Below are 57,671 nucleotides of genomic sequence, written 5' to 3'. Positions count from 1 at the left end.
GGCACCGGCATCGACTACGCAATCCACGTGATTCTAACCATCCGCCGGACCGGATGTTCGTTCAAAGAGCTTTGGAATGGAACCAGCAAGGCCTTGATGTTCTGTGGAGTCTCTACCGTGATCGGATTCGGCTCGCTCTGTTTCTCATCGATTGAGGCACTGCGGAGTCTCGGTTTCGTATCGGTCACCGGCATTTCCATCACGATGATCGTTGCGATTTTCCTCCTTCCCGGCTGGTGTCAGGCGAGTCCTGATGAGAACTGATTTCACGGTCGACTTCTCAGCTTTTTCCTCATGCTATGCTCTCAGGTAATCATCCATGAAGATTAACTTTCTCGAACGTCTCCAGCCGCTGGGGTCGCTGCGCGACTACATGTTCAGTGAAAGCTGGCAACGTGAGTTCGATGGCGGCAGCCTGGCGCGCGGGAACTACTATGCTTACCTGGGCAAAGTCATTTCGATCACGATTGACCTCCCTGAAAAAACGGGGATTGAGATTGCAGCAAAAGTTTCAGGATCTGGTCGACGCCCTTATGATGTTTCGATCTCGTTGCGCCCACGCAAAGAAACCTGGGCGACAGTTTCGTCATGCAGCTGCCCGGTCGGCTACCAATGCAAGCATGCAGTCGCGGCAATGGCGGAAATCACCAAGGCATGGCAGGCACTGCCAGCTCCAGAGCAAATTGAATTTGCCGATGACGTTTCGATTTCATCCACCAGGGTGTGGCTCGAAAAACTCTATGCAAATTCGGCAAAGACCACTTCCCCATCAACTGGGCGGCACGATCGCTTTCTTGCATACTGCTTGGAGGAAGCGGAAGCCCTGGTTGGTGGCGAACTGGAGTTGGTTCTGCGCCAGGCACGATTTCCTCGGGATCAAAATGATTCACCCATGGTGGAATCATCCCGCGCCGCTCCAAATTTATCAAAGCCTCCTAAATATCTGGCCGCTGAAGATCATGCGCTGGTCACAACCTACCAGCATCTCCAACTGATTTCAGGACAATCCGACGGAGTGCGAATCCGAACCATCGGCAGCGCATCTTTGCTCGATCGGATGGAAGCAACGGGTCGTTTGTTTTTACAACTGAGCAACGGAACCTATCACGCGCTATCCGCAGGTCCTCCAAAGCAGGGAAAACCGGGCTGGAAGCTTCTAACCGATGGCAGAATGCAGCCGTGCCTGGAGTTGTTAGATCCAGATGGCGCAGCAGTTCTCGGAACCGATTTACCCCGCTATCTGGATCGTATCCATGGGCAAATCGGTAAAATCGAAAGCCAATTCTCCGAGGCTCTTCTGCAAACGTGGCAAAACGGACCATCCATCACTCAGGACCTGGCTCCACAAGTCAGTTCCGCGCTCGCTGAAATTTCGGAAGCGACTGCTGATTCAGAACTCCCCGCGCCTCTAAAAATCGAATCACGCACGGTGAAGGCAAGGCCGGTTCCTCGGCTTCATGTATCCCTCCACCAAGTCCGCACCCTCCCCAGGGCAAATTCAGACCGCGAACCGATCATCGCTGCGGAACTTAGCTTCCGCTACGAAGACAGCCCACAACTCCCAGCCTACTACACCCGCCCGACATCCGAAAAACAGGTCGTGGTCCAAACCGAGGGCAAGCGCACCATTTATCGCCGCAACGAGTCTGCCGAGGACGAGCATCTTGAAACTCTGAGTTACTACGATTTCGTGCCTCTATCGGAAATTCTGAACCCCAACTTGCTCGATCCAGAGAACGAGGAAATTTTCGTGCCCATCGAGTATTTCGACGAACCAGATACCGCCTGGTTCGAACTGATTCATAGCGACTGCTTCGAGGATTTGAAAAAAAACGGTTGGGAAATCATCATTGATTCCGACCTCGGACTCGAACTCACCCATATCGAATCTTTTGCTCCCCATCTCGAACAAGAACAGGTCGACGGAATCGACTGGTTTCGCTTCGACTACACGTTCGAAACCGAGGGCCAGACCTTCAGTTTGATTCCACTGATTGCCAGATATCTTCAACAAACACACACCTTTCTATCGCCAGAAGATATCGCTGAGGACGAATTCCTTGCCTTTCCATCGCCCCATCAAAACGGCGGATTTATCAGTTTCCCAAAACGGCGCTTTCTTGAAGTGGTCGAATCCATTCGCCATCTCTACGACAAGCCTGCATCGACCAACGGACTTTTGCTCCATCGCCTGGAAGCAGCGGATCTTGCTCTAACCATCCCGGAAAAGGATTCCGACGCCACCATTCGATCGCTACGCAATCTTGGAAAGCGTCTGAGTGAAATCAAAAGCCTGCCGGCAGCAGTGTTACCGAAGGACTTAAAGGCCAAGCTCCGCCCATACCAACTCGATGGATACCGCTGGCTGCAATTTCTAGCCAGCCAGGATCTGCATGGAATTCTAGCTGACGACATGGGCCTCGGCAAAACCCTGCAAACGCTTGGCCATCTGTTGGCGCAATCCGCACCGGAACAGTCAGGCGGGCTGCCATCGCTCGTCATTGCTCCTACATCCGTAGTATCTAACTGGCAGAGCGAAGCCGCGCGATTCACACCATCCCTCAAAGTCCTGTTGCTGCAGGGGCCAGCCCGCAAATCGTTGTTTGCTGAAATCCAGCATGCCGACCTCGTCATCACTTCCTACCCGCTGATCGTCCGCGACTTCGAAGATCTCAAGGAATTGCAATGGAACTGCTTGGTGCTTGACGAAGCCCAGCACATCAAAAACCCGAAATCTAACACCGCCCAAACACTCTATCAGGTCCAAGCGCGCCACCGGCTCTGCCTGTCCGGCACGCCGATGGAAAACCACCTTGGCGAACTATGGAGCCTGATGCGATTTCTGATGCCCGGCTTCCTCGGCAGTTCGGAACATTTTAACAAATCCTTCCGAACGCCTATTGAGCGCCAGCAGGACGGCAATGCACAAGCTGCTCTCAATCGCCGGGTTGGCCCCTTGCTGCTGCGCCGCACCAAGGATGAGGTTGCTACCGATCTGCCGGAAAAAACCGAGATCATCCACAGCATTCCACTCACCACCAAGCAAGCCGACCTTTACGAATCAGTTCGCGCCGCAATGGACTCCCGGATTCGCGACGCGATCTCGGACAAAGGCCTCAACCGGTCGCAGATTGTTGTTTTGGACGCCCTGCTCAAGCTTCGGCAAATCTGCTGCCACCCCATCTTGTTAGACACACCCGCCGCACGAAAAGCCGGACCTTCCGCGAAGCTGGATTTTCTAACAAAAGACCTGCTGCCGACTTTACTGGAGGAAGGACGGAAGATTCTGATCTTTTCACAATTCACCACCATGCTTGAGCTGATCGAGCAACATCTAGCGAAGGAGAAAACGCCCTATCTCAAACTCACCGGCGCCACTCCAGCGACCGAGCGCGCAAAGTTAGTCAAAGCATTCCAATCCGGAAAAGCTCCGCTATTTCTGATCTCACTCAAAGCCGGCGGCACCGGCCTCAATCTAACAGCTGCTGACACGGTGATTCACTATGACCCATGGTGGAATCCTGCCGCCGAGGCTCAAGCAACGGATCGCGCCCATCGCATCGGTCAGGAGAAGCCCGTGTTTGTTCACAAACTCATCTGCAAAGGCAGCATCGAAGAACGCATTCAACAGTTGCAGCAACGCAAGAGCAATCTGGTCAAAGCGCTGCTCTCGGAAGAAGTCAGCAAACTCAAAATCGATTCCGATACCCTATCGCAGCTGCTCGCGCCGATGTGATCTAATTCACCCTCTTTGGAATTGATTAGATCGGGGGAATTGCTTTGAGCATTTCGAGTAATCTTTCAGCAGTGCCATGACTGCAGCACCAGTTGCGGACATAGTCCATATCCAAAGATTCCGGTCCCTGTACCGCTAATATATCTTTCACATCTTCCAAATCCTTGGGCCTTCCCCAGCGAAGTTTTTGAATCACGACATCTTCAGCGGTGGGAAGCCACGTTTCACATCCGAGCTGTTGGGAGCGGATCTGAATTTTTCTCGCAAACTGAGCTTTCACGAAAGGATCGTCAAATAACTCGAATAGCTCGACCTTCAACCCGGTATCCGCTTTCGGTTTACCAATGTGTCGCCTGCCCCAAGTCAAAGTATCGAACTGCACCTGTGATTCAAAATCCACCCAAGTTTCCAAATTGCGGATCAAACGTTGCAGAGCATCGGACGGAATCAAATTGATCACAAAATCGACATCTTTTGTCGATCTCGGGATGCCGTAAAATGCCACCGCAAATGCGCCGGTCATCATATAGTCCACTTGCTCCGCACGGCAGGAGTCAATGACCAGCTTCGCCAGCTGCTCCACTTTCATGGAATTGAAGGCAACTGGGAGTCAGACAAACTTCTGACACGGGAAATTCGCTCCAATCTCTTTCGGACCTCCTGCCACACAACTGCTCGGTCAGTAATTCCAAGCTGCCAAGTGACCCCTTCTGCCATACGCTCAAATACTCCATTGGTAAGTTCCAGAGCGGCATCCAGTCGCTCGACTCCGGTCATCGATCGCGCTCGCAACACCTTTTCCCGATAGATCGAATCCTGCAGCACTTTCAATGCGGCGGGATCATCGTGCGGATTGGGCAATGGATTCATGACAACCGAATTGTATCATCAGCAGGTGCTTTGTCAGTCACCAAAAGCATCACTTTTCCTCGGTGACTTTGGTTCCGTCGCGCGTGGTGTCTGGTGGGTGCATGATGACTTTTCCCCCATCATCCAGTCCCTCTAACACTTGAGCAGAAACTCCATTGTTGCGGCCGATTCCGACTTTGTGCTCTTTGGCGATGCCATCCTTCATCACAAAGCTCATCCATTGATTGCCTTTGCGGAAAAGAGCCCCGGTCGGAACCTGCAACACGTCATCCTGCTTCCACGTCGTAATGCGCGCTTCGACTCGATAGCGATCTCCAAGGGTGTAGCCTTCGGGCACGGGATCGACAAAATCAACCCGAACTTTGACCCGCTGTTCTTCGACTCCAAGTGAAGAAATTTTGGTATATCCACCTGGCTCAACCACACTGACTTTTCCGCGCAACGGCTGATTCCCACCCCACTGTTCGATCGAAACTTCGGCACCCGGGGAGACTCCGGCAGCATCGCTGGATAGCAATTCGATCTCCGCTTCCAGGTCTTTCGGATCGCCCACTTCCATGATCGGCAATCCTGGAGTGACCGGCCTTTCGCTCTCTTCGTAAACATTCAACACAAACCCATCGACAGGCGCCATGATGCGAATGGGAGGCGATTCCTCAATGCTCGGCGCCCTCGCCTGAAGCAAGGCGGAGCGTGCGATTTCGATGTCCGAGGTCGCCGCCTTCAGTGCGAACTCAGCCGCATTCCGCTCCCGGCGACGGACCTGTGCCATCGATTCCGCTTCGTCGTATTCCTGGGCGGACGCGGCACCGGTTTCACGCATTTTTTCCTGCCGCTCGAGCTGCTTTTCCGCGAGGTCCAATGCAGCTTCTGCCCGATCCAGATCTGCCTGACGGGCACGTTGATTGGCCTCGGCCCCGACGACCCGCGCCTCGGCTTCAGCTTGCGCACGAGGATCAAGAAAGGCGGAAGTCGATGCCTCAATCACCGCTAAAACGGTTTTTCCGGCGACGATGGGATCACCCGCGCGCAATTCGACCCGCCGGAGAAATCCCGCAATCGGAGGTGAAATGACGTGACGGTGGCGGATCCGGGTTTTGCCTTCTTCGATCACGGAAACCACAAGCGGAGCACGGTGCACGGTCGCGGTCTCTACAATCGTCGGCTTCGGTGCGAGACCGGCCACGATCAACGCGATGACCGCCAGCGTGATGAGCCAGGGAAGGAGTTTGCGGAACCAACCGCCTCGTGACTTTTTCGATTTCATGATGGGATTTGAAAATTAGTCGCGCGCTTTGAGCACGCCTATCAGGTCGAGATTTTTAATTCTGCGGCTGACGACCGCAAACGATACCGTGGAAGACACCAGCACGATCAACATCGCAGTGGCAAAAGTTTTGGCAGTCAGCACCAAAGGCATGCGCACGGTTTCCGTGCTCACTCCTGCCACCAGGGCTTTGGCGAGGCCACTGCCGATCGCCAGGCCGAGAGGAATTGCGAACAACGTCAGCATGGCCAATTCTCCGATCAACACGCCCGCAACTTCCCGATGTGTGAAACCGACCACACGCAAGGTCGCCAAATCTCGACCACGCTCCGAAAGCGCGATCCGCGCACCATTGTAAACGACTCCAAAGGCAACGATCACCGCAAAACCAAAGTAGATACCCTGGATGGTATTCATCATTTCTCCGGTCGATTTGCGAAAACTCTCGCGGGCGCTCTGGGTGATCGCCAACGACGCAATCGCCGGCGCTTCGTTGACCGATTCCAGAAAATCGTCCCAGTGAGCGCGATCAACCGTGAGATTTGCGCCACTGACCGTCCGCCCCTCGCGCATGGCGCGGCGAAGCTCGTCGATGTCCATGTAAGCAGCCACTCCCGCGTAATCGGTGATGGTGCCGCCGATCGGAATTTCGAGCACGGGCCGACGGCCTTCCTGAACTTCGATTCTCATGACATCCCCAGGCTTCGCATTCATGATTTCCGCCAGTTTCGCAGAAACCAGCAAGCCGCTCGATGGCAACTCGACCACGTTGCCGCGCTCGTCGAGTTGACGATTGAGCCGTGGATTTCGTGGAATCCCGGTGATGCCGACACGTCGCTCGATGTGACCGTGAAGCATTCGCGCAGGCACGCTGCGGTAAGGTTCCGCATCCATCACTCCAGGCAAATGGCGCATCTCATCGAGCGCCTCGGGCGATGCCGCCTCGACCAAGCCCAGCGTGACCGTTTGCCGCTGCACCAGTGACCATTGGAAATCCATCAAGTAGGCCACGCCATCGCGCATGGACCCCGGCACGATGGGAATGGCGGTCGCGAGCGCCAGACCAAGCGTGGTAAAAAGCGACTGCCAGGGCTTGCGTTCGATATTGCGCAACGCCATGCGAAACGATGGCGAGGCAAGATGAGCGAGCCCCATACGTTCCAGCACGGTCGGTTTGAATTCTGCAGGAGGTTCCGGACGCATCGCTTCCGCAGGAGCCAGCTTCACCGCCAGCCGGACCGATCCGGAAACGCCGAGCGCAACGACCAAGGTGCTAATTGTTAGAGCGGTGACAAGAGCCCACCAATCCGGATGAAGCGTCAGTGATGGGAACAGGAAAAAGCGGTGATAGAGGTCGACAACGGCAGTTGCCAGCAACAAACCGAGTCCGCTTCCAACCACGGTCGCCAAGGCAACGATGACCAAAGCAAATTTCATGTAGTGCCAACCCACTGCCGCGGATGAATAGCCGAATGCCTTCAGCTGTGCGATCTGCTCGCGCTGCAAGCGCACCAACCGGGACAGTGCAGCACTGGTCATGAACGCCGCAATGCCAAGAAAGATCGCCGGAAACGCCACTGCGAATCCTCGCAGGATTCTCAATTCATCATCCAAGCGCAGCGCCGAAGGGTGATCATCACGCCCATAGGCGATGAGACCTCCGTATGGCTCTAACAACCGATCCAGCTCCGCCATCACACCGCGCTCACTGGCTCCGGGTGCGAGATCGACCGCGACGTTGTTGAAGGCTCCGTCCAGATCGAGCGCGATCGAGAGATCATGCTCGTTCATCCAAAACACGCCAAAGCGCCGGTTATCCGGCATGGTATCGCCCGGCCGGGATTCAAAAACATACTCGGGAGAGAGAACGATGCCGGTGATCGTCAACCGCTCTCGCGATCCGCGGATGGTCGCATCGATCGTATCACCCGGCTGGAATCCATGGGCCTTGGCAAAGGCCTCCCCAACCGCGACTTCGTTTTTACCACCCGTCTCGGGCAATCTGCCAGAGCGTAGATAAAGCAAATTGAGCTGCTGGGGCCGATCGTCCGGCAAGGAAAGGATCGTCCCATCGGCAGGCTCGTTCATTCCCGGGATTTCCAGTACGGCACTCCCCGTAACACGGGTTTCCAATGCGGCTACCCCATCGATCCTTGCCAGGCGCTCACGAAGGGAATTGGGTGCGCGTTTCAGATTGCAGAAAACCTCCGCGAACCGGTGTTTTGAGTAGTAAGCCTGGCGCGTTGTATCCAGCGAATGGATCAGGCTGCGGGCCATGATCATGACCGCAAGCCCGCAGGACATGACCAGTGCCACGGCGATCATCTGGCCCTTCATGGAACCGAGGTCCCGGAACAATTTGCGATCGAGTGGATGCATGGTGTTACCAATCCAAGCTCGCGACCGGCTGCCGCTGTGGATTCACATCGATGTGAGTGATGTTGCCGTCAGAAAAATGGATGACGCGATCCGCCATGCCAGCGATGACCGCGTTGTGGGTGATGACCACCGCCAGGGTGCCGAGATCGCGGTTTACCCGCTCGATCGCCTCAAGAACCGTGATGCCGGTTTTTACGTCCAGCGCGCCAGTCGGCTCGTCGCAAAGCAGCACTTCCGGTTTCTTCGCAATCGCCCGGGCAATCGCGACACGTTGTTGCTGACCACCGGATAGTTGGGACGGGAAATGATCCATACGATCGGCCAGGCCAACCATGCCGAGTGCTTCTTCCGGCAGCATCGGGTCACGCGAAATCTCGGTGATCAATGCCACATTTTCCCGGGCGGTGAGGCTTGGGATCAGATTGTAGAACTGGAAAATGAAGCCTGCCGCGTCGCGCCGAAACCGGGTGAGCGATTTTTCATCCGCATTTGCCAAATCGTCACCTTTGTAGGCAAGTGAGCCATGGGTCGGGGTATCAAGGCCGCCAAGGATGTTCAACAACGTCGATTTTCCACTACCCGACGGGCCTAGCAGCACGACCAGTTCGCCTTCGAACAGCTCAAGATCCACGCCATCAAGTGCGCGAACTTCCACTTCGCCCGGATAGATTTTGGTTAGACCACGCGCCGTAAACAGCCGCTGTTTTTCCTGCTCTCGTACCGGCGTTTCAGACACATCTGGATCTGGCACCGGATTCCAGGTTCGGTCAAACCGGAACTCAATGCCATCCCAGGCATTTTCCGCAATCGGGTCAGGGTTTTGCTCATAAACCTCTAAACGATCCACAGGTTTGACCTTGTGGTTGCTCACGCCGATCGCTACAACGGGGACAATGCACGGGGTAACCGATCGCGCGGATATCAGCCATGAGACCCATTGGTCATCGGATCGCCTGATGCCGCTGGTCTATGATGAATTGCGGCGGCTTGCCGCATCCCGCATGCGCAAGGAAGCGGAAGGCCACACCCTGCAGGCGACGGCTTTGGTGCATGAAGCCTGGATTCGCCTCGCTGGAAGTGGCGAACAACGCTGGGAAAGCCGGGCCCATTTCTTTGGCGCGGCCTCGCACGCCATGAGGCACATCCTAGTCCATCACGCACGGCGCAAATCCGCTCTCAAACGCCAGGCGGAAAGCTTTCAGGATAGTGAGGAGCGTAAGCCGGAGGATTACTTGCTGATGGTTCATGAAAGTCTGGACCGATTGGAAAAAAGCGATCCGGACGCGGCAAAAATTGTGCTGCTGAAGTTTTTCAGCGGGCTCGGCAGCAAAGAGATTGCCGAAATGACCGGCAGCAGTGTTCGCTCGGTGGAAAGACGATGGGCGCTTGCCAAGGCAAAGCTCTATCAGATGATGCAGCACGAGGATGATGAAGCCTGACGATCCGCACGCCTCTTCCGAAGCAGACCGGGAAATCGAAGAAGCGGTATTTGAGACAGCCCTCGGCTTGGAGGATCCGGATTCACGCGATGAATTTTTAAAGCAATGGTTTCGTCACGATGAGGCCGCGCTCGCACGCATGCGCAAGCTGGTCGAGGCCGCAGAAAAATCGGCGGCATTTTTCGTCGATGCGCGTGAAAGCCGGATGTCGATCGCGTGGGATGCCGCCGATGCATTCGAGTCCTCGGAATTCCCGTTTCCTGCGGAAGATCCCAAGTTGCACCTGGTCGAGCCAGGCTCACGCATCGGGCGCTATCGATTGACCCAGCGCATCGGCGAAGGTGGCTGCGGTGTCGTTTATGAGGCGGATCAGGAAGAACCGGTCCGTCGCAAAGTCGCGCTGAAAATCATCCGCCTCGGCATGGATACCGAACGGGTGATCGCCCGATTCGAAATTGAACGTCAAGCGCTTGCGATGATGGACCATCCAAACATCGCGCAGGTGCTGGATGCCGGCGCGACGGATACCGGCCGACCCTACTTCGTGATGGAACTGGTGGAGGGCGAGCGCATCACCACGTGGTGTGATCGCCAAAAGCTCGACATCGATGCGCGGTTGAAGCTTTTCATCCAGATTTGTCAGGCGATCCAGCACGCCCACCAAAAAGGCATTGTCCACCGCGACATCAAACCTTCCAACATTCTGGTAAAATCCAGCGACACGGGAGCCACTCCGAAGGTCATCGATTTCGGGATCGCGAAAGCGACCTCTGACGATCGAAAAAAACGGACCAGCATCACGGAGCGCGACCAGATGATCGGCACGCCTGCCTACATGAGCCCCGAGCAGGTCGATTTGCGAAATATCGACATCGATACTCGGAGCGATGTCTACAGCCTGGGCGTTTTGCTTTACGAGCTTCTGACCGGTCGGCCCCCATTTGACGAAACTTCGCTATCGAAGCTCGGAGCCTCCAAAATGCGATTGATGCTGCTCAACACCGAGCCGCCGCTACCATCCCAAAGGTTCGCGGCACTCAACCGAGCAGATCAGGTTGAAACCGCCGCCGCCCGCAAATGCGATCCAAGCAAGCTCAGTTCCTTGTTGCGCGGGGACCTGGATGCGATCGTGATGAAAGCCATCGAGAAGGATCGCAACCGCCGGTATTCCACCCCGTATGGGCTGGAACTGGATCTGCGGCGCTTTCTTTCGGATCAACCGGTCCACGCGCGCAAAGCCGGGCGGGTTTACCTGCTAGAAAAGTTTTTCCGTCGGAATCAGGTCGCCTGCATTTCCGGAGCTGCCGTTCTGTTATCGCTCGTGATCGGGCTGGGCTCTGCCACGTGGCTTTTTTGGCGAGAACGTCACGCCTTGGCCGAACAAGTGAGATTGAGCAAGGAAGCCGAAGCCGCTCGTAATGAGGAAGATCGGCTGCGCACCCAGGTCAACGCCAAGACCAACATCGCCCAGCTCGCGAACCTTCTGAATTTGGGCAGAGCCGGTTCAGACATCCAGGGCATCGCTGGCGTCACCATTCTTCTGAACGAAGGGAAAGCGGAAGAAGCGAATGCACTGCTGGAGTCTTACCCGATCGACTCCGTCGAATTTTCTCCAGATGCCACCTACGTCATCCGGACCCTTGCCCACTGGAATGCGATGCGTGGAAGATGGAAAAGCGCCATTCATTGCTTCCGCTGGCTTGATCGGGCTGGCCGCCACGAAAATCCGGAAGCCGTCATTGAAGGCACCGACTGCATGTGCCTGGCAGCATTGCTGGCAGAATATGAGTCTCCGGAAGTTTATGAGGCGTATCGGCAGGAAGCGCTTGATCGTTTTCTACCGACTAAAAGTGCGCTCGCTGCGGAACACCTGCTCAAAATCTGCCTTCTGCGCCCCACCACTGAAGAGAATTTGGAGCGACTCAAGCAAGCGATGGAAATGTGCGCCTCCGGGGCACGCAGCAACTATTCCAATCGTGACTCGTTCCCCCAGTGGGATGCTTTAGGGATCGCAACCTACTATCATCGGTGCGGCAACGAACAGCAGGCGCTGGTCTGGAGCAAACGCTCGCTCTCATTCCGCGGGGGCCGGGGAGATCGCCAGCGTTCAGCGAATTGCCTGCAGGCGATGGCTTATCATGAGCTCGGTGATGTCAAATCCATGAAAGAGCATCTCGATACCGCTCGCTCGATAAAACCTCCCAATTTCGACACAAGCTCTGACATGATGCTCGAAGTCTGGGTCGACTGGGCGGTATCGCGAATTCTTATGACTGAAACCGAATTGATATGCTCTTCATTATCAATCAAATAGAGTTTCGAATAATTTTTGTAAATAGTTGAAATTATTTGGCGGGTTTCGTGTCCGAAATGCCCATTGATAAAGAGAATACCAATCTCTGCCGGAACAGACCATCAGCCACACATGTGGGACCGTCTGCTCTGTTTCCATCAACGTCATTCCCTACCCGCCATCTCATGAAATCAAAAGTGACCACTCTCAGTCTCGGGCTACTGCTTGGCGCAGCGTCAATCAGTAGTGCAACCATTATCGGCTTTTCTGGCTTCAACAGTAATACAGCCATTCCACTGGATTACGCCTCAAATGCTACCACTGATAACACTGCTGAAGGTTATGTTGTTAGCAATGGTACAACCCCAAACATTAGCCTGGCTTGGGGTGGCGCGAATGCTACAGCGACAGACAGTAGTTGGGACTTTCATCAGGCGACCAATTTCGGAGATATCGAAGCGCAAACAGCCGGTGATACCTCATGGGACGGCGTATCGACCGCTCCACGGATCGGGCAACTGGACTACGGCAATATGGCAATCACTTTCAGCGCTGACGCAGGATATGCCCTTGTTCTCAATTCATTCGACTTCGGTCAAACCGCCCAAACTTCTGGAACCTCCAGCTGGACTCTCAGCCTCACAAACTCAAGCCTGGCAGTGGTCTGGACCGAGACCATTGATTTCACCAACGGCCAAGTATACACAATCTCGCCAAACTTTGTAGGCGAAGATGGAGAGACCTACACTCTGACATTCGATAGAACAGACCAGAGCTACGATACCAATGGCCGGGTTGCAATTGACAACCTGAGCTTCAACCAAGTTGCCATCCCGGAACCTTCAGTTGTCGCACTGTTCGCACTTGCGGGTCTGGGCCTGCTGCGCCGCCGCAAGTGAACCGATTGGCTTCATTCAGGCTGCGGAATCCGCAGCCTGAATACTCGGCGCCGAATTCTTCATATAAAAATCGATACGGCGTTCTGAGCGGGTTGCATCATTGACTACTTCAGAACAGACAAGCCGTTCACCATCAGCAGATTATCTGCATTCCACCAATCACTGAGAAAAATTTTCTGATTTATTGGCGGTTTTTGCAGGCGGAATGCCCATTGGAGGAAAAGGGAAGATGGATTCCCAGCTATCGCCGTGTTTTGCCCTCGGTTGCTGGTCGGGTCCGTTTCTCATTCCATACCTCCAATCTCATGAAAACAAAACTCACCTTCCTCACTCTTGGGCTGATGCTAGGCGTTGCAAGCCTTGCGAATGCGACGATCATCGGGTTCTCCGGCCTAGGTGACAGCAACACAGCAATCGGACTAAACTACGCTTCAAATGCATCATCTGATGGCACAGGTTACACCGTCAGCAACGGAAGCACCTCGAACATTGCCGTCACCTGGGGTGGCGCAAGTGCCTCTGCTACCGATAGCAGCTGGGATATTCATCATTCAACCTGGTTCACCCCAATCGAAGGACAAACGACCGGTGACTCAACTTGGGATGGTGTTTCGTCATCACCAGATATCGCTCAGCTTGATTATGGGAATGTAACCATCACTTTCACCGTCGATTCAGGTTATGCTCTGGTTCTCAATTCGTTCGATTTCGGCCAAACTGCAGAAACCTCCGGCACCTCGTCTTGGACACTCAGTCTTACCAATTCCTCGTTAACCACCGTTTGGTCTCAAACTGTAGATTTCACTGATGGCCAAGTTTACACCATCTCACCTGCTTTCACCGGTGAGGACGGTGAAACTTACACGCTAACTTTCAACCGCACAGCAGAGAGCTATAGCACCAACGGTCGTCTTGCACTCGACAACCTGAGCTTCAATCAGGTCGCGATCCCTGAGCCTTCGACTGTAGCTCTGTTCGGTCTGGCTGGACTTGGATTGCTGCGCCGTCGCCGTAAATAATTTCCTGGATCGCTTAGGTTTCTTGATTGAAAGCCACCTTCCTGAATTTCGGGAAGGTGGCTTTTTCTATTCCACCCGGTCGGGATGAAAAAATCGCCGCCGTGTGCACGTTGCCAGTTGAGATGAAACATCTTCTGTTGGCGACCGGACTTTGGTTGATGGCAGTTCCTGCCATGGCGAACGATCAAGTCCAGCTGGAGGCCTATTTAAATGCCCCTCATGAGGCCGGGATTGAGCGTGTTGAGGTAGGAAAGGATCAACTGATGATCCGCGGAAAAGTCCCAGCTTCAGGCAGATTCTTTCTCGCGGAATTACCCATGGAGCGAAGTTCAGCCGATTCAGCGCCACTTATTCCACTGCAAAAAATCGAATCCAGCCCTGACGGAACCTTCACTTTGATGATTCCAAGGAAAGCTCAACCATTCGACCGTCTGATGGGGCGTTGGCAAATCATACGGCAAGACGGGGCCGGTTCCGTAACCGCATCCGCATTTCATTATCCTGATCAAATCTTTTGCGAATCTCCTCCTGGGCCAGAGATTGAACTGAAAACCAAGAAAGGTTTGGGTGGCTGGACCGCAGGCCGAATCCCCGGTGAATTGGACGATCTTGGAATCGACGCAGTCACCGTCAATGTCGTCCTTTCGAGCCTTATTTCACTAACAGCTGAAGAACAAACCGAACCCTTCGCGTGGCAAGGGAGCACCTACTACGCGCGGGAACAAGAACTCGCCAAGTTGGACGAGACCTTCAAAGCGGCCGCGAAGCGCGGAGCCATGGTTTCGGCTATTTTGCTCATCCCGAACCCGGCGCGGGCAAACGATCCTTTACTGAAAATCCTCGGCCATCCCGATGCGGACCCACACGGCATCTTTGCGATGCCGAATCTAACAACAAAAGCTGGAGTCCATTTATACGGCGCCATTCTGGACCTGATGGCGCGTCGATGGATCCGCGATGCCGCCGAACACGGTCGGGTGCACCACTGGATCATGCACAACGAGGTCGATGCCGGTTGGGAATGGACAAACGCGGGTGAAAAATCCGCGATCGAATACCTGGAACTTTACCACCGCTCCATGCGGATGATGGATCTCATCGCCAGGCAATACGACCCCCACTCCCGCCCTTTGATTTCCCTAACCCATTGGTGGCAGCAACCGGGCAATCCACATTGGTATGGATCCAAGCAATTGTTAGATCTGCTTGCCCGCTTCAATCAGAGCGAAGGCAACTTCGGTTGGGGAATCGCGTTTCATCCGTATCCTGAGGATCTTTTTGAGCCCAAAACCTGGAACGATCATCAATCAGATTTCACCTTCGCAACTGCCCAAATCACCCCTCGAAACCTTGAAGTGCTGGACGCCTATTTGCGCCAACCAGCCTTCCTCGACCACGGTAAAATACGCCCCGTCCAGCTTTCGGAAAACGGATTCAATTCCCGAGACTACAGCGCGGCCACTCTTGCCGAACAGGCAGCGGGCATGGCATTCGCTTGGAAGAAAATCTCAAAGCTGCCATCGATCCAAACCTGGGAATATCACAACTGGATCGATAACCGTGGTGAAGGCGGGCTTCGCATCGGACTGAGGAAATTTCCGGATGATGCTGATGATCCATTGGGCAAAAAGCCCATCTGGCACTTATATCAATCGCTCGGCACCAGCGAGGAAGACCGCGCGTGCGCTCCCTATCTGAAGGTCATCGGCATCGATTCTTGGGAATCGATCATGCATGCCGAATGATACCTCTTTCGCCCCAAACAAAAACGCCATCGGGAACAAGCCCCGATGGCGTTCGTGGTTAGGGATGCATCAAGGATTGAGCACCACCCGGAAGAAGACTTTCGGCTGGCCGTTCAATTCCGTGAAGCTTGTTAGATCCACCGTCACCGGTGTGCTGGTGCCTGCGGATGCAAGATTGGTATCAAGATCCATCCAGGTTTCCAGATCCGTCGATGCCTGGATGGTGTAAGTCGCATCAGCTGCAGAGGTGAAGTTGAAGCTGACTGATGTGGCTGGATTCCCGTTTACCGCAAACCCGGAGATCAGGAGATCCCCCGTTTCGGTAGGTGGATCAATCGGATCATCCGGCCCCAGAAGCGTGAAGTCACTGCTTGCGACGGTAATGGTCCTTGCCCCGGATGTTTCCAGGAGTGGGTAGTTATAACCTGGATCGACCGCTTGGGCTCCGATCACTTCCCAGTAGGAACCACCGCCACCTTCGTAAACCAAGGTTTGTAGTCGGTATTCTCCAACTTCGAGATTCACACTGACAAGTGTGCGGCTGTTGCCGGTTCCTGTCTCAACGCGAATCGCATTCTGGACCGTGCTTCCCGGCGCACTGCCGAGTTGGGCATAAGGTGCGAGGTTGGTGTAAGCGATCGAGTTGATCACCGGATCCGAAGTACCATTTTGACCGTAGATATACAGGTAGCCGCCATCGTCGCCCTGGAAGCCAAGATGATATTCTCCGGGCTCGGTGATGACCAAGGTGCCGGTCGCACGCATTGCGTAGTTATCGTCCGGCTGAGGTGTATTCATGGGCCATGGATTCGTTGGCGTGAAATTGCCATCCGGGCCGTCTTCCGGGTCACGGAAGTCGAGTTTACTCCAAGTGGAAATGGCATTCGTCGGGACAGGTGTCATTGCGAGTGTCGCATCGATCCGATCTTCCGCGCCTTGGATGGTGAATGGGAAATCGCCGCCGGTTCCGCTTTCTACCGTCCAGCCAGGAGCCTTGATTTCAGGAACCGCGACTGAAGATGGTGGATGATAGCCAACCAACTTGAAGCCACCTGGAGGCGTGGTATCCTCCAACCAAACGCCTGGCGCAGCACCAATCTCGTAGTAGAAGTTACCGCCGCCTTCGTGTTGGATGAACTCGACATCGTAAGCACCCGCGTCGAGGTCGATCGCGCCACGCGCCGTGATGGTGCCGATTCCATCGAAGTAGAGTTCATTCAGGTTCGACATCTGGAAGTTACCGGAGCCGCTGGCAGCCTTGAATTTCGGATTCGGATTCCCGTTCACCCCTTTCAGGCGGAGCATGAATCCGTCATCGCCAGCGTATTCAAAGGTATAGGTTCCGCCGGTCGGAATATAGATCCGGCCTTTGGCCAGCGTCACCACGTTGTTGTCATCCGCTGGAGTATCCCCGGGAATCGGCAAATCGAACAAGATGGGGCCGCCGCCGCCAGCTTCTGGATCTTTGTGGTTCAGGTAAGGCACCAAAGCTTCTACCGTCAGACCATCGGCATCCTCAGGGGAACGTGTCGTCGTGGCGAGGAAGTTGCTGGCTTGGGCGAAACTGCCAACCATCGAGCCGTCCGCATTCTTCGCTTGGAGATAAGTGCGGAGATTGAATTTACCCGTCGTTCCGACTGGACCTGGCAGCTCGGTCGCGAACCGGGCTTGATAAGCAGGGATGCTTGGATCTTCCGTGTCACCGACCAGTGCCCATGTGTTGGTGTCCCGATCATTCACATAAGTTCCTGGTGTCCAGGCGACCTCATAGAATCCACCGCCGCCGCCATCCCAACCGAGGTAAAGGATATCGTAAGTGCCTGCGGCATCGAATTGGTAGGTGCCGCGGCTGTTCGAATCTCCGGTTCCGCCATCGCGATAGAGAGTTTGCGGGTCAGCCACATCAATCACACCGTCGCCGCCTTTCGAGATGAAACGACCACCGCCTGAACCGGAAACGCGCATGGCGAATCCATCGTCACTGTGAACCGAGAAGGTGTAGACGCCCGCAGCAGGCACCGTGACTTGGGTTTTACCGACGACAACGAAGTCATCATTTGCCTCCGTATTCGTCAGAATATTGAAGTCGTTGTTGAAATTCCCATTGCTGAAGCGGTCATTGGAATCTGGATCCGCATGGTTGAACACCGGGGCGTTGCCATCAACGAAGGTTCCTCCCGCAGCGGTCGCAGTGACGGCTGCAGCCTGGATGTTACCCGTCCCGGCGACGACATATTCCCGGATGCCCCAGCTTCCGACCGAACCTTCCGGTCCTGGCAGACTGAGTGGAAGTTTGTAAGAATCAAACTCACCGCTGATCACTTCCGTGCCACCACCGACACCGGGAACTGAAAGCGAGTATTCGTTCAGGGCACTTGCAACGAAGGCCGCATCGAATGACACCACCACGGAGGTCGCATCCTCACTGACCTGGATCGAACTCGCAGGAACAGCCGTGCCATTCAGAGTTAGCGCAAAGGTGCCGGCTAAATCCGCCGTAAATTGGGAGGTGCTTTGAAAACGGATTTCGCCCTTGGTCGGCGAGATCGCGCCCGCAGACTGGAACAACAATCCATCCGAATATTTGTTTTTCAGCTCCGCGGTGATCGCCTGAAAATTCGCACTTTCATCCGAATTATAGATCTGAAGTTCACCAATAAATCCGGTGAGACCATTCAAGCCGTCCGCCGTGCTGGCTCCGAGACCAAAAGCACCGCTATTTCTGGCTATTGTTGTCGCAGCGAGGTCCGTGGCAACCAGCATTCCGTTTACATAGAGCCGCTGCTCTCCGCTGTTGTTCCAGGTGTAAACCGCAATCCGCAGTTTAGGATTTGAGGTGTCGAGCGGTTGTGCTGCGCCGAAAATCGTGCGATCCGGCGCACCTGTGCCACCCGCAATGCGATTTCCATTCCAGCCCATTCCCCAATCGGGAACCACGCCGGATTGCTCCATGCCGATCAGACCACTGGATTGCCAAAATTCCGTGCCGGAATTTCCGTTTGTCGTCGGAATAAAGGCCGCAACCAGAGTTAAGCTGGTGGCCCCTGCAATCGGATTATTCGCTTCCTCGACACGAAGATAATTATCCTGAATCACGTCAACGGAACCGTGTCCGTTGAAGCCACCAGTATGAGCAAAGGGAAGGCCGACTTCGACTGCCGGCACGCTCCCTTCCTGGGAGACCCAGTTGTTTCCTTCTACAAAGTCATCACCCACCCACCTGGCGACCAGATCGGCTTGGGCTGAATGAGTTGCGACGATGCCACACGATATGACAAACGCCGACGCGAGTCTCTTACGAGACCGTAGGTATCGATGTTTCATTTGGGTTTATGGGATAAGATGGATGGTAAACTAAGCGGCCTACGGGTTAATAGGTCGACCTAGTTGAATGCCACTCGGACATTCTCGGGCTTTCATCTAATGTGAAGGGAAGATTAAGAACTTGAGAAAATCGCCGTCAATCGAAAAGGTTTCAAACCTCCAAAAGACAAAGAAATACCACAATAACCCACGATTTCGCGGATCGGCGGGGCAGTTCCCCGCACCCATGCCAACTTGAATCGGACCTTCGCCCAGCCGTTCCTGCCAATCCTTGCCCTTGTGACTTGCTCCTTTCGCCGCCCTCATCTACCGCTTCTCTCCGTGACGCCCGAAGATCAACTCAAGCTCCTCACCGCTGGCACCTCGAAGGTTTTTTCCGAGAAAGAACTGCTGGAAAAACTCCGCCTCGGGAGACCCCTGCGCGTCAAATTCGGGCTCGATCCGACTTCGCCGGACATTCACTTCGGCCACACGGTGGTTTTCGAGAAACTTCGCCAGTTCCAGGAACTCGGCCACCTGGCGGTCATCATCATCGGCGACTTTACCGCGACCATCGGCGATCCATCGGGCCGATCCGCCACTCGCCCGCCGCTGACCCGCGAGGAAGTCTTGGTCAACGCCGAAACCTATACCGCACAAGCCTTCAAGGTCATTGATCGCGATCGCACCGAGATCAATTTCAATGGCGACTGGTTCCGAAAAATGACCTTCGAGGACGTGTTGCGGTTGAATGCCCGCGTCACCATGCAGCAGATGTTGCAGCGGGAGGATTTCCGCAATCGGATCGAAAAAGGCCAGGAAGTCCGGCTGCACGAAATCCAATACCCCATCGTCCAGGGATGGGACTCGGTTGAAGTCCGCGCCGATGTCGAACTCGGCGGAACCGACCAACTTTTCAATCTCCTGGTCGGCCGAGATCTGCAAAAGGAAGAAGGCCAGCCGCAACAGATCGTGATGACCATGCCCCTGCTGGAAGGTCTGGACGGGGTGAAAAAGATGTCCAAGTCCTACAACAACTACGTCGGCGTCGAAGATCCTCCGCAGGAAATGTTTGGCAAGCTGATGAGTATTTCCGACGAACTGATGGCCCGCTACTACCTACTTCTGCTTGGCGAACAGCTCGACCCGGCACAACACCCGATGGACGCGAAAAAGTCCCTCGCGGAGCGCCTGACCGCCCGTTATCACGGGATCGAGGAAGGTCGCGCAGCACGTGCGGACTGGGACACCCGCTTTTCCAAGAAGGATCTCGCTGCCGCCGATTTGCCGGAAGTTTCACTGAGCGACTTGCCACTCCCGACCAACGTTCTCGGCTTGACCAGCCATCTTTTCAAGGCCGTCTTTGATCTGGAAAAATCCAATGGCGAGCTGCGCAAGCAATTCATTCTCCCCGGTTCCGTGCAGATCAATGGCGAAAAACTGACCGATCCGGCAGCCGATGTTTCGCTGTCTGCCGGCGATGTCATCAAGCTCTCCAAAAAGCACATGGTCCGCGTCATCTGATACCGCGATTCCGCCATTGCGAATCTCTTCAATCGTGCTCCCTTACTCGCATGTCTGATCTTCCCGTCCTCTATGTCAAACTCGGTTGCGGTTGGTGCTCCGAAGTCGTCGACTACCTCGGCAAAAAGAAAATCAAAGTGCGCAAGGTCATCGTCTCAGGCGATAAAGCTGCGATGCAGGAAATGGTCGAGCTTTCGGGCCAAACCAAAGCTCCCACCATGGATTGGCACGGCGAGGTGCTGGCGGATTTCGGGGTTGATGAGCTGGTTCCTTTCCTGAAACGCCACGGACTTTGATTCATCCCGCTTCTTCTTCGATCGATGGCCAAGTCAGTGCCTTGGTGATCCGGTCGCAGAAGAAACAAACCACGGCTACCAGCAAAGCCTCGACCGCGACGTAATGCGGGAAGAAGCCAAAATGATCGGCTGCTGCTCCCAGCATGCCGATGGCCATTGCTCCAGCCATTAGAAGAAAGACCACCAATCCGCGGTTGGCGGCTCTGGCATTTTCCGGCGGGGACCCAAGCGGCATGTTCTTGTTGCTTAGCCCCGGCAGCCGCCCGAAGAGTGGAACCGATAAAATGCCAGGCAACAAATAGGCGAGCACTCCGAATCCATCGGTGAACCAAACCATCGCGACTCCGAGCAGCGTGATCATCGGCAAGATGAAGATGAGTTCCAGCGCCTTGCGCGCACCGATGATGATCGCCCCTGGACCGGTGATGGGGGAAATGCGAAACACGTCAGCCGCCTGCCATTGTTGGGAAAACTTCAGGATCTGTATCGCCAGAAATGGAATCATCGCGATGTAACCGGACACCATGGACAGCAGAAACGAATTCCTTCCAACGTCGCCAGTGGTCACAAAAAGCATCACGGGCATGATCAAAATCGGCGCCAACCCCGGGTAGAGTCGAAGTTTCACATCGCGATCGCGAAGCATGTAGGCCGCAGTCAGTAAAAATCCCGCGCGCTCAACCGGGTCCCGCAAATACAGCCGGACCAGGGAAAATTCCATCCACTGCTCCAGTCGCAGCAGGCCAGATTTCCCCTTTTTCTGCCTCACACTCGTATCCCCCATGCTCCTCAAACCGGATTCGTAGGAACTGGCGAGCTTGTCGAATGCAAGCCACATCAGAATCCCCGTCAACAGCACTCCCAGCACCGCAAGACCCCACTCGGTGTAATTCCCGCGGCCCATCAGCGATAAATCGAGACAAGTGAACCAAGTTGGCGGCAGCAATCCCATCCACCAGTTTTTCTCGGTTAGCTGAATATTGACCGGAATGATCTTCAGAATTCTCGGAGCAAGCTGACTCCCGAATACAAGCAACATGGTCATGAGCACCTGAACCAGGGTCATCAAGTTATCCAAGCGCTCCCGCCCAAACCAACGCAGGCACAGTTGATAGACCAATATGACAAAGGCGGTGCAAAACAGCGCCGATAAGCCGGAAGACAGCACATGCGCCGGCAGGAACAACCATCCTCCATCCTTTCCTGCCACTCCGACAAACATCCCGGCCAGATTGAAGGCCAAGGACATCCACAAACCGACCTGGAGCAGCACCGAAATTTTCGACCACAACAGCACTCGCGGATCCACCGGGCGATGAAGCAGGATTTCGTTTTCGTCTTTATTGAACAGCACCTCTCCCGAAGAGGCGGCAATGAACATGCCCACGAAAAAGACCGTCGCTCCGTGGAGATAAATCAACAGTCCCGTCAGCGGCGCTTGGATGAAGCGGATCGCCATGAAACCGACGAAAAAATACATCAACAGGGTCAGGCCAAAACGCTTCAGGATCGAGCCATTCGCTTGATTCTGCCTCACGTTCAGACCGCGGGAACTGCGTCCGCGCAGCAGCAGCTTGAGATAAAGCCCGCGCAGGACTTTACCCTGCGACGGCACAGCTTCGTTGGTTTCACTCATGAGCGGAAAGTTTTGGCAAAATCTGCAGCCCGGCGCTCCAGATCATCGCCGCCAGTGAGATGGGTGAACAGGCGCTCCAGGCTTGGCGCGCCGGATTCTTTGACCAGCGCTTCTGGAGCTCCGTCCATCAGCACTTTTCCTTTATCGATGATGATGACGCGATCGCAAACCCGCTCCACGACATCGAGCACGTGGGAACTGTAAACAATCGTGCGGCCCTCGCGCGCCAGCTCTTGGATCAATGCTTTGAAGCCAACGGCTGCATTCGCGTCCAACCCGTCCAGTGGCTCGTCAAAAAAAACAACAGCCGGATTGTGAAGCAAAGCAGCGGTGATGACCACTTTGCGCCGCATGCCTTTGGAATAGGCACCTAACAGTTTCTCCGTCAGCACATCGAATCCCAGATCGAAAAACGCCAGGAATTGCTGAATCCGTTCCCTCGCCGCCGCCGAAGGAATGCCATACAGCGCGGCGATCATTTCCAAATACTCCAGCCCGGTCAGGGATTCAAAAACCGCTCCGGAATCCGGGACAAACCCGACCCGTTTCCTCACTTCCATCGACTCGGTGAGCAAATCGTAGCCTTCGATGCTGGCGGTGCCGGATGTCGGCTCCAGCATCCCCGTCAGCATCTTCAAGGTCGTCGATTTGCCAGCCCCGTTTGGCCCGAGCAAACCGACAATTTCACCGCTGGGAATTTCCAGAGTCAGTCCATCAACGGCTCGCTGGGTTCCAAATACCTTCGTGAGCGACTGGAGTTTGATCATGCGACCAGAAGTCTGGTCACCAATTTGCCATTTTGCCATCGAAAAGCCCGGGCTGACAATTCTCTGTGGCTCAGGGATTTACCTCACCGATCACATAGAATTCCTTGCCCGTTCCAGGTGACCCATCGAGGAAAGTGTAACTGCTTACCCCAGTCACCTGCTCTCCCACCGGGGTGAATTCCTGCAGCGTCGCACTCCGCGCCAGGGTGTAGGTTTTCTCAGGATTCAGACCCTCAACGGAAACGGCAAACGCCCCGTCCTGAAAGCCAAAACTGATGACTTTCGGCGTGTCTTCGACATTGCCCGTGGGAAAATCATCCGGGTCTGTCGGGTCGGTGCCCGCAGCGACTTCCGCGCCATCCGTGAAGCCATCACCATCCGTGTCCTTCACCCCGATTTCAGTCCCAAGCACCAGCTCCTGTCCGTCCGGCAAGCCATCTCCGTCCTGATCCAATGAATTCGGCAGTTCGAGGACGCGGAAATTATCAAACATCACCCGGAAGCCGGAAACGTGGCGAATGAATGCTACGATATTTCCCGTAGGTGGAACTTCTCCTGTGACGAAAACAAAGGGCTTTGCCAAGGAACCGGAGCCCAAATTGGCGAGGCCGCTCGCATAGCGGAATCGGTCAATGCCATCATCGGCATCAGGATTTCCAGAGCTGATGGCGAGGCCATTCAAATCCATAAACCCGGCATCTGCCAATTGGGTCTCCGGGGAATCACTGGCATACAGTCCGAACTCAACCACCCCGGTGGGAAATCCGCTGCGATTGCAACCGGCGAGGTCCACCAGATAAGTCGTGTTCGGTTTGAAGGATACGCCAGCATCCTGAAAAATCTGATTTCCAATCGACTGCAGGCCAGCGGATTGCACCCCATCAGTCCCAGCAAATCCTGATTCCACGAAAACTTCATCCGTCACCGGCGGAGTCACGATACTCCAACTGGTTGGAACACCGATGATGTATGTTCCAGCGGCATCAGGCAGCTCAAAGCTCGGATTGGCAACTGTCACGGTCGGCGGCGTCGAGCTCGCATTTGTCGGATCGTAGCCGAGTTTGAATTCCCAGCCATCATTGATTCCATCGCCATCGGAGTCCGTTAGATTCGGATCAGTCGCCGAAGTGACGCCAGCCTCATAGACGAGATCGGGATTTTCCATGCCATCAAGAATCCCATCGCCGTCCGTGTCCGGATTGGTCGGATCGGTTCCCGTCAACTCGGAATCATACCATTCACCAAACAAGTCTTCGACAGAATCGCTCAACCCATCGCCATCTGTATCCGGATTATCGGGCAGGGTCCCTAGGGAAAGTTCCTCAGCGTTGGTGAGCCCGTCCTCATCCAAATCTCCACCCGGACCGTTCACAAGATCGGTGCTGCCATCGTCCAGAGGGTCCAATCCAGCACTCACTTCCCAGCCATCGGGCAAGCCGTCTCCATCGCTATCGACCTTCACCGGACTGGTCCCCAGTTCCACTTCCTGGCCGTCGGCCAATCCATCGTCATCGGTATCTGCCTTCTGTGGATTACTGCTGTCGAGGCCACCGTTGTATTCCTGAAGATTGGTCAGTCCGTCGTTATCTGGATCTCCGTCCGGGCCGTTTGCGATATTGGTGGTGCCGTCGTCCGCAGGATCGAGACCGTAATTGCTCTCCCAAAAATCCGGCAGCCCATCATTATCAGAATCCACGGCATTCGATGCAGTGGTGCCGATGATTTGGAATCCATTGATCGGCGCACGTTTGGTTCCAGCTGTCCCGCCTTCATCGGCGCGGATGTAGAAATTCCCAGCCGTCAGCCCGCTAAACACCGTGTAGTTGCCGACTCCTGATGTTCCCGACACGCGCGTAAACGTCGGATTTTGCGCCCAATCCGATCCATCGATGATCTCGACTCTGCTGGTGAGATCGGAGCCTAACGCGGGGTCGCCGTTCACAAACGTGTCCGTGACGGCATTTGCCAGCCAGACCGTCGCGGCACGATCACCGGCCAAGGAATCACCCTCGGAATATACAACCACGCTATAGGAAGTGATGCCCTCCTGCTGCATCCACTGATCCAGCCCGGTCACCAACAGTGTCGGCTTGTCATCATCAGAGCCGAATACTCCGTTAAAGGGAGTTGAGATAATCCCGCCATTGGAATCTAGATACCCTTTCATCAGGATACTATTTCCACCTAGGGATGGATCTGCGAGCGACTGGCCCAACGCTGTCGCATCCCACTTCAGCATCACCATCGTGGAAGTGCCGTTTTCGTCGTTGAGATTGATGGGATTGCCCCATCGGCCGCAGTTGTTCCAATTGAGCTGCTCAAATCCCGGCGCACCGGCGGATTCGGTCGATTGCAAAAGGATCGTCTCAGCATTGTCCACATCGGAAAAACTGACACCGATTGAGGTTTCCTGGGCTTGTCCGCTTGCCGCGCCCAGCAGAAGAGCAATCAGCATGGAAGGTTTCACCAGACGGATCGGCAAAGCATGGTTTCTGCAGTTCATCACAAATCTTTCCTCTTTTATTTGGTGGATTGAAAAACCCTGCAGCGAACGTCGATGCACGGTAGGTGAGGCTAATTTGAAGCGTATGAACTTCCTGCTGAAATTGCCTAGCTACCCATGTTGGTAGTTATCGGGCTCGCTGAAACCCAAGTGGATAGGCCTTGCCAACCTCAGAGAGCCATGAACCTCAGGCATATCCGTTTCAAAGGTGGCGGGATGACTTGGGCGTCGATGCCATTACAAAATCTTGTCATTCGTCACGAATGAGTTGCAGAAACAGCCAGCTAGCCTGCTGAAAATGGCACGGGATTCGCTCCATCGGCCAACAAGGTGTGCCATGGTGCCAGAGAAATGGAATAACACGCCGCTGAACTTCTCCAAGGTTCGCCGAGATTTTTTCTAGAATGCAGTTTTGAGGTCGTCTGGTCACTACCAAGAATCTGCCAAACAATTCCCGTGGTTAGCGGATGGTCCGCGGTAGGTTCCAGTGCTCTTCAGGTGCACTGAACCTGCCGCGGCAAATTGTTCCATAATTCTATTTGATCGGTTCAGGAAAGAGATCATTCGTTCGCGATCGGAGTCGCCACCAGGCGCATGAAGCGTTTTGGGTATTCAGCCTGAATGGGTAGCGAATAACGAACTTCAAAGGTTCCGTTTTCAGCCGATGAGGACTCTACCTCTATCCCTGCAGCACTCCATACAGCAGAAGCGTCCAGACTGACCGACCACTCAGCGGATAGCTGATAATCGGTGCGGGATGTTTGCTGAGTTACCAACGCCACTTTTTCGTTGTTGGTTTCCAAAGTGATTCCGGATTTCGCATCGGGGATCGTCGGATCCAAGCCGAGCAAATATTCGATCAGGTTCGGCAAGCCATCACCATCGCTATCGCCAGTGAGTGATGAATCCGGCAATGTGCCATAACCCGTTACCCAACTTTCAAATCCAGACAAGGTTCCGACGACCAAATCAAAAGTCTGGCTCGTGACAGCGCCGTCATCGTTATAGCGCTCAATCACCATGTAATAGCTGCCATTGGTCGCTTCCTCCGCAATCGTTCCACTGATGATCCCGGTTTCGGAATCGAAGCTAAGACCTTCGGGAAGAACAACCCCGTCTCCCAAGCGGAAAATCGACGGATTCACATACTCTCCCTGTTGGAGCTGGCTCACGAACGTCGCATTCGTCGGGCAATTCGCCAGCCCAGGAGTTACTCCAACCAAAGGCGTGGCGGGGGTTGGGCTCACCTGAGCCGAAGTCACGGTCCAAAAGCTGGTATTGCCGACCGATTCCTCATTTTCGCCGGTGAAATAGGCCGCCTTCCCGCTGGCCACGGCTGGCAGCACCATGGTGCCGGAGGAATTGTTCCCGTAACTCAGATTATCCACTACGAGTAAGTCCGAGTTTTTCAGAATTACCGCACCGCCTGAATCACTGAGGAAGATCCAGCTGCTTGAGCCTTGAGTGAAATACGTTTTCGAGGTGCTACTGACGACCATTTGGAAATCGCCAGGATCTCCATCATCCGCCGGGATCAGTGGATCTTTTCCTGAAGTCGAAGACCCGTTGTAAATCGTGATGAGCGTCCCCGCAGGAATATTGTCCCAAACGCCACCCGAGACGAAATCCAGCACACTGGTCCCACCTGCTCCCGTCAATCTCCAGCCCGATAGGCTGCCACTTTGCAGCATCAGAATTTCCACCCATTCCGAGTTCCCACCAGTGACGCCTTGGCTAAACTCATTGATGATCGCCATGCGGCTCAATGGCTTGGCGCTGCCACGCAAGACAAGCCCGCTGGTGTATTCATAGCTATCTCCCGGATCAGCATGAAGGACCGGTCGTGCCAGCACGTTGACGCCTTGGGTCACAAATGGCTCGCTGGTCTTTTCCCCATCGAACGCCGTCATCACACAGCGCCAGATTTTGCCGCTGACCATGGATGACATGCTTAATGTCGCGGACGTTTCCCCTGCTGCATCGGTGAAGGCAATCTGATCCGTGCTGGATTGCCACTGGTAATGGATGACCAAATCCGCGTTTTCGTAATCGGATGAGGTCAAATTGGTGACTGCCAAAATCTCATCCTCGTAACACTGTGCTTCCTGGGAAAGTTGGGCATCGAGAATTTCCGGGGCCTGATTGCCGAATCCCAAAACTATCTGCGGTGATGAGCCTTCGATGCCCTCGGAATCGAAGGCATGGGCTTCCAAAACGTGAGTTCCATCCGTTGGTGTGAGCTGAAATGAATAAGGGGCGCTCGTGTCACTGGCAACTTCCTCACCGTTATCCAGCAAAGTGACTTTGCTAACGGTCCCGGTATTTCCCATGGCATCCAAATCCGTCGCGGTCACCAAGACGTCAATGGGGGGGCCACTCCCATAAACCGCGCCGGATTCCAGATTATCGATGGTTACGACCGGAGCTGGATTTGGCGGTGCCGTGCTTGCGCCATAGACCACCAGTTTCGCGGAATTCAACACCCCGCCAAGCGCTGCGGCGTTCGAGCTGGTATCAACCACCTTCAACGTCCAAATCCCATTCGGATCTTCGCCCCAATTGCGAACCGTACTGAATGTCCACGATGGATAATTTGCATTGGTGTCATCGTGAACTTCCGCCAACCGGCTAACTGTGCCGCTTGGGGAAGTGAGTCTGATTTCCAGAGCACCACGCGAAGGATGAACGATATCCACGGTCAGGGTCACCTGCTCCGCCGTCATTTCCGCATCCGTTACTTCGAATTCCTCCGTGATTCCTTCACTGCCGCCATTGGCTAGAGATGCATCCAAAGATGATTTTGTCACCGTCGTCGAAACCTGCTGCGCGACATCCGTCCAGTCTGCGGCAAGGGCCACAGCAGCCCCTGCATCCACTCGTCCGGCTCCGTATTTATGGTTGAAATGCAGGCCTGCCGCGTTCGTCATCCAGTCACTGTCCGTCGGATCAATCTGGTAGGCGGAGCGAATCAAAATTTCCTGCACATCGCGCCAGCCGAGATCGGGATTTTTTTCCAACATCAGCGCAATGATCCCAGAAACCAGCGGGGTCGCCGATGAAGTGCCGCCAAAGCTGTCCGTGTAATCTCCGCCATCTGCGGAGCTGCTGGTGTTGTAGCCATCTGGACCAACCAGGTCCGTCGTCGTAATCCCACGCACCAGCCCTGATGATGGCGCGCTGACAATCAAGTTACTCCCCGGCTCGCTGTAATAGGAATTGGTGCCTTCACTGTTCGTGGCGCCTACAGCGATCGTGTAGATTGAGTTCGCATAAGCATCGTAGTTGGAATTGTCACCAACATCTCCCCCATTTCCTCCTGCCCATACAAAGATGGTGCCTTTTCCATCGCGGCCGGTCTTGGTGGCATTTTGCAGGGCGGAACGGGTCAATACCCCGGTCGATCCCAGCCGGTTTCCTCCATCCGAAGGGCCCCAGCTGTTGCTCTTCACCTGAACCAGATCGCTCTTGTAGTTCAGCGCCGCAGCGATTTGTGCATCTGTCGGGTCTCCGGCAATCAACCGGTATCCGACTAAAGTTGCCATCGGCGCAGCCCCGATGCCGCCAAGCCCGTTGTTGCCACGGCCCGCCGCAACTCCCGCGCACGCGGTGCCATGCGGATCATAACTGGATGGAGATGGGTCCTGATCCTGACCGTTGAAATCATAATCGTTGGCCGTGTCCACCCCACCAATGAAATCCGGATGGTTCACCTGCAGGCCATCATCCACAATTCCGATGCGGATTCCACTACCACGAACACCCCCCTGCCCTCCAAACTGCCAGACATCCTCAATGTCAACGTCCGTCCCTTCGGCGGTTTCATCGGTTTTTTTGAGATGCCATTGCTGTGAATAAAGCGGGTCATTCGGCGCTGATCTTCGATCCATTTGAGACGCCAGCAAAACGTCTGCCGAAACAACCGAGGCACTGCGCCGCACGCCGGCAACGGTCTCCAGTGCGGTCACTGGATCCGCCGCAGCCATCAACACCCAGCCGGGTGCATAATCGAGATGTTCCGTCACCTTCAGCCGATGGTTTACCGCCACTTGCTCGGCAGTGTTTCCTTCAAGCTGCACCCGTAAATCCTGCGTCACGATCAAACGATTTTCCTCCGAGCGCTCTTCTCCGGCCGGATAGGCGATCGGGTAGGCTTTGCCATTTCCTTGGATTTCCAACAACCGCTCCGACAAGGTCGCGACCGTCGCCGGCGGCTCCAATTGGACCCAATGTTCCAAGCCATCTCCGTTGCGGATATTTGCCTCATCCAAAGCGAGCACGATCGAAACCCGATCCGCGCCATCACCCACCGTCCAGCTTTCCTTGGAACTCACCGGGTCTGACGGAACCCCTCTTTCGCCTGAACCCAGCGCCGATTTCTCCCCCCTGAACGTCGGTTCGCCGTTCGGCTGATGCGCTGCCGAACTCTTGCCCACACCGCCCTCGTGGTGTCTAAAATGATAGCTCCACCAACCGCCGATTATGGCAGTGAATACGAGAGTGATGGGAATCCAGTTCTTGCGGGAAAGTCGAATCATGGGTTCGGAATGGTGGTGTGGACACTAGGCATCTTATGCTATCCGGCAAGTTGAGAATCGCCCATTTCCAGACGATTCCGAAATCATAAACCGCTCATTACAGAGCAATTAGCAATTTCCTTTCGAACACCTGGATTTGGCTCGGAGATTCCCAATCACACCAAACCATCTTTGCGGGCCTGCTTCCAGTAGGCGTACTCCGAACGGTTGAAATCGATATACTCAGGCGACAGGTCGCTTGAATACATGGTGTAATCCGCGCTTCCTTGATTCAGGGAAATCACGATTTCGAATTCAGGCGCCGCCACGACTTCACGCAGCTCATCCATGGGCGTTGGCGCTTGCAATCCACCCAGGCAAGCAGCTTTTCCGCCGATGTGGATGTCCACCAGTTCCTCCCGGATGCGGGCGCGCGAGTAGCCGACCGCGTGGATGATGCGCCCCCAGTTCGGATCGCCACCATTCCAGGATGATTTCACCAGTGCCGACTTGCAAACCGCCTCCGCGACTTTTTTGGCATCAAGATAGGTTTTCGCGCCAACGACCTTCACGGTGACAAATTTGGTCACGCGCTCGCCATCCCGCACCACCGCTTTCGCAAGCTCGAGCATGACCCAGTGAAGCGCCTCGCGGAACTGCTTGCAGCGTTTGCCATTCCGGCGCAACGGCGCACCGCCGGCCGCACCGTTGGCCAGCACGATCACGGAATCGTTGGTGCTCATGTCGCCGTCGATGGTGATGCGGTTGAAGCTTTCCTCAACGCATTCGAGAACCGTCTTGCGCAAGCAGGCGGACGGCAGATTCACGTCGGTGGTGATGAAACACAGCATGGTCGCCATGCTCGGGGAAATCATGCCGGCGCCTTTCACGCAGCCGCCAATCCGCACCCGGGTGCCGTCCAAATCGAAGGAAATCGCGATCTCCTTGGTCCGGGTATCGCTGGTGATGATCGCCGCCGCTACATCTGCTCCGTTTTTCGGTCCGAGCTTCGACACCAATTCCTCGAATTTCGGCGTCACCCGCACCATCGGCAACGGCAGGCCGATCACGCCTGTCGAACAAACTCCGACCTCGGAGCGCTTGAGACCCAGCGGCTTCGCCACGCCATCGCACATCGCGTTGGCATCGGTGACGCCCTGTACGCCCGTACAGGCGTTGGCATTTCCAGAATTGGCAACGATCGCCCGCAAGTCGCCTTTGCGAAGATTGGACTGGGACACTCTCACTGGCGCGGCACGCACGCGGTTGGTGGTAAACGTCCCGGCTGAGGCACAAGGACTTTCCGAATAAACCAATGCCAGATCCAATCGGTCACTGGCCGGATTTTTGATACCACAACTGACGGCACTAGTCAGAAAGCCTTTCGGAGCGCCGACACCACCTTGAATGCGAGAGAACGGAAAATCCATGAGAGAGAAGCGGGGAAACCCCGAACAGTGGGCAAACTTAGAAATTTTGCAATCCAGCAGTCTCAGGAAATCCGTGCATCAGGTTGAAACTTTGCACCGCTTGTCCACCCGCGCCTTTTCCGAGGTTGTCTTCGGCACTCAGCAGAATGACCCGACCGGTCCGGGCGTCAAATTGCCAGCCGATATCGATGAAGTTCGTGCGTGCCACATTCTTCGTATCCGGACAGCCGCCGCGACCCAGCAAACGGACGAATTCGCTTTCAGCGTAAGCACTTTCCAATGCCTCGCCGATGCGTTCAGGCGCGACACCCGGCAGCAACTTCGCCGTGGTCGTGGTCACGATCCCGGCGTTCAGCGGAATCAAATGCGGCAAAAAGGAAATCGTCACCTTCTCCCCCGCCGCGATCGACAACTCCTGCTCGATCTCCGACAGGTGCCGGTGTTTCGGCACTCCGTAAGCGCGCGCGCTTTCGTTGCACTCCACATAAAGCAAACTCAGGTCCGCCTTACGCCCGGCACCACTGACGCCACTCATGGAATTCGCCACCACTGTCGAGTGATCCACCAGCTTTTCCCGCAGCAATGGCAGAAGAGGCAGAAGGATGCTTGTTGGGTAGCAACCCGGAGACGCCACCAAATCTGCTTTGGCAATCGTTTCGCTCCGGACCTCCGGCAGCCCGTAAACCGCACGGGTCAGCAAATCCGGCGCCGGATGGGCATGACCGTAAAATTCCTCATACACCGCCGCATCCCGCAGCCGGAAGTCCGCACTCAAATCGATCACCCGTAGGCCACGATCCAGCAGTGCCCGCGCGATTTCAGCCGCAACGCCATGGGGAAGCGCCAAAAAGGCGACCTCAGCTCCCGTCGCAGCGATCGCATCCGGGTCAGGCTCCATGAATGCAAGCTCCGCTCCTGGAGCCCGATTGAATCTTGGAAAGACCGCGGACAAGGGCTTCCCGGCTTCTTGGCGAGACGTTGCCGCCACCAATTCCACACCGGGATGAGTGAGCAGCAATCGAAGCAGCTCCATCCCCGTGTAACCGCTAGCTCCAACAATTGCCGTCCGAATCCGTTGCATGCAAAGCCCATCGCACGATTTTCAGTGCTTGCCAATCCGGATTTCGCCTGCATTCTTCGCCAACCGTTCACGAAACGGGCTGTGGCGCAGTCTGGTAGCGCGCCTGCATGGGGTGCAGGAGGCCGTGGGTTCGAATCCCGCCAGCCCGACCAATAACCCTTCTGTGTCAGAAGGTGACAAATCGAGACTAAGCAGCTCGTGGTCAGCAATTTCCAAAGAATTCGCACTGGAATTTAGTGTGCCTATCTGAGTCAAAGAATGCCCGACTGAGCCTACTTTTTGTGGACCTATTTGTGGACGTGACTTTTCAGGCCATTCTTTCTCGAACCAGTCCAAAGAATTCACTGCTTCAAAAGTAGGCAGCTGATTAACGTCAGTGTAGAGGTTCGCAGTAAGCCGTGGATCACTGTGTCGCATCAATTCCTGCGCAAGACGCTGTGATACCCCTTTGCGCGCCAATCGCGTTGCAAACGTATATCTAAAGGAATGAAAATCGAGCTTCCGGCCCGTTTCATCAATTGATGAAATACCCGCTTCGCGTAAATGCCTACGGAAGCGTCGATCCGGATTGCAGTATTGCGGGAAAACTAGATCATTGGCGCTCGCCCCCTTCGCTGCGATTTTTAGGCATTCCTGTAATTTCGGGTGCAAGGGAATGACAGCTTCACGGCGGTTTTTGGTTCGCAAAGCCGGAATAATGATTCGAGGCCTGTCCTGATCGCCGAGATGAATTTCTGACCAAACAATTCCGAGGAGTTCACTGAGTCGCAACCCGGTATAAACAGCCATGATGTAAAGAAGTCGGTAGTCCTCAGAAACAGCCAACAACCTATCGAACTCAGCATCGGTTATTGCGCGCCGTTTTTGTTGTCGCCCTCGGATATCGGCTTTTTCCACCAACCGCAGCGGATTGTCTTGGATGCGGCGCTGCCTCACCAACCATCCCAAAAAGGTATTCATTGCGTTAAGGTATACATTTAGCGTTTTAGGAGCAGCTTGCTGCTTGGATCTCCATCGCACAAAGTCATCCGGTGAAATATCGCTAGTCACCTTCCATTGGCAATTCTTCAAAAGAATGGTCACACGGCTACGAACGAGCCGGTAGTAATGTTCAGCACGACCTTTTACCGCGAGGTCTGCAACAAACTCCTCTAGATGTTCGGTCAACGGGCGCTTAGCAGATTCCCGTTCAAGTTTCGGTGCAATGAGCCCAGCTCGTTCTTTTTCTTTTTCGCTGACAAGCTTTCGGAGCTTTTGCATGGCAACTTGCTTGTCAGGAGTATCCAGAGGAACTTCTGTCACGGTAAAATCACCATCCAAGCGATATCGCCCTCGATAGAGACGATCAACGGTACTTTTCCCATTTTTAGAACGCTTTTTCTTATAAACGTGGAAGATCATTTCCGTGTGGATTTCAAAGTTTCCAAATAGATCACAATGTCGCTGACATACATACGCGTGGCTCCCCCTACCTTAACTGGGCGCGGTAGGTCGCCATTCGCGATCAATCGATAAATTGCTCGGCGCGAAAGGGCCAACCTCACTCCAACGTCTTGGAGAGAGATCAACCGGTCTTCAATCATTCCCATAGTGGATAATGCTTCTTTGTTCGGAGTTGTGGACATCAAGAAGTAATACGGTTACCGGAAGTATAGTGACCGGATCGGCAATGCCTAGATCATCAAGTGGCACAAATCTCTGACGTCAAATGAGCCAAACGTGGTAGCCGAGCAGCTACTCTATATTGCGAATCCTTATGGTATTCAGTAATATTAAGTTCAATGACATTTAGACAAGGGGTGGGCGTTGGGAATACCAGAATGGATCGCGGTGATTTCGGTGTTAATTGCACTCGTCTCTTTGGCGATTCAACAACATCTCGCTCGGCAGCAAATCCGCTACGATACACGGGTGAAGCACTATGATCGGACGCAAAGTTTACTTTTCAAAGCGCTCGATGACTCAGATTTGCTCGAAGCGCTCACAGGCGGTTCTCCCGAAAATCAAAAGCAGCGCCGTTACCGACAGCTCTGGTTCAACCACATCAAGCTCATCTTTGATCAGCGAAAGCTTTTTCGAAAAGGGCGACTGGGAGGTCACCGTCGAGGACATCAGCAGCTTTTTCAACATGCCTGCGATGCAAACTCATTGGCTCACATTCCAACAATACTACTCGCCTGATTTTCGAAAATTCGTGAACGAAACAATCATGAAAAAGGCGGAGGCTCCGATTTCCGAAGCTCCGCCTGAAATAAAGAGCGAATAGTTAACTCACAGCTGAGCCACCTGCGCCGCGATTTTCTTTGCAGTTTCAAGAGGCATACTCACAAAGCCCTCACCGCTTGGAGCCACTAAAGTTTGATCTGCATCAGAGTTCAGCAAGTATCCTTGCACATAGACGTTACCGTCACTTGCAAGAATTGCAGCGGGGCAGCTGTTACCATTGCACAATTCACTCATCGGGCCATTTTCGCCGAGTATTTTCTGGATCGTCATAATTTTCAGTAGGTTGGTGATTTTGATCGTCGAATGCGATAGAGTGAACGGAATACGGATTCTGTTCAGGAGGCATGAAAATGAGGTCGTTATACGACGGGGTTGGAGATCGCAAATACACGTCATTTGCCGAAAGACTGGCGTTTTTTGAGGCGGCTTCTACGCTCACTAATCCAGCTCATAGGCTATTCTGCATGGTGCTTCTCAACACGGGTTGTCGAATTTCTGAAGCACTGGCGCTGAAACGCTCGCACGTCGACCGAGGTGGCAGATCCCTTGTATTTCTTACGCTCAAACAACGCAGAGAAATCCATTATCGACCAGTGCCAGTTCCCGATGCTCTGATTGAAAGCCTTCTAGCTTTGCCAGTGACTGATGACAGCTACCTATTTAATTTTGGCAGGACCACCGGCTGGAAAATTATCAAAGCGTGCATGCGGTCGGCCGGGATCGAAGGAATCAAGGCCACGCCTAAGGGATTGCGGCACGGCTACGCGATCGGCTGTGTTTCCATTGGACTCATTCAGAGCAAGATTCAGGAGCTTCTCGGCCACAAACGATCTGAGACAACTTCGATTTATACGACCCACATCACCGACGACATCCGTCAACAGTTCGATAAAATCTGGATCACTAAGGGCATATGACGACAGTTACAAGAGATTCTGAATACGATCGTAGGCCATGCTCATTTCGCTTGAAAAATGCGCCCATGTAGGGCATTTTATAGAGCGTGAACAGAATCCGTATTTTGTTCACTTTCAAGGGCGAATGGAGGTAATAATCCCGATTTTGGGACAGAGGAATTAGGTGGGTTAAAATGTCGGGTTGCACACCCGACTCCCTACACACGGCCCGCCTTTTGGGCGTAATGGCGCGAAGGTGATCAGATCGGATGTATCTTCACTTTCGTTGCTGTTGCGTTCCCATTAATTGGAAAGGCAAACTCAGCATGAAAGATGAAAACGATTTATCCCCTGTGCTATGGTTGGCTCTAAGATGGTTCGAATTGCACCAAACTGGTCCTGAGAGTGACAACCCTATCCTATTGTCCGACGATACCCGCCACTAATCTCTGTGAAGACGTGGGAAGTGCCACACCTTTAAGTAGCAAGCAAAGAGGCATTTTGACTCTCAGCAGGCTTGCGTCTCAACGGTTGACTAATTAGTGACTATTTGCAGTTAGGATTCTGTCCTACAAACTTCGTTAATGTCTGCCCCTGAATTCGTTGCCCGCAAGCACATCGACACTCAATTGAGCGCCGCTGGGTGGATCGTGCAGTCCGTTAACGAACTGAACCTGGCTGCAGGTAAGGGAATCGCCATTCGGGAACTACGCTCTGAGGGAGGCCCCGCAGACTATGTTCTTTTCGTCGACGGAAAAGCTATCGGTGTCGTCGAGGCCAAGAAAACTGGTGAAACCCTCTCCCATGTTGCAGATCAGAGCGCCCGCTATACCGCCGCCAAGAACTGGATCCCCCAGCGCTGGACCGATCCGCTGCCCTTCACCTACGAGACCACCGGCGTCGAGACCAACTTCCGCGACCAGCGTGACCCCGACTCCCGCTCACGCCCCGTCTTCGCCTTCCACCGTCCCGAGCACCTTCTCGAGCTCGTCCAGCAGCCCGATAGCCTCCGCACCCGCCTTGCGGCCCTCCCGAGCGCCCACCCGCTCGTCACCGAGCCCCTACGCGACTGCCAGATCTCCGCCATCACCGGCCTGGAAACCTCCCTCGCCGGGAACCGCCCCCGCGCCCTCCTCCAGATGGCCACCGGCTCCGGCAAGACTTTTACCGCCGTCACCCAGGCCTACCGCCTCATCAAGCACGCCGGGGCGAAGCGCATCCTCTTCCTCGTCGACCGCGGCAACCTCGGCCGCCAGACCGTCAACGAATTCCAGCAGTTCACCACCCCCGACGACGGCCGCAAGTTCACCGACCTCTACAACGTCCAGATGCTCGGCCCCGCCGGCATTGATCCCGTCTGCCAGGTCACCGTCTCCACCATCCAGCGCCTCTACTCCCAGCTCACCAACAATCCCCTCGACGACGAGGCTGACGAACACTCCGGCTACGAGCTCGACGGCACCGGCGGCCCCAGCCGCGAGCCGCTCCCCGTCAGCTACAACCCCGCCATCCCCATCGAGACCTTCGACTTCATTATCGTCGATGAATGCCACCGCTCGATCTACAACCTCTGGCGGCAGGTCCTCGACTACTTCGACGCCTTCCTCATCGGCCTTACCGCCACCCCCAGCAAGGCCACCCTCGGCTTCTTCAACCGCAACCTCGTCACCGAATACCCCCACGTCCAGGCCGTCGCCGATGGCGTCAACGTCGGCTACGACATCTACCGCATCAAGACCCGCATCTCCGAGGGCGGCACCAAGCTCGACGCCGGCTTCGACTACCAGAAGCGCGATCGCCTCACCCGTGAGAAACGCTGGGCCGTCCAGGACGAGGACGAGACGGTCGCCAAGACCCAGCTCGACCGCTCCGTCGTCGTCCCCGACCAGATCCGCACGGTCATCCGGGCCTTCCGGGAAAAGCTATTCACCGACCTCTTCCCCGACCGACCCGCCCGCGCCGAGTCGCTCGGACTCGACGTTCCCTGGGTTCCCAAAACCCTCATCTTCGCCAAGGACGACAACCACGCCGAGGACATCGTCACCCACGTCCGCGAGGAGTTCGGCAAGGGCAACGACTTCTGCAAGAAGGTCACCTACAAGGCCGGCGCCAAGCCCGAGGAAATCATCAAGGCCTTTCGCACCGCGCCCGAGTTCCGCATCGCCGTCACCGTCGACATGATCGCCACCGGCACCGACATCAAGCCGCTCGAGTGCCTCCTCTTCCTGCGCGACGTCCGCTCCCAGCTCTACTTCGAGCAGATGAAGGGCCGCGGCACCCGCACCATCGATCCCACCGACCTCGCCACCGTCACCCCCGACGCCGGCAGCAAGTCCCGCTTCGTCCTCGTCGATGCCGTCGGCGTCACCGAGTCCGACAAGACCGACTCCCGCCCCCTCGAGCGCAAACCCACCGTCCCCTTCGACAAGCTCCTCCAGCAGGTCGCCCTCGGCGTCCGGGACGAAGACACCCTCACCAGCCTCGCCAACCGCCTTGCCCGCCTCGACCAGTCCCTCAGCGACAGCGACAAGGCCGAGCTACAAACCCTCGGCGGTATCTCCCTCAAACAACTCACCTCCAACCTCCTCCAAGCCACCGACCCCGACCACGCGCTCGACCAATTCCGTGCGCAGCACGGCCCTGACAGTGAACCCACAGAATCAGAACTTGGCGACCTTCGCGCCTTGGCGGTGAAAACAGCAACCGAACCCCTCGCCACCAACCCCGCCTACCGCGCCCTCCTCGAAACCAAACGCCGCGACCGCGAAGTCACCATCGACCACCTCAGCGGCGACGAAGTCCTCGCCACCGGCTACGACGAGGAAAAGGCCCGCGGCCTCATCGAGAACTGGAAGCAATTCCTCGTAGTCAATCAGGACGAGATCACCGCCCTGCAGATCCTCTACAATCGCCCCAACGCCAAACGGCACCTCGTTTACGAGGAACTCAAGACCCTCGCCGAAGCCGTCGCCCGGCCGCCCTACCACATTGCCCCCGCCGAAGTCTGGAAAGCCTACGAGCACCTCGAAAAGCGCAAGCCCACCGCCGACCCGGCCAAGGTTCTCACGAACCTCATCACCCTCGTCCGCCACACCGTCGATCCCGAGCACCAACCGCTCGCGCCCTTCCCTGAACTCGTCGAAGCGCGATACCAACAGTGGCTCGACCAACAGGGCGAGCGCTTCACTGACGCCCAACGCCACTGGCTCGACATCATCAAGAACACCATTGCATTGAACGGCGCCTTCCCCACCGACGAGCAGGAGGACTACCTCGAAGCCTGGCAAAACGTTGATTCCAAGGAAGGCGTCCCGCTCGCCGTCGCCCGCAAGGCTTTTGGAAACGAAGATCCGAAGCCGATCATTGAAGAACTCAACGAGATCCTCGTTGCTTAGCCGAAACTATGGACCTGCATCCCACCATCGAGGACATCACCGCGAAGCTCCGCCAAGGACGTTTCCCGAACGAGCAATCGATCTCACAGGGAATCGTTTTGCGATTGCTGCAAGTGCTCGGCTGGGATGTATACGACACCAATGTGGTCTGGCCCGAATTCCAGACGGGCGAGGGGCGTGTCGACTTTGCGCTCTGCCATCCGCCATCAAAGCCGGCCGTTTTCATCGAAGTCAAACAACCCGGGAAGGCCGAGGATGGCGTGCGGCAGGCGCTTGAATATGCCTTCCACACCGGCGTTCCATTCATCGTCCTGACCGATGGCAAGACCTGGTCATTTTACCTTCCGGCCGAACGAGGGAGCTACGAAGACAGGCGGGTATACAAGCTCGACCTTTTTGAGCGAGCCACCGAGCAGGCAGCCACAGTGCTCGCGAAGTATCTGCACAAGCCACGCGTGGAGACCGGATCTGCTTTAGAGGACGCGATTCGGGAGTATCGGAATCGCAACCGCCAGAAGGAGGCCAAACAAGCCATCCCGGAAGCGTGGAGGGAACTTGTGGAGAAGGGCGATGAACTGCTCGTGGCTCTCGTTGCGGATGCCGTCGAATCGAAGGCCGGAGTCCGCCCGGAGGATGACGACATCTTCGATTTCCTGATCGGACTCCACGGTGGTTACGTCCCGGTGACGGGCAACGGTCCTGTCGCGCCGAAGCAGCCGACCAAACCACCGACTGGCCCCGGCTTCCCGGTTGTGCCTGCGATGAACAAACAGAAAGCTCCTCGACAGGGGCAACTGCTGATCAAGGGCAAGGCATTCGGCTACTCCAATGCCAAGGATGCGATGGTGATCGTGCTCACTGAGCTTTCCAAAGGTGATCCGACCTTCCTTCAGCGCTGTTCCCAGCATCCCGACTGTTCTGGCCGGAAGCGTCGCTACATCGCCCAGAGCCTCGAAGACATGTATCCGGATCGACCTGATCTCCGCGAGATGCACGAAGTGCTGTCCGGCGGCTGGATGGTGGCGACCAATCTCAACAACGCGCTGAAGAAGTCGATTATCCGGGCTGCGACCGAAGTCGCGGGCCTCCACTTCGGAAGTGACATCACCGTGGATTTCTGAGAATGGGCAAGGGATCAACATCAGCCCCGAATGGGCGAAAGACATTAGCACGGGGCAAGGCCCCAGGTCCCGCATCCTCCACGCATCCGAACCCTGAAGGGGCGGCAGAGGGTTGGTCGATGCGCAGAATTGGCGACATTGCAGAATTGGTTCGCTACGGATCGTCGGCCAAAACTTCGGAGAATGCCGACGGAATTCCCGTGCTCCGCATGGGGAACATCGTGAATGGGGCTCTCGATTTCACGAATCTCAAGTATCTCCCGGTCGATCATCACGAGTTCCCTCAGTTGTTTTTGGAACCAGCCGATCTCCTCTTCAATCGCACGAACAGCGCCGAATTGGTCGGGAAGACTGCGGTGTATCGGGGCAAGCCCGAGTCCTTCTCGTTCGCTTCCTATCTAATCCAAGTGCGCTTGCGGGAAGGCGTTCCTGAGTGGGTCGCTTACTACCTGAATTCCCCGTTTGGCCGAGCGTGGATCAAAACCGTGGTTTCGCAACAAGTTGGGCAAGCGAACGTCAATGGCTCCAAGCTCAAGGAACTTGAGATTCCGTTCCCGCCGGTTGAGGAACAACGCCGCATCGTGGCGCGGATTGAGGAACTCTTTTCGCGGCTCGACGTCGGCGTCGCCGCCTTGCGCCACGCCAAAGCCCAACTCCAACGCTACCGTCAATCCGTCCTCGCCGCCGCCGTCACCGGCCAACTCACCCAAGCCTGGCGCGAACAACACCCCGACACTGAACCGGCTTCGGAGTTGCTTGAGCGAATTCTCGATCAGCGGCGCGAAATCTGGAACGGGAGGGGCAAATACAAAGAGCCAGAGGCGACGGAGGGGCTAGACTTGAACCTTCCCTCAACGTGGACGGTCACAAACATCGATTCGGTCATTTCGGCGATTGAAGCCGGAAAAAACTTCAAGTGCGAGGAACGCCCGCCAACGGCGGACGAAACAGGACTGGTAAAAATAAGCGCGGTCACATGGGGCAAGTTCGACGAACTCGAAAGCAAAACGGTCACTCGTCGTGATCAGATACGCGACGAGCACATCATTCATCCGGGCGACTTCCTCCTCAGTCGCGCGAACACACTCGAACTGGTGGGTGCTCCAGTCATCGTCGAACAGATCAACCGGCGGTTGATGCTCAGCGACAAGGTCCTCAGATTTCGATTCATCGAACGCCTTGAGAGGTTCGCCCTGTATTGGCTTCGCTCGAAACTTGGACGCAAGGAGATCGAATCGAGAGCGACGGGCAATCAGTTGTCGATGCGTAACATCGCGCAGGCGAGCCTTCGGGCGATTCCGCTTCCGCTCCCACCCCTCGCCGAACAACATCAAATCGTCGCCGAAGTCGAAGCCCGCACCACCGCCATCGACCACCTCGAAGCCGAACTCGACCGCCAAATCACCCGCGCCAACCGCCTCCGTCAGTCCACTCTCTATGTTGCATTTGTCGGTGAACTTTGACCCTAAGCACAACGAAGCATGAAGCTGACCTTTAGCCAACAGCACAAATCAATCTCCAGCCTTCCCACAGCAGAACTCCCAAACTTTGTGGTAATCACTGGGAAGAATGGATCCGGGAAAACGCACCTGCTGGAGGCGATTAAATCCAGAGCTGTATTAGTCGAGGATTTGCCTCGAGCAGATGGGAACATTCTCTCATTTGATTGGGGCAACTTCGCAGCAAAAGTCACTGATAACGCTAGCCCGGATCAGATTTACAAACAGCGGGAGCAGGCGATCACCAAAGCTGTCAAATCGCAAGCCAACCACGGCAAGGAACTCACAAATTACTTCCTGCAGAACAAAGTGACTGGAAAGGCGGAAATTGCTGATCCTCATTGGCTTGCGAAAGCTGCTCAGGAGGAGATTAAAGCTGCGCTCCTAATGTGCACTCGAAATGGGACACCTTTCGATGAGGGCTCAGCGAAAGCATTCGCGAATTCATTCGAAACGCACAGGCAGCGGATTGTCGCTGGGTTCAAATCCAACCTCGATCAGTACGGGGACTTGAGGGCTATGCTCGAATCGCGGGCTGTAGAGCTCGGGATCTCACCCCTCTCCGTGTCTGAACAGGAGTTGCGGTCACACTTTCCGTTGACCTGGAATGCAACGAACACCCTACAGCTTGAATTTGCGAACTGGTTCTCCGCATGGCACGCCGCATACGAATACAATAAGATCAACAAGTACTACCATACTCAAGAGGGGGATAGTGACCGCCATTACCTTGAGGATGAGGCTTTCGACCGGCTTTATGGAAATGCCCCATGGGATATCGCCAACGAAGTCCTAGCGAACGCCGGTTTCCGCCACCGGTTCACACGCCCGAAGAATAAAATTGGGAATCTTGACCAGCAGTTCCAACTGCGCTTGGAAGACCCGGAAGACGGGACGCTAATTAAGACCGATGAACTCTCTTCTGGAGAGAAGATTCTCTTGGCAATTACACTGATGCTTTACCAAGCCAGTGGTGACCTGAGCCTCGTCAAGCTCCCGAAACTCCTTCTCTTGGACGAAGTGGATGCTCCTCTTCATCCATCATTCACTCGATCGCTCATTGGAACTCTCGTTGGCAAATTCGTTAATGAGCTCAACGTGGCAGTCATTATGACGACCCATTCTCCGAGCACAGTCGCGCTGGCACCAGAGGAGAGCGTCTTCGAGCTTGTTCGGAAACCTAGGGAAATCCGCCGATGCTCGGTGAGTAATGCGACACAAATCCTTTCTGCGGGGTTTGTTACGGTAACCTCATCTGACGTGATGGTGATCACCGAATCCAGTGCCGACCCAGAGTATCATCAGCCAGTCTATGCCGCGCTTGTTTCAGAGAAACTAGTGGACCCAAATCCATCTCTCACTTTTATTGCCGCGAGCACTAGGGGAGACGATGGGGTTGGAGGGGGATGCTCACAAGTCCGGAACTGGGCACCTAAGCTCCACATTCTTGGCCTCGAACGCTTTCGTGGATTGATAGACAAGGATGGGACAAATCAACCGGATGCGATTATCAGTGTGCTCGGTCGATATAGCGTCGAGAATTACCTTTATGATCCGCTGACATTGGCAGCATATCTGGTTCATCGAGGAGTATCGGAACCTTTCGTGGCGAATCCAACTGATCTGCAGCAGATCAGGGATTTTGTGAATCCATCGAAAGGGAAGGTTGCGTCATACGTCAGGTCGTTATGCTCCTGGTTAGAAGGAGAAACGTCGATTGCTGGTATCGCTTCTTCGAGTCTGGTTTCTTGCGATTACCTTGGATTTCAGGGGATCGGTATTCCGGAGTGGTGGCTCACAACACGGGGTCACGATGTCGAGACGATGATTCGGGCACCCTTGAATAGGTTGGGCTCGGCCACGGGCAGGGGAGCCCTGTTGAAAGAGGGCAAGCGAGATGAGCTGATTAGATTTCAGTCCGCGACCTATCCAGAGCTTATTTCGCGTGACTTAATTGCAATCTTCGAGGGGCTTCGGCAACCACCCACTCCGGTTCCATGAACAACGACACCTCGGCCATCGTCTCCAAAGTCTGGAACTACGCCCACGTCCTCAAGAACGCGGGGGTTGGTTACGGCGACTACGTCGAGCAGATCACTTACCTGCTTTTCCTCAAGCTCGCCGACGAGATGACCGAGCTGGGCTTCGACAACCCGATCCCCGCCGAGTTCCAGTGGTCCGAGCTTTCCAGCCGGAGCGGCGACGACCTTGAAGTCCACTACCGCCACACCCTCGAGAACCTCGGCAAGGAGCCCGGCCTGGTCGGCATCATCTTCCGCAAGGCCCAGAACAAGATCGCCAACCCCTCCGACCTCGCCCGCGTCATCAAGATGATCGCCGACGAGGATTGGTCCGGCATGGACGTCGACATCAAGGGCGCCATCTACGAAGGCCTGCTCGAAAAGACTGCCAGCTCCTCCGACAAGGGCGCCGGCCAGTACTTTACGCCCCGCTCCCTCATCCGCGCCATCGTCGAGGTCATGCAGCCCCAGCCGGGGCAACTCATCGGCGACCCCGCCTGCGGCACCGGCGGCTTCCTCCTCGCCGCCCACGACCACATCCAGCAGCACCACAAGCTCGACAAGGCCGCCCGCAAGCACCTCAAGACGCAGGCCCTCCACGGCAACGACATCGTCCCCGCCGTCGTCAGCCTCTGCGCCATGAACCTCTACCTGCACGGCATCGGTTCCACCAGCAACGGCGAGGCCCCCATCACCGAAGGCGACGCCCTCGCCAAGCCCAGCGGCCGGAAGTTCGACATGATCCTGGCAAATCCTCCCTTCGGCAAGAAGGGCGGCTACACCATCGTCGGCGACGACGGCCGGATCACCACCGAGAAGCAGGAATACGAGCGCGACGAGTTCTGGGCCACCACCAGCAACAAGCAGCTCAACTTCCTCCAGCACATCGTCAGCGAGCTCAAGATCGGCGGCAGCGCGGCCGTCGTCCTCCCCGACAACGTCCTCTTCGAAAGCGGAGCCGGCGAAACCATCCGCCGCAACCTCCTCAAGCGCTGCAACGTCCACACCCTCCTGCGCCTCCCCACCGGCATCTTCTACGCCCAGGGCGTGAAGGCGAACGTCCTCTTCTTCGAGAAGAAGGGCGCCAGCGAGGCCCCGTGGACCAAGGACCTCTGGATCTACGACCTCCGCACCAACCAGCACTTCACCCTCAAGACGAATCCCCTCAAGGAGAGCGACCTCGACGATTTCAAGGCGGCCTACAAACCCGGAGCCTTCGCCAAGCGCCAGGAGACCGAGCGTTTCAAGAAATTCACCTACGACGAGATCGTCGCGCGGGACAAAGCCAACCTCGACATCTTCTGGCTCAAGGACGAGAGCCTCGAAGACACCGAGAACCTCCCGCCTCCGGCCGAACTCGCCGCCGAAATCGTCGAAAGCCTCGAAGCCGCCCTGGAAGAGTTCCGTGCGGTGGAGGAAGCGCTGACACAGTCCGAAAGTGGGAAATAGCTATTTCAGACTGAATCTAACCCGACGGCTGTGTCCTATTGCTCTGCCAGCTTCCTTTATCGCCAATCATCACAAGATAAACTGAGACCAGCAAACTATAGTATATCCTGCTTGATCGCGGCCTATCTCATTTCAGCTCCTGCCGGGATTTCTCCTGATGAAATGGATTGATCCTGGCAGCCCAGTCTTCCCGTCAATCTCCTGCCCGCTCCACCTCACTCTGCTGAGTGAGCCGTGTGGTCGTTGACGGGTGCGCCATGCGGGCTGCCTTCCCGGTTCTCAATCCCATCAGGGAGAAACCCGAACCAAAAGGAGCTTCCCATGTTGGTAGCCTATGAAAACCAAAATTTATCTTCTCCGTCTACACGATCCAATCAATTGATCCATGGCGATTGCATCGACGTCTTATCACAACTTCCTTCAGCTTGTGCTGATCTTGCCATCACGGATCCACCCTATCTGGTCAATTATCGCGATCGCTCAGGTCGCACGATCCTCGGTGACAACCAATCCGATTGGCTCAAGCCTGCTTTTGCCGCCATTCACCGGGCACTGAAGAATGACTCATTTCTCATCAGCTTTTATGGCTGGAATAAAGTCGACTTGTTTATGGATGCGTGGAAACGCGCCGGATTCACTCCTGTCGGTCACATCGTCTGGCAGAAGCGCTATGCATCCAATTCCCGATTCCTTTCCTACACTCATGAGCAGGCCTACCTGCTTGCAAAAGGTCGTCCGCCTTTGCCGGATACTCCGCTCTCGGATGTCCAACCATGGCACTATTCCGGCAATGCACTGCATCCCAATCAAAAGTCCGTTCGGGTCATTGAACCACTGATCCAATCTTTTTCCCGCCCAGGCGATCTGATCCTCGATCCATTTTGCGGTAGCGGAACCACCGCCGTTGCAGCCAAACAAACTGGTCGCCGTTATCTGGCCATCGAAAAGAGCGATGAGTATCATGCAATCGCGGCAAAACGATTGGCATAACCATGCTCTCACTACCGGGAGCGTAGTAGTAAATCTTCGCTCTCGGTTCTACTAAGGTTTCTGGCGGCGGCTTTTCCTGCTCGGTGGGGGCTGGAAAGTCGCCGCTTCATCTGAATGTTCGACTTTTAGCAACTCCAGGCTTGGCACATCGCATCATTTAGTCCTTTCTGATACAACGCTCTAAATCTGGTAGTCTATGTTGCGTGAATTACTCGGAAAATCCTCAACTCCCCCGCCCTTGCCCGGTGGTGGTGATGCCATCCTCGGTGATCTCTTGCGCGGTGAGGAAGGTCGACGGCATGGCGACAGTCATTCGGCCCGCAATTACTTTGAGCGCCCGGAGTTGATCGCCCAAGCTGGCTTTCAAGACGGCGCGGGCGATAATTTCCTCGGCATCATCGGCGGTAAATCAGAACGGGTGAAGCGAACCGATGGCAGGGTTGAATCCATCACCCGTGGTGGGGTTCCCATCGGCAGCAAGGATGATCGGCACCGCACGCTGGTCGCCGGTTCCCGCTCTGGCAAAGGTCGATGCGTGCTCATCCCCGAGTTACTCACCTACGGCGGATCAATGATCGTGCTTGATGTGAAGGGCGAAAATGCCGCGATCACCGCGCGGTGGAGGGCTCAAAAACTCGGCCAACAGGTGTGCATCCTTGATCCATTCCAGATCACTCCTGCTCACTGCTCCCAGTACCGCGCTCGCTATAATCCGCTCAGCATTCTCGATCCCTTGAGCCTAACTCTGGTCGAAGACGCCGGGCTCATTGCCGATGCCTTGATTGTCGCGCAAAACAGCAAAGACTCCCACTGGGATGAAACCGCCAAGGCGTTCATTGAGGGAGTCATCCTCCACGTGGCCTGCGGTGAATTCTCCCCGGACGAACGAAACCTGGTCACGGTGGCCGAGTTGATTGCCGGGAAACAGGGTTCGCTCAATCTGCTGTTGGATGAAATGGAAGAAGCCGGAGGCCCGGACAACCGCGTCGCGGCTGCCGCGCGGATGATCCGCGACATGGGCGACAACGAACGTGGATCGGTCCTGTCCAATGCTCGCAAGAACCTCAAATTCCTCGATTACGACGCGATGCAGGCATCCCTCTCCGGCCACGATTTCAATCTTTCCGATCTGAAAACCAAGCCACTTACGATTTATCTCGTACTTCCCGCCACCCGCATGGCGACCTGCCGCCAGTGGCTGCGTTTGTTTGTGAACATGACATTGGCTGCGATCGAAAAGTCCCCTGCCCGTCCGAAATACGCAGTACAGATGATTTTGGACGAGATGCCGGTGCTCGGCCACATGAAGGAATTGGAAAGTGCGATCGGCCAGATGGCCGGGCTTGGACTGCGGATTACTTCCGTGCTGCAAGATCTGGGACAGCTCAAAGCCATCTACAAAGATCGCTTTGAGACTTTTCTCGGCAACAGCGGCATCCTGCAATTCTTCGGCAATGTCGATTTCTTCACTTCGGAATGGATCAGCAAGTATCTCGGCAGCACCACCATTCGGGTCGAAGAAAGAGGGGCAAACTCGATCGACGCCCGTAGCAAGGGGGCAAGCGGATCAAGCTTTCGCAACCACATCCAGGAGCTCATGACCCCGGAAGAAGTGCGCCGTTTCTTCGCCCGGGATGATCACTACAATCGTCAGCTCGTCTGCATTCCGGGCAAGCGTCCCTTTATCCTGCAGCGAGCCAATTACGATCAACACGAACTCTTTCGCGGTCGATTTGATGTCTGGCAAAGTTAAGCCAGATCAAACCGCACCGGCACGGGATGGGTCGTAGTCGAGGTCAGCCGGATCATTCTCAATTCCGAGACGAAGCGCCATGTTCGCGTTCTCGACCATCAGCCTGGCGCGTTGGGTCGGAAAGATACTCGCCACTTTGACTGAGCGCGAGTCATCCACCACCAACATCAGCTGCTGGCTTTCCTGATAGACTTCGGATTTCGCCCCTTCAATCGGTTGGGTGGCAAAGGTCAGGTTCACATCGCGCTTCATCCTCAATCTTGGATACCATCCACCGATCCGGACCCGATCCTCTTTAATGATCATCCGCAGCCGGGAACCCAAAAGGATGCGCGTCAGATTGTGCCCCGACTTTTTCTCAAATCTCCACACCAGCCCGAAGAATATCAGACCTATCCAGATCGGCCAGCGGTCCAAATGATGAGAGCCATGATTCAGTCGATCAATGTAGCTGTAGCCATTGACCAGATAGAGCACAAAATCCATGAGCAGGATGAAGACCGCCAGTTTCCACAAAAGGATGAGCGGTTTATAAATAAAGCGTAGTATCATTCGCAGTCGCCATGGACTTAAAATCCGCGCAGATAGCGTTAACTTTCCACGGCTGCGGGAAACTTTCGGCCAGGAGTGAAGTCTTGAATCTTTAATCGAGCTCATCGTGCATTGCCGCGGGCGGCCTGGTTGAATTGATCCTTGAGTCTTTCTGGCCGCGTGACATCTGCAATGAACGCCCGCTTTTCCTTGAGCGATTCCTGCCTTGCCTGTTCGATCGCCGCTTTCTGCTGGGCCGCATAAGCTAAGCGCGCATTACGCTCCGCCTCCTTCGCCAGTTGCTCACGCGTTACCGTCGGCAGGTGCTTTGGCTTTAATTCCGGGTGATGCTCACGATTTTTCTTGTCGATCAGATCACGCTTCATCGCTTCGACAGATGGCTCGCGATTTTTCTCAAACCGCTCATGAATCTCATCCTGTTTCTTTTGTTCCTCGCGCTCAAGGCGACGATAGGCACGATCCAGCAAGGGGCTCTTTAAAGCCGCAACTTTGAGTCGGAGTTGATCTTCTTCCGATAAGGATGCCGCCTGATTGAATGCAGGCGTCACCGTCTTTGGATTTGAATTTTGCATCATCAAGGAGTGATGTGGTATGTTAGTAATTAACAAATCATAACCATTACCTATAACGAACTATAAGGAACGGCTGATGCGCGAAGATACAGTTGAGTATGAAATAAAATTAATGAAAATCTCCGCACGTGGCGAGTGGATTGTTGCCGATGCGGCAAAAAAGTTTGAGGAAGCCGGGTTTAATGCAGCGCTCACCGCTCATTATTTTTTCCTTCACGGAGTCCTTAACTGCTTCCCAACCATGGACATCTATGATCAGGCGGAGTTATTGCATCTGATGGACCGCTTCACAGTTGAAAAGTTAAGTGATCTCATTCGCGATGGGATTGATATTGATAAAACCCCATTCGCGATGGATCAGGAAGCGCTCGACGACTGAATTAAATCATCGCCCGCGATCTTCTTTGCCGCGCTGGCGGATGGTGGATTTTTCTTTCTGCATCGACTCATAGCGTTTGCGTTCGTCATGCAATCGATCGCGCAAGGCCTTGCGGTGTTCCGTTCGCAGTGGCTTGCCAAAACGGTCAATCACGTGATCGGTATCTTCGGGACGGAAGTGGGAATCTTGGGAAGAGTTCATCAATTCAATGGGTTGGAATTCAAGTAATCGGCAAACGCTTGCCGGGCCAGAGTGATCCAGTCACCGATGGTGCTGGAGGGACGCCCCATGATCTTGGCGATTTCCTGAAACGTGTAGCCGCACCAGGCATGCAGCCAAAGCGCTTCCTGATGTTCGGTAGGTAAATCGACTTGATACTCGGCGAAGAAGCGGGCTTTGAACTCGGCTTGTTCCTCATCGGTATAAGGCTCATGGCTGCTTTGGGTTGGGCATTCCGGAGTTTCCTCTACAATCAGCACCGGATTGCGGCGTTGCTTGCGATAGTGATCGATAAACAACTGGTAAGCCTTGCGGCGAAGCGCACCCAGATGCTCGATGTGTTCGCTGCGAAAGCGGTGCAAAACATACACCCATAAATCGCTGTGAATGGCTTCGGCATCGTGGCGGTTTTTGGTGAGCGAGGTGAGGTAATCCAACAGGTAGGAGCCATGGCTATCGATTGCATGTTCCACTTTAGCCAGGCGTTCATCAAAGCTCTCGGATGACTCTAGCGTCGGATTGGGAATTTCGGCGTGCGTCTCCATGAGTTCATCGCCCTCCCCGGTTTTGATCTTTGCCGACTTCCAGTCCGCGATCGAGGCGGTGTTGCTCAAGATAACCATGTAGGCTGATTCCCATATCGCGCTCGAATAGCTGGCCGATTTGATCGCGGGCAGCTTGCTCGCTAATCCCCTTGCCTGCTGCGTAGCCGATCGAAAAATCCTTCAGTTGGTATTTATAGCGACCTCGCATGTCGATACCGTCACGCAGGCTGGAAACGATTTTCTTTTCCATATGATGCTGACGATCCTTTGCATCAATTTCATGATTGGCAGGATCCAGCGTTGCAGTTGAGTGATCTGGTCCCGTGTAGTTGGTTTCGGTTGGTTCCATCGTCTTGGTTTTAGGGTTACATAAGAAAGACGTTTGGGATGCTGGGTTTAACCGGCACCCATGGGATTTTTCCAAACTTTGGAAATGGTGATTCCGCTTTGTTGGCGATGCGCAGCACAAACGATACCGTTCTCATCGAAATAGGAATATATTGACAACATGTCATCAGTTATGATATGACGGCTACTATTCATGCAACAACTGCGCGTGCAGCGCATCGAAGCCCGGTCGGCAAATGACCGGGCTTTTTTGTGTCCGGATTTCCGGTTCCCTGCCCGCGCATCATAGCCAAAGGAGGCATCAATGGCTCAGAGCCAATGGAGGAAGGGCGACCTCAAATCCGTCCACGAACGCGTCACCGCACGCATCATTGAACGACTGGAAGAAGGTGTCGTGCCGTGGCATTCGCCACACACCGCAACGGTCGGGTTTCCGGCCAACTATCAATCGGGGAAACCGTATCGCGGCATCAATGTGATGCTGCTTGCCATGGCAGGATACACTTCGCCCTGGTTCATGACCTACAAACAAGCCCAGGAACGTGGAGGTCAGGTCCGCAAAGGCGAGAAAGGATATCTGGTGGTCAAGTTCGGCACTTACGCAAAGGAAGTCGAAGATGGCCTGGAAGAGCAAAGGAAGTTTCTGCGCCAATACACCGCGTTCAACGCGAGCCAGATTGACGGCATCGAGTTTCCTGAACCCATCCTTCCAGAGTTTACTCCGAGCCAACGAACCGGAGCTGCTGCATGCATCGTAAAGAACATGCCCAATCCGCCAGCGATCCACGAAGGCAGGTCCGTGCGCACCTGTTACGATCCAGCAAACGATGCGGTGGAAATTCCGCATCGATCGCATTTCGAAAGTGAAGAGCGGTTTTACAAAAGCCTGTTCCATGAATTGGTTCATTCGACTGGATCGGCGAAACGGCTGGCCCGAAAAACCTTGCTCGATAACCGAGGGGTTTCGATGTCGGACAAGACGATCTATTCCAAAGAGGAGCTGGTCACGGAAATCGGCGCTGCCTTTCTTTGCGCGCAAGCGGGCATCGTGATCGACGATCATGAAAACTCAGCTGCCTACATCCAGTCGTGGCTTCGGGTTCTCAAAGCGCCCAGCAATCAGCGGATGATCATCGAGGCCGCCGGACAGGCGCAAAAGGCAGTCGATTATATCATGAAAGCGGAGCCGATGAGATGACCGGCATGGAAATCAGGGAACGCCCGTTTTCTTGCACAACCCTGGCGGAGCGGTGGGGCGTGTGCAGACAAACGATCCACAACATGATTCGCGCAAATCAGATCGAAAATACCTTTCAAGTCGGAAAGATGGTTAGAATCCCAGCATGGGAAGTAAGGAGAATTGAACAATGTGGAATGATCAACCCGTCTTATATCGAGGCAAATACTATGCCGTCACTGGCAGTGGAAATGACAAAAGAAGACGATCACTTGGAACGGCTAAGCTGGACCTGGCGAGGAGTCGATTAGCGGACCTGCGTAGTATGCCGGACAAGAGTCCATTGCTGGTCGGCGACATTTTACCTTTATATCGCCAGCACAAAGAAGACAGCCGTGATCGCCTGAAATATATGTGAAAGGACTGGAACCGCATTTCGGGCATTTGCGTCCTGATCAAATCACTCGAAAAACTTGTCTCGCCTACCGCGAAGCTCGCCAAGTTGGCGATGGGACGATCATTCGAGAACTTGGAGCCTTGAGGGCAGCCTTGCGCTGGCATGATCCAAATACGCCTGCTGTTTTTGAGTTTCCAGCCACTCCACCGCCTCGTAGTCGGCATTTGACGCGTGAGGAGCTCTCCCGATTGCTTGAAGCCTGCGAGCAGCCACACATCCGCCTTTACATCATTCTGGCCCTTTGCACGGGGGCCAGAAAAGGTGCGCTGCTGGAACTTACCTGGGACCGCACCGATTTGGTCAATGGACTGATTGATCTCGGAGTCGGTGAAGCCAATAAAGGGCGTGCGACTGTGCCGATCAATCAGACAGCCCGAGAGGCACTTGAAGAGGCCCGCAAAGCCAGCATGAGCGATCACGTGATCGAGTATCGCGGCAAACCCCTAAAGGACATCAAGCGTGGATTTCAGACGGCAGCAAAGGCTGCGGGACTTGAAGACGTTTATCCCCACGCGCTGCGCCACACGGCTGCGGTGTGGATGGCGGAAGATGGAATTGCGATGTCAGAGATCGCCCAATACCTCAGCCACAGCTCAACCCGCATTACGGAAAAAGTGTATGCCCGCTATTCACCGAACTATTTAAGGAAGGCGGCTTCATCGCTGGAGCTGGGTGCAATTGCACCCTTTTTTCAAGATGAACCGGAACGGTGCACTCCCCGGAAACCTAAGGAGAGTGTGGCGCGAGTGACGGGACTTGAACCCGCGGCCTCCGCCGTGACAGGGGCCTACGCCATCGTCCAAAGGGTCAATTACGGACCATTTGGGTCCAAAAGGCGTCCATTTGGACAAGAACAGGTGAAGAACGTCCATTGCCTGGGGTGCAATTGCACCCCAGAGATTTCATTAAATGAAAAAACACCCGTTCAGCCAATCCGCCTTAAAGATCGGTTTCATGACGCCGTGGGTTCATCGCAAGATTACTCATTCATGGCTTCGGAGAAGAGAGGCCGAACTTGAGATCGACGGACTCGAATGGATTATGATGTCAAACTCTGAGCGTGCGTACCCAAGTGCGAGGAATACAGCTATATTTCTGGAAATTCCTGCGCCGCAACATCCTGTTTGCTGTTCAGGACGCGCACGACCACCAGCGAATCTTCGACGACCCGAAAGTAGAAGCAGCGCCCTCGATATGGCAGGCCACGCAAGCCGGGACTAACTTCATCACGCGGCGAACCACACAAACCTTTGCCTGCATGCTCGAATAGCTGCTCGATGAGATCCCGTGTGAATCGTTCCGCTGAAACCGGACTCGCCTTTTCGTTGGCGATGTAATCGTGAATTCCACGAAGGTCCGCTTCTGCGCTTTCGGTAAGGACGAGTCGGAAAGGCTTCAAGGCAGCTTCCTATGCTGTGATTGTATCAAATAGAGAATCCGCGCTGCGGTATTCGCGCATGCGTCCGGCCTCTATATCAGCATCGCCCGCGGCAATGTCCTGCCGGAGCTTTTCCAGTCGAAGGCAGCGCTCTTCCTCGTCGCGAGCCATCCGCGCAAGCGCAGCGCGATGCACCTCGCTGGCATTGTTGAAAAGCCCGGTCTCGACCTGCTGTTTCACGAAACGATCGAGGGTATCAGTGAGATTGACGTTCTGAGTCGGCATGGCGTTTTCCTTCCTGTTGCTAAGTTCAGGATAGCACCAATTGGCAATGATTGTCAATCCTACTGGAGCCGCACATCGCTCACTATTCCCCCTCTTCGGAGGGTTTTTCATTTTCACCCACCTTTATCGAAAGGATACTCTATGCTCTTTGACCCACCACAGGCCATCTTGGGCCGCCAAATGCACCTAAACGGTCGCCACCACTCGCCGAGCTCGATTTGCAGGATAGCAAGATGTGGTTATTCGTGCCAAATAACCTTCCATCTTGGCAAGGGCTGGACTGACCGTCCCCCCGTTGCATCCCCCCGGTATTTTCGGCGAACCACGTCGCCGATTTCACCGCGCATCCGGTTACGCCAGACGCTCCGTGCGTCTCGGGAGGTGTAGCATGGCACGTCCTACTCTCACCTCCGATCGTCACCGCGTGCACCGCATCGTGTTCCGCCTCACCTCAAGCGAATACGAGTGCTTACTTGAGCAAGCCTTGCAGCTCGGCCACCGCGTCAACGAACTCGCCCGAATGCTCGTCATCTCCTCACTTGAGGTCGGCGAGGACGAACGCACGCTTGATCCAGCATTCGTTACCGGGCTCAATTACATCGGCCATAACCTCAACCAGATCACCAAGCGCATGCACATGACCGGGCGATTGTCGCCAAGTCTAACTGCGCTGTGTGAACGCATCGAAGCCCTCATCGACGAAGCTACTGCCAAGGAGTTCAACTAATGGTCCCCAGACTCGCAGCACAGGGATGTTCCTTCCACGGAGCATTCCTATACTATTTCCACGACAAGCAGGCTAAAACCAGCCAGCGTGTCGCATGGACCGAAACGCTCAACATGGTCACGAGCAAAGTCGAGAAGGCTTGGAAGGTCATGGCCTACACCGCCAAGAACCAGGACAGGCTAAAAGAAGTGAGCCAGCAGAAACGCTCAGGCGCAAAGCTCAAAAATCCAGTGCTTGCGTTTTCCTTGAGCTGGCATCCCGAACAAAAGCCAAACCGCGAGAGCATGATGGAGGCCGCTCTCACCTCACTAGAGAAGCTTGGGCTCAGCGATCACGAGACGATGATCGCCTGTCACACCGATGAACCACAGCCGCACATTCATGTCGTCGTGAACAAGGTCCATCCCCGCACCGGATTGGTCGCATGCCTCAAGCACAGCAAACGCAAGCTTCAGGATTGGGTGCGGGAATATCAGAAAAAGGAAAAGACAAACTACTGTCCGCAACGTGAACTCAATCACCAGAAACGGGAGAAAGGAAAAAAGACCCGCTACGCCAATCCGGCAATCGTTGAAGCATGGAAAAACAGCCACGATGCAAAATCGTTCATGCAAGAACTTCAGGACAAAGGCTACCAATTGGCCCAAGGCCGCAAGCGTCTCGTGCTGGTCGATCCCTATGGCAAGACTTCCAATCCCGTCCGTGATTTAAAATCGGCGTTCGGCAGGGAGTTCAAGGAGGCCGCGCTGCAGGAGCGGATGACGGACATCGATCCCTCATCGCTCCCGACACCAGAAGCAATTCTCGAACGTCGAAAGCGGCACGAGGAAAAGGTCGCGGCTCTTCTGACGCGGCAGACCGAAAAGCACCGCGGGGAGAGCATGGAGCTAGTGGTGCGTTTTCAGGATCTCATCGACCGTAAGCGAGACGAGCTGGCGACATTTTATCGCCTTAATGACAAGCTGAGCGAAATAGGCCACCTGCAAGACCAGCTTCAGAGTCCAGGCTTGGTTCAGCGGATTGGCTTCGTCCTTTTCCGCTCGGACCGAAAACTCAAGCTACAGTTTAATGTAGCAACAAAACAAATAGCCGTAGTGGAAGCTCGTATCGAACAAGCTCTCAGTGTATTAGAACAGGAACGAGAGCGCAAACTTCGTCATTTGGAGCTTCGTCAATCACGGGAATGCAAAATGCTCATCAAGAAGATTGATCAAGAGAGTTTGACGAGGAACGGTGATTCGTATCGCCATGTTGATCAGGCACGAGGCATCAAAAGGCCCGCACCTACATTTGACCATTGAACTACCAGAAAAGATTCACCCGGCTTTTTGCACTATGACCGCGTAGGCGTTGATTTTTGCAAACCCTCTTACCTTGCTATCGGTCTTGAGCAGAATGACGCCCATTTTAGGAGCTCGACTGGTGTCAGTAGGAGTGACGATCAATTCGTATTTACGGCCTTTTTTGATCTCGTTCAACTTACCCACAAATGTTTCAGAATCTAAAATAAACTCGTCAAGATTCACTTCCTGCCCATCCAAAACGCTGATCTCAATTGTTTTTGGCTCCAACTCAGCGCCAACGGCCCATTTTAAGGTCTTTGGTTTAAGTGAAATCAATTCGGGTTTGGAAATTTTCACGCTCAAGGATGCCGATGGCTTCGCCACATCGTCTCCTACTAAGTAAACCTCTAGATACTTGGTCGATTCTCCAACGATGCCACTGACATCTATATGAACTTGAATTGTGCCGGTTTCCCCGGGAGCATATTCCATCTTTTTGTCGAGCAGTTCAGTCGATGAACAACTACATCCCGTCGTCACTCCCTCAATGGTTTCTGTATACTCGGAAAGGTTGGTAAATGTAAAATCGACGACAGTTTCCTTTTGCCCGTACTCCGTCACAATTACTTGGTTTGGTTGTTCAAACTTTAGCTCAGCTGCCTCAGCGAAACCAACCCACAGAATCCCGCAAAACAACACCGCTACAAATCTCATGGCCTAACTTGTCGGATAGAATTGCATGAACGTCAATTCCACACATGCGACAAATTTAAAATGCAGCTTCATGGTGTTGGCGATCCCAGCATGAAGTTCGGGGACATCTGCATGTTGGACTTGTAGATCCACTATCGGTATCTGTCATAGACGGTAATTTATACTAACCTATCACGTCTAAGACCGAGTATGGAACGAGTACTGCGCGGAGCGGTTACATCTCGACGCGCGTTGGGGTGTAAAAGAACAACGAGGTTCACTACGGCTACAAGAACCACGTGAAGGCTGATGTAAAAACCAAGTTCGTTCGAGACTTCCGGGTCAGGTAGCCAGCTAAATACTGGCTATTGAGATGCTGCCACAGCCTCTCGATCGGATTAAAATCCGGGCTGTATGGCGGTAGATAAACCGGTCCGATTTGATGTCAGTCCAGACTCCGGGACTTGTGCCAGCTTGCATTGTCGAGCACCAGCACTAAGCTGGCCCCCAAAGTTCGGCCACTGATGGGCTATAAGAAGGTATGGTGGCGGGCTGCGGGAGAGCTTGGGATGATGATGGTTCCCAAATCAAGACTGGAGTGGAGGGGAACTCGAAAGCGGGAAGCTGGAGCGGAGGGGTGAGCACACAACGGAGCGTAGCGTGTTCCTTGAGGTAGATTTCCTCGTATTTGACGCTCCGCCACAGCCGTTCGATGAAGACGTTGTCCATCCATCGCCCGCGGCCATCCATGCTGATTTGCACACCGAGTTTCGTCAGCCGGCCGGTCCATTCGGCGGAGGTGAACTGGCAGCCCTGATCGGTGTTGAAGATCCCGGGAACCTTGCCGGTGGAACTCATGGCCTTTTCAAGTGCTTCCAGGCAGAGGTCAGTGCCCATGGTGTTGGAGACCGCCCAGCCGAGCACCTTGCGCGAGTGCCAGTCCATCACGGCGCACAGGTAGGCGTGGCCGCGTGGCATCGGCACATACGTGATGTCGGCGCACCA

45 protein-coding genes, 1 tRNA gene and 3 pseudogenes (1 of these 49 running past the window's edge) are annotated in these 57,671 nt (G+C 54.8%); 24 read left to right on the top strand and 25 right to left on the bottom strand.

The window, feature by feature from the left end:
- Together JIN85_RS14130 and JIN85_RS14125 are read left to right on the top strand one after the other, a co-directional pair.
- A protein-coding gene (locus JIN85_RS14130; protein WP_200271838.1) for an MMPL family transporter crosses the window boundary here: on the top strand, window positions 1–264 show its end. 2,118 nt of this gene lie to the left of the window's left edge; the window shows 264 of its 2,382 coding nt (coding positions 2,119–2,382); its start codon lies beyond the left edge, outside the window; it ends in the stop codon at window positions 262–264.
- Window positions 265–319: 55 nt separating this feature from the next.
- Entirely contained in the window at window positions 320–3,736 is a 3,417-nt protein-coding gene (locus JIN85_RS14125; protein ID WP_200271836.1) for a DEAD/DEAH box helicase, read from the top strand.
- Between the two features lie 25 nt (window positions 3,737–3,761).
- On the opposite strand, the gene JIN85_RS14120 is transcribed toward JIN85_RS14125, so the two are convergent.
- From JIN85_RS14120 to JIN85_RS14100, 5 genes are read right to left on the bottom strand one after another with little or no spacing between them, the layout of a single operon-like run.
- Window positions 3,762–4,325 (bottom strand): nucleotidyl transferase AbiEii/AbiGii toxin family protein, encoded by a 564-nt coding sequence (locus JIN85_RS14120; RefSeq protein ID WP_200271834.1) that lies wholly within the window; start codon window positions 4,323–4,325, stop codon window positions 3,762–3,764.
- Window positions 4,322–4,606, bottom strand: a complete 285-nt coding sequence (locus JIN85_RS14115) for a hypothetical protein (protein ID WP_200271833.1) — start codon at window positions 4,604–4,606, stop codon at window positions 4,322–4,324. Before JIN85_RS14115 ends, JIN85_RS14120 begins: the two co-directional genes overlap by 4 nt.
- Before the next feature lie 49 nt (window positions 4,607–4,655).
- Window positions 4,656–5,873 carry an efflux RND transporter periplasmic adaptor subunit gene (locus JIN85_RS14110; protein ID WP_200271831.1) on the bottom strand — a complete coding sequence of 406 codons (1,218 nt, stop codon included), beginning with the start codon at window positions 5,871–5,873 and terminating at the stop codon, window positions 4,656–4,658.
- A gap of 15 nt (window positions 5,874–5,888) precedes the next feature.
- Window positions 5,889–8,252 carry an ABC transporter permease gene (locus tag JIN85_RS14105; protein WP_200271829.1) on the bottom strand — a complete coding sequence of 788 codons (2,364 nt, stop codon included), beginning with the start codon at window positions 8,250–8,252 and terminating at the stop codon, window positions 5,889–5,891.
- A 4-nt stretch (window positions 8,253–8,256) separates the two neighbouring features.
- Window positions 8,257–8,988, bottom strand: a complete 732-nt coding sequence (locus JIN85_RS14100) for an ABC transporter ATP-binding protein (RefSeq protein WP_343225492.1) — start codon at window positions 8,986–8,988, stop codon at window positions 8,257–8,259.
- 157 nt (window positions 8,989–9,145) lie between these two features.
- Here JIN85_RS14100 and JIN85_RS14095 point away from each other — a divergent pair, with 157 nt between their 5' ends.
- From JIN85_RS14095 to JIN85_RS14075, 5 genes are all read left to right on the top strand, one after another.
- The gene (locus JIN85_RS14095; RefSeq protein ID WP_200271827.1) at window positions 9,146–9,691 is read left to right on the top strand and encodes an ECF-type sigma factor; all 546 of its coding nucleotides are present in this window, start codon (window positions 9,146–9,148) and stop codon (window positions 9,689–9,691) included.
- A complete protein-coding gene (locus JIN85_RS14090) occupies window positions 9,678–12,005 on the top strand; it encodes a serine/threonine protein kinase (RefSeq protein WP_200271825.1) in 2,328 nt (775 codons plus the stop codon). Before JIN85_RS14095 ends, JIN85_RS14090 begins: the two co-directional genes overlap by 14 nt.
- Window positions 12,006–12,169: 164 nt before the next feature.
- A complete protein-coding gene (locus tag JIN85_RS14085) occupies window positions 12,170–12,883 on the top strand; it encodes a PEP-CTERM sorting domain-containing protein (protein WP_200271823.1) in 714 nt (237 codons plus the stop codon).
- Window positions 12,884–13,188: 305 nt separating this feature from the next.
- Window positions 13,189–13,902 carry a PEP-CTERM sorting domain-containing protein gene (locus tag JIN85_RS14080; protein ID WP_200271821.1) on the top strand — a complete coding sequence of 238 codons (714 nt, stop codon included), beginning with the start codon at window positions 13,189–13,191 and terminating at the stop codon, window positions 13,900–13,902.
- Window positions 13,903–14,024: 122 nt separating this feature from the next.
- Entirely contained in the window at window positions 14,025–15,647 is a 1,623-nt protein-coding gene (locus JIN85_RS14075) for a DUF5722 domain-containing protein (protein WP_200271819.1), read from the top strand.
- Window positions 15,648–15,716: 69 nt separating this feature from the next.
- On the opposite strand, the gene JIN85_RS14070 is transcribed toward JIN85_RS14075, so the two are convergent.
- Window positions 15,717–18,971 (bottom strand): LamG-like jellyroll fold domain-containing protein, encoded by a 3,255-nt coding sequence (locus tag JIN85_RS14070; RefSeq protein ID WP_200271817.1) that lies wholly within the window; start codon window positions 18,969–18,971, stop codon window positions 15,717–15,719.
- 279 nt (window positions 18,972–19,250) lie between these two features.
- On the opposite strand from JIN85_RS14070, the gene tyrS reads away from it, so the two are divergent.
- Window positions 19,251–20,474, top strand: coding sequence for a tyrosine--tRNA ligase (gene tyrS, locus JIN85_RS14065; RefSeq protein WP_325109441.1), 1,224 nt, complete (start codon window positions 19,251–19,253; stop codon window positions 20,472–20,474).
- A gap of 50 nt (window positions 20,475–20,524) precedes the next feature.
- The gene (locus JIN85_RS14060) at window positions 20,525–20,770 is read left to right on the top strand and encodes a glutaredoxin family protein (protein WP_200271815.1); all 246 of its coding nucleotides are present in this window, start codon (window positions 20,525–20,527) and stop codon (window positions 20,768–20,770) included.
- Between the two features lies 1 nt (window position 20,771).
- On the opposite strand, the gene JIN85_RS14055 is transcribed toward JIN85_RS14060, so the two are convergent.
- The 6 genes from JIN85_RS14055 to argC all read right to left on the bottom strand — a co-directional run bounded on the left by JIN85_RS14055 (window position 20,772) and on the right by argC (window position 32,701).
- Window positions 20,772–22,406, bottom strand: coding sequence for a hypothetical protein (locus JIN85_RS14055; RefSeq protein WP_200271814.1), 1,635 nt, complete (start codon window positions 22,404–22,406; stop codon window positions 20,772–20,774).
- A complete protein-coding gene (locus tag JIN85_RS14050) occupies window positions 22,403–23,173 on the bottom strand; it encodes an ABC transporter ATP-binding protein (protein ID WP_200271811.1) in 771 nt (256 codons plus the stop codon). The genes JIN85_RS14055 and JIN85_RS14050 overlap by 4 nt, the downstream gene beginning before the upstream one ends.
- A 70-nt stretch (window positions 23,174–23,243) precedes the next feature.
- Entirely contained in the window at window positions 23,244–25,628 is a 2,385-nt protein-coding gene (locus JIN85_RS14045; protein WP_200271810.1) for a thrombospondin type 3 repeat-containing protein, read from the bottom strand.
- A gap of 608 nt (window positions 25,629–26,236) precedes the next feature.
- Window positions 26,237–30,211 carry a S8 family serine peptidase gene (locus JIN85_RS14040; RefSeq protein WP_200271808.1) on the bottom strand — a complete coding sequence of 1,325 codons (3,975 nt, stop codon included), beginning with the start codon at window positions 30,209–30,211 and terminating at the stop codon, window positions 26,237–26,239.
- 155 nt (window positions 30,212–30,366) lie between these two features.
- Window positions 30,367–31,620 (bottom strand): bifunctional glutamate N-acetyltransferase/amino-acid acetyltransferase ArgJ, encoded by a 1,254-nt coding sequence (gene argJ, locus JIN85_RS14035; protein WP_200271806.1) that lies wholly within the window; start codon window positions 31,618–31,620, stop codon window positions 30,367–30,369.
- Between the two features lie 37 nt (window positions 31,621–31,657).
- Window positions 31,658–32,701 carry an N-acetyl-gamma-glutamyl-phosphate reductase gene (gene argC, locus JIN85_RS14030; protein WP_200271804.1) on the bottom strand — a complete coding sequence of 348 codons (1,044 nt, stop codon included), beginning with the start codon at window positions 32,699–32,701 and terminating at the stop codon, window positions 31,658–31,660.
- A gap of 75 nt (window positions 32,702–32,776) precedes the next feature.
- On the opposite strand from argC, the gene JIN85_RS14025 reads away from it, so the two are divergent.
- A tRNA-Pro gene (locus JIN85_RS14025) sits at window positions 32,777–32,853 on the top strand.
- Window positions 32,854–33,079: 226 nt separating this feature from the next.
- Here JIN85_RS14025 and JIN85_RS22310 read toward each other — a convergent pair.
- Window positions 33,080–33,661, bottom strand: a pseudogene (locus tag JIN85_RS22310) (tyrosine-type recombinase/integrase); the annotation flags it as partial.
- 437 nt (window positions 33,662–34,098) lie between these two features.
- A complete protein-coding gene (locus tag JIN85_RS22305; RefSeq protein WP_425494631.1) occupies window positions 34,099–34,284 on the bottom strand; it encodes a helix-turn-helix transcriptional regulator in 186 nt (61 codons plus the stop codon).
- Window positions 34,285–34,531: 247 nt separating this feature from the next.
- Between JIN85_RS22305 and JIN85_RS22300 the strand changes: the two genes are divergently transcribed.
- The gene (locus JIN85_RS22300) at window positions 34,532–34,882 is read left to right on the top strand and encodes a DUF6082 family protein (RefSeq protein ID WP_425494630.1); all 351 of its coding nucleotides are present in this window, start codon (window positions 34,532–34,534) and stop codon (window positions 34,880–34,882) included.
- Window positions 34,883–34,972: 90 nt separating this feature from the next.
- On the opposite strand, the gene JIN85_RS14005 is transcribed toward JIN85_RS22300, so the two are convergent.
- Window positions 34,973–35,197 (bottom strand): hypothetical protein, encoded by a 225-nt coding sequence (locus JIN85_RS14005; protein WP_200271798.1) that lies wholly within the window; start codon window positions 35,195–35,197, stop codon window positions 34,973–34,975.
- Between the two features lie 74 nt (window positions 35,198–35,271).
- Here JIN85_RS14005 and JIN85_RS14000 point away from each other — a divergent pair, with 74 nt between their 5' ends.
- The 8 genes from JIN85_RS14000 (at window position 35,272) to JIN85_RS13965 (ending at window position 48,051) form a co-directional block, all read left to right on the top strand.
- Window positions 35,272–35,844, top strand: coding sequence for a tyrosine-type recombinase/integrase (locus JIN85_RS14000; protein ID WP_200271796.1), 573 nt, complete (start codon window positions 35,272–35,274; stop codon window positions 35,842–35,844).
- 563 nt (window positions 35,845–36,407) lie between these two features.
- Window positions 36,408–39,218 (top strand): type I restriction endonuclease subunit R, encoded by a 2,811-nt coding sequence (locus tag JIN85_RS13995; RefSeq protein WP_200271794.1) that lies wholly within the window; start codon window positions 36,408–36,410, stop codon window positions 39,216–39,218.
- Between the two features lie 8 nt (window positions 39,219–39,226).
- A complete protein-coding gene (locus JIN85_RS13990; RefSeq protein ID WP_200271793.1) occupies window positions 39,227–40,339 on the top strand; it encodes a type I restriction enzyme HsdR N-terminal domain-containing protein in 1,113 nt (370 codons plus the stop codon).
- A 2-nt stretch (window positions 40,340–40,341) separates the two neighbouring features.
- Window positions 40,342–41,802 (top strand): restriction endonuclease subunit S, encoded by a 1,461-nt coding sequence (locus tag JIN85_RS13985; protein WP_200271791.1) that lies wholly within the window; start codon window positions 40,342–40,344, stop codon window positions 41,800–41,802.
- Between the two features lie 18 nt (window positions 41,803–41,820).
- Complete coding sequence (locus JIN85_RS13980) at window positions 41,821–43,839, top strand: AAA family ATPase (protein ID WP_200271789.1); 2,019 nt, start codon at window positions 41,821–41,823, stop codon at window positions 43,837–43,839.
- A complete protein-coding gene (locus JIN85_RS13975; protein WP_200271787.1) occupies window positions 43,836–45,308 on the top strand; it encodes a class I SAM-dependent DNA methyltransferase in 1,473 nt (490 codons plus the stop codon). The genes JIN85_RS13980 and JIN85_RS13975 overlap by 4 nt, the downstream gene beginning before the upstream one ends.
- A gap of 321 nt (window positions 45,309–45,629) precedes the next feature.
- Window positions 45,630–46,298: a DNA methyltransferase gene (locus tag JIN85_RS13970; protein ID WP_200271785.1), complete on the top strand. Its 669-nt coding sequence runs from the start codon at window positions 45,630–45,632 to the stop codon at window positions 46,296–46,298.
- A gap of 196 nt (window positions 46,299–46,494) precedes the next feature.
- Window positions 46,495–48,051, top strand: coding sequence for a type IV secretory system conjugative DNA transfer family protein (locus tag JIN85_RS13965; protein ID WP_200271783.1), 1,557 nt, complete (start codon window positions 46,495–46,497; stop codon window positions 48,049–48,051).
- Window positions 48,052–48,057: 6 nt separating this feature from the next.
- Here JIN85_RS13965 and JIN85_RS13960 read toward each other — a convergent pair whose 3' ends face one another.
- Both JIN85_RS13960 and JIN85_RS13955 read right to left on the bottom strand, forming a co-directional pair.
- Window positions 48,058–48,603, bottom strand: a complete 546-nt coding sequence (locus tag JIN85_RS13960) for a hypothetical protein (protein ID WP_200271782.1) — start codon at window positions 48,601–48,603, stop codon at window positions 48,058–48,060.
- A gap of 101 nt (window positions 48,604–48,704) precedes the next feature.
- Window positions 48,705–49,178 (bottom strand): hypothetical protein, encoded by a 474-nt coding sequence (locus tag JIN85_RS13955; protein ID WP_200271780.1) that lies wholly within the window; start codon window positions 49,176–49,178, stop codon window positions 48,705–48,707.
- Window positions 49,179–49,251: 73 nt separating this feature from the next.
- Here JIN85_RS13955 and JIN85_RS13950 point away from each other — a divergent pair, with 73 nt between their 5' ends.
- Entirely contained in the window at window positions 49,252–49,554 is a 303-nt protein-coding gene (locus tag JIN85_RS13950) for a hypothetical protein (protein WP_200271778.1), read from the top strand.
- Window positions 49,555–49,560: 6 nt separating this feature from the next.
- On the opposite strand, the gene JIN85_RS13945 is transcribed toward JIN85_RS13950, so the two are convergent.
- The 3 genes from JIN85_RS13945 to JIN85_RS13935 are packed head-to-tail and all read right to left on the bottom strand — an operon-like array spanning window position 49,561 to window position 50,667.
- On the bottom strand, window positions 49,561–49,755 hold the full coding sequence (locus tag JIN85_RS13945; protein WP_200271776.1) for a hypothetical protein: 195 nt from the start codon (window positions 49,753–49,755) through the stop codon (window positions 49,561–49,563).
- Complete coding sequence (locus JIN85_RS13940; RefSeq protein ID WP_200271774.1) at window positions 49,755–50,318, bottom strand: RNA polymerase sigma factor; 564 nt, start codon at window positions 50,316–50,318, stop codon at window positions 49,755–49,757. The genes JIN85_RS13945 and JIN85_RS13940 overlap by 1 nt, the downstream gene beginning before the upstream one ends.
- A 4-nt stretch (window positions 50,319–50,322) precedes the next feature.
- Complete coding sequence (locus JIN85_RS13935; RefSeq protein ID WP_200271772.1) at window positions 50,323–50,667, bottom strand: hypothetical protein; 345 nt, start codon at window positions 50,665–50,667, stop codon at window positions 50,323–50,325.
- A 303-nt stretch (window positions 50,668–50,970) separates the two neighbouring features.
- Here JIN85_RS13935 and JIN85_RS13930 point away from each other — a divergent pair, with 303 nt between their 5' ends.
- Both JIN85_RS13930 and JIN85_RS13925 read left to right on the top strand, forming a co-directional pair.
- Window positions 50,971–51,864: an ArdC family protein gene (locus JIN85_RS13930; RefSeq protein WP_200271770.1), complete on the top strand. Its 894-nt coding sequence runs from the start codon at window positions 50,971–50,973 to the stop codon at window positions 51,862–51,864.
- A 393-nt stretch (window positions 51,865–52,257) separates the two neighbouring features.
- Window positions 52,258–53,319, top strand: coding sequence for a tyrosine-type recombinase/integrase (locus tag JIN85_RS13925; RefSeq protein WP_200271768.1), 1,062 nt, complete (start codon window positions 52,258–52,260; stop codon window positions 53,317–53,319).
- A gap of 68 nt (window positions 53,320–53,387) precedes the next feature.
- Here JIN85_RS13925 and JIN85_RS13920 read toward each other — a convergent pair whose 3' ends face one another.
- Window positions 53,388–53,699, bottom strand: a complete 312-nt coding sequence (locus JIN85_RS13920; protein ID WP_200271766.1) for a type II toxin-antitoxin system RelE/ParE family toxin — start codon at window positions 53,697–53,699, stop codon at window positions 53,388–53,390.
- Between the two features lie 9 nt (window positions 53,700–53,708).
- A complete protein-coding gene (locus JIN85_RS13915; RefSeq protein WP_200271764.1) occupies window positions 53,709–53,963 on the bottom strand; it encodes a type II toxin-antitoxin system ParD family antitoxin in 255 nt (84 codons plus the stop codon).
- Window positions 53,964–54,351: 388 nt separating this feature from the next.
- On the opposite strand from JIN85_RS13915, the gene JIN85_RS13910 reads away from it, so the two are divergent.
- Together JIN85_RS13910 and JIN85_RS13905 are read left to right on the top strand one after the other, a co-directional pair.
- The gene (locus tag JIN85_RS13910; RefSeq protein WP_200271762.1) at window positions 54,352–54,690 is read left to right on the top strand and encodes a plasmid mobilization protein; all 339 of its coding nucleotides are present in this window, start codon (window positions 54,352–54,354) and stop codon (window positions 54,688–54,690) included.
- Between the two features lie 149 nt (window positions 54,691–54,839).
- On the top strand, window positions 54,840–55,991 hold the full coding sequence (locus JIN85_RS13905) for a relaxase/mobilization nuclease domain-containing protein (RefSeq protein ID WP_425494629.1): 1,152 nt from the start codon (window positions 54,840–54,842) through the stop codon (window positions 55,989–55,991).
- Window positions 55,992–56,006: 15 nt separating this feature from the next.
- Here the strand turns inward: JIN85_RS13905 and JIN85_RS13900 are convergent, their stop codons facing one another.
- The 3 genes and pseudogenes from JIN85_RS13900 to JIN85_RS13890 all read right to left on the bottom strand — a co-directional run.
- Window positions 56,007–56,687, bottom strand: a complete 681-nt coding sequence (locus JIN85_RS13900) for a DUF1573 domain-containing protein (protein ID WP_200271758.1) — start codon at window positions 56,685–56,687, stop codon at window positions 56,007–56,009.
- A gap of 292 nt (window positions 56,688–56,979) precedes the next feature.
- Window positions 56,980–57,099 (bottom strand): annotated as a pseudogene (locus JIN85_RS22295) (transposase); the annotation flags it as partial.
- 218 nt (window positions 57,100–57,317) lie between these two features.
- Window positions 57,318–57,671 (bottom strand): annotated as a pseudogene (locus JIN85_RS13890) (transposase); the annotation flags it as partial.

The organism is Luteolibacter pohnpeiensis (genome assembly GCF_016595435.1).
Taxonomy (GTDB): domain Bacteria; phylum Verrucomicrobiota; class Verrucomicrobiia; order Verrucomicrobiales; family Akkermansiaceae; genus Luteolibacter; species Luteolibacter pohnpeiensis.
The sequence above is the reverse complement of the archived record's forward strand: the minus strand, read 5'-3'. Positions and strand labels throughout refer to the sequence as shown.

Bases quoted from the DNA above. Each gene is read 5' to 3' on its own strand.
- argJ (WP_200271806.1), bottom strand. From the start codon at position 31,620: ATGGATTTTCCGTTCTCTCGCATTCAAGGTGGTGTCGGCGCTCCGAAA.
- argC (WP_200271804.1), bottom strand. From the start codon at position 32,701: ATGCAACGGATTCGGACGGCAATTGTTGGAGCTAGCGGTTACACGGGG.
- JIN85_RS14090 (WP_200271825.1), top strand. From the start codon at position 9,678: ATGATGAAGCCTGACGATCCGCACGCCTCTTCCGAAGCAGACCGGGAA.
- JIN85_RS13900 (WP_200271758.1), bottom strand. From the start codon at position 56,687: ATGAGATTTGTAGCGGTGTTGTTTTGCGGGATTCTGTGGGTTGGTTTC.
- JIN85_RS14070 (WP_200271817.1), bottom strand. From the start codon at position 18,971: ATGAAACATCGATACCTACGGTCTCGTAAGAGACTCGCGTCGGCGTTT.
- JIN85_RS13975 (WP_200271787.1), top strand. From the start codon at position 43,836: ATGAACAACGACACCTCGGCCATCGTCTCCAAAGTCTGGAACTACGCC.
- JIN85_RS13965 (WP_200271783.1), top strand. From the start codon at position 46,495: ATGTTGCGTGAATTACTCGGAAAATCCTCAACTCCCCCGCCCTTGCCC.
- JIN85_RS13995 (WP_200271794.1), top strand. From the start codon at position 36,408: ATGTCTGCCCCTGAATTCGTTGCCCGCAAGCACATCGACACTCAATTG.
- JIN85_RS13970 (WP_200271785.1), top strand. From the start codon at position 45,630: ATGTTGGTAGCCTATGAAAACCAAAATTTATCTTCTCCGTCTACACGA.
- JIN85_RS13950 (WP_200271778.1), top strand. From the start codon at position 49,252: ATGCGCGAAGATACAGTTGAGTATGAAATAAAATTAATGAAAATCTCC.
- JIN85_RS13960 (WP_200271782.1), bottom strand. From the start codon at position 48,603: ATGATACTACGCTTTATTTATAAACCGCTCATCCTTTTGTGGAAACTG.
- JIN85_RS14085 (WP_200271823.1), top strand. From the start codon at position 12,170: ATGAAATCAAAAGTGACCACTCTCAGTCTCGGGCTACTGCTTGGCGCA.
- JIN85_RS13955 (WP_200271780.1), bottom strand. From the start codon at position 49,178: ATGATGCAAAATTCAAATCCAAAGACGGTGACGCCTGCATTCAATCAG.
- JIN85_RS14060 (WP_200271815.1), top strand. From the start codon at position 20,525: ATGTCTGATCTTCCCGTCCTCTATGTCAAACTCGGTTGCGGTTGGTGC.
- JIN85_RS14095 (WP_200271827.1), top strand. From the start codon at position 9,146: ATGCACGGGGTAACCGATCGCGCGGATATCAGCCATGAGACCCATTGG.
- JIN85_RS13980 (WP_200271789.1), top strand. From the start codon at position 41,821: ATGAAGCTGACCTTTAGCCAACAGCACAAATCAATCTCCAGCCTTCCC.
- JIN85_RS14040 (WP_200271808.1), bottom strand. From the start codon at position 30,211: ATGATTCGACTTTCCCGCAAGAACTGGATTCCCATCACTCTCGTATTC.
- JIN85_RS22305 (WP_425494631.1), bottom strand. From the start codon at position 34,284: ATGATTGAAGACCGGTTGATCTCTCTCCAAGACGTTGGAGTGAGGTTG.
- JIN85_RS14110 (WP_200271831.1), bottom strand. From the start codon at position 5,873: ATGAAATCGAAAAAGTCACGAGGCGGTTGGTTCCGCAAACTCCTTCCC.
- JIN85_RS13930 (WP_200271770.1), top strand. From the start codon at position 50,971: ATGGCTCAGAGCCAATGGAGGAAGGGCGACCTCAAATCCGTCCACGAA.
- JIN85_RS14125 (WP_200271836.1), top strand. From the start codon at position 320: ATGAAGATTAACTTTCTCGAACGTCTCCAGCCGCTGGGGTCGCTGCGC.
- JIN85_RS13935 (WP_200271772.1), bottom strand. From the start codon at position 50,667: ATGGAACCAACCGAAACCAACTACACGGGACCAGATCACTCAACTGCA.
- JIN85_RS14045 (WP_200271810.1), bottom strand. From the start codon at position 25,628: ATGCTGATTGCTCTTCTGCTGGGCGCGGCAAGCGGACAAGCCCAGGAA.
- JIN85_RS14105 (WP_200271829.1), bottom strand. From the start codon at position 8,252: ATGCATCCACTCGATCGCAAATTGTTCCGGGACCTCGGTTCCATGAAG.
- JIN85_RS13915 (WP_200271764.1), bottom strand. From the start codon at position 53,963: ATGCCGACTCAGAACGTCAATCTCACTGATACCCTCGATCGTTTCGTG.
- JIN85_RS14075 (WP_200271819.1), top strand. From the start codon at position 14,025: ATGAAACATCTTCTGTTGGCGACCGGACTTTGGTTGATGGCAGTTCCT.
- JIN85_RS14120 (WP_200271834.1), bottom strand. From the start codon at position 4,325: ATGAAAGTGGAGCAGCTGGCGAAGCTGGTCATTGACTCCTGCCGTGCG.
- JIN85_RS14115 (WP_200271833.1), bottom strand. From the start codon at position 4,606: ATGAATCCATTGCCCAATCCGCACGATGATCCCGCCGCATTGAAAGTG.
- JIN85_RS14050 (WP_200271811.1), bottom strand. From the start codon at position 23,173: ATGATCAAACTCCAGTCGCTCACGAAGGTATTTGGAACCCAGCGAGCC.
- JIN85_RS13905 (WP_425494629.1), top strand. From the start codon at position 54,840: ATGGCCTACACCGCCAAGAACCAGGACAGGCTAAAAGAAGTGAGCCAG.
- JIN85_RS14055 (WP_200271814.1), bottom strand. From the start codon at position 22,406: ATGAGTGAAACCAACGAAGCTGTGCCGTCGCAGGGTAAAGTCCTGCGC.
- JIN85_RS13910 (WP_200271762.1), top strand. From the start codon at position 54,352: ATGGCACGTCCTACTCTCACCTCCGATCGTCACCGCGTGCACCGCATC.
- JIN85_RS13945 (WP_200271776.1), bottom strand. From the start codon at position 49,755: ATGAACTCTTCCCAAGATTCCCACTTCCGTCCCGAAGATACCGATCAC.
- JIN85_RS13940 (WP_200271774.1), bottom strand. From the start codon at position 50,318: ATGGAGACGCACGCCGAAATTCCCAATCCGACGCTAGAGTCATCCGAG.
- JIN85_RS13990 (WP_200271793.1), top strand. From the start codon at position 39,227: ATGGACCTGCATCCCACCATCGAGGACATCACCGCGAAGCTCCGCCAA.
- JIN85_RS14005 (WP_200271798.1), bottom strand. From the start codon at position 35,197: ATGACGATCCAGAAAATACTCGGCGAAAATGGCCCGATGAGTGAATTG.
- JIN85_RS14000 (WP_200271796.1), top strand. From the start codon at position 35,272: ATGAAAATGAGGTCGTTATACGACGGGGTTGGAGATCGCAAATACACG.
- JIN85_RS14080 (WP_200271821.1), top strand. From the start codon at position 13,189: ATGAAAACAAAACTCACCTTCCTCACTCTTGGGCTGATGCTAGGCGTT.
- JIN85_RS13985 (WP_200271791.1), top strand. From the start codon at position 40,342: ATGGGCAAGGGATCAACATCAGCCCCGAATGGGCGAAAGACATTAGCA.